The organism is Geodermatophilus telluris (assembly GCF_900102745.1).
Lineage (GTDB): Bacteria > Actinomycetota > Actinomycetes > Mycobacteriales > Geodermatophilaceae > Geodermatophilus > Geodermatophilus telluris.
On the sequence record NZ_FMZF01000002.1, the window covers coordinates 959326 to 1013959 of the forward strand.

Below are 54634 nucleotides of genomic sequence, written 5' to 3' on the forward strand. Positions count from 1 at the left end.
GAGACCGTCGCGCTGGCCCGCGAGCTGTTCGGCGGCAACGGGATCCTGCTCGAGAACGACGTGGTGCGGTACTTCGCCGACGCCGAGGCGTTGTACTCCTACGAGGGCACGCGTGAGATCAACAGCCTGATCGTCGGCCGCGCGCTCACCGGGGTCAGCGCCTTCGTCTGAGGCGACCGACCGGCCGACGGCGTCCCCGGACGCCACCGCGCCCCGCCGGGGGTTCCCGGCGGGGCGCGGTGGGTGGTCTCCTCCCGGGCGGGAGGGCCGTGCTCAGTAGGTGCTGCTCGTGCTGCTGGAGCTGCCGCCGGTCTGGCTCTGCACGGTCTCGCGGGACTGCTGGGCCTGGCCCTGCACGTCCTGCGCGGCCGACTGGCCCTCCTGCTTGACCGTCTGGGCGGCGTCCTGGGCGGTGCCCTTGACCTCCTGGACGGCCTGCTCGGCAGCCGGCCGCAGCTGCTCGCCGACCTCCTGCGCGACCTGCTTGGCCGGCTGCAGCAGCTCGTCCTTGTGCTCGCGCACGGCGGCCTCGGCCTGCTGGGCCAGCTGCTTCTCCCGCTCGGAGGCGGGCAGCAGGCTGGAGACCAGCCAGCCGACCCCGAAGGCGATCAGCCCGGCCGCGAGGGGGTTGCCCTGCGTCTGGCGGACCACCGCGTCGGGGGCCTGCTGGACGGCGTGCGCGGCCTGCGACGCGGCGTCCTGCACGGTGCCGGCCGCGTTGCTCGCCGCGCCCTGCACCGAGCCGACGGCGTTGTGCGCGGTGCCCTGCACCGAGCTCACCGTGCTCTGCGTCGTGCTGCGGGCCGAGGAGCGCGTGTCGTGGGCCGAACCCATGACGCGGTCCTTGACGCTGGCGAAGCGGCCCTTGGCCGAGGCCACGCGCCGGTCCACCACACGGGCGGGGTTGACCTTCTCGTTGAGGGCGTCGACGTCGTAGCTGAGCTCGCGCCGGGTGTCCTCGATCTGTCGCCGGATGACGTCCGGGTCACTGCTGGTCATGTCTGCTCCAGGGAGGGGAGGCGGCCGCAGCCGCGGGGTCAGTGGGGCTTGAGGGCGCCGGGGACCTGCTGGAGCGTGTCCACGGTCCGTTCGGGCTTGGGGTTGACCTGCCGGAACTTCTTGCGCCCCACCACGAAGGCGACGGCGCCGATGACGCCCCAGAGGACCGCCACGATGAGGGCGGCGAGGCCGGCGTCCATGACGTTCTCCAGCGCCCACCACAGGGCGAAGGAGAGGAACATCAGCACCATGTAGCCGGCGAAGCCCGCGGCACCGAACGCGCCCGCGCCCTGGCCGGCCTTCTTCGCCTCGACCGTGAGCTCGGCCTTGGCCAGCGCGAGCTCCTGGCGCATGAGCACGGAGAGGTCGGTGGTGACCTCGCTGATGAGCTGGCCGACCGAGGCGCCCTCGACGTCGGGCCGGCCGGCCTCGGTCATCGGGGTGCCCCGCTCACCGGCGTGCGCGCCGTAGCCCTGCTCGTAGGCGGAGCCCTGCTCGTAGGTGGAGGTCTGCTCGTAGCCCGGCGTCTGCTCGTACCCGGCATAGCCCTGCTCGGCCGTCGGCGGGACCGCGTAGTTGGCCTGCGGCGGCTCGGGCGGGTAGCCGGAGCCGCCCACCGGGGTGGCGCCGGAGTAGGGGGAGCTCACGGTCAGACCCCCGTCCCCGGGCGCCGGGTCGGGTCGTCCCAGCCGGCGGGCGTGGCCGGGGGCACGACGCTGCCCTCGGGCGGGACCGTGCCGTAGGGCGGCGGGGGCAGCGGGGCGCCGGTGGTGGCGGCCGACTGGCCGTAGCCGCCGGTCGTCGACTCGTAGCCGGTCGTCGTCTCGTAGCCGGTGGTCGTGGTCTCGTAGCCGGAGTAGGCCGGCGCCGGGTCCACGTAGTTGCCCTGCGGGTAGGTGTTCTGCGCCTGCGCCCGGTGGGCCTCGGTGTACCGCGACCCGTTGCCCTCGTCGGTGTGCGCGGCCTTGACGCCGCTGGTCAGCCGGCCGGCGAGCACGCCGGCGAGGGCCGCGCCGAGCAGGAAGGTGCCGGGCTTGCGGCGGGCGAAGGAGCGCACCTCGTCGAGCAGGTCGGCCGGCTCGCGGTTCTGCAGGAAGTGCGCGAACTCCTCCACCCTGCCGGCGCCCTGCTCGATCAGGTCGCGGGCCGGGCCGGGCGCGGGGGCGTTGCCGGCGACCATGCCGCGCAGCTGCTCGGCCAGGCCCGACAGGCTCTGGCCGGCCTTCTGCTGCTGCGTGACGGCCTGCTGGCGCACCTGGGTGCGGCCCTGCTCCACCAGGCTCTGCGCCTGGTGGCGGGTCTCGGCGACGACGTTCTTCGCCTGGTCGGCGGCGGTCGCGGCGACCTGGCTGCCGGCCTCCTTGGCCGTCTGGCCGACGTTGCGGGCCTCGTCCTTGGCCACGTCGGCGGTCGAGGGGGAGCCGGTGCTGGTCGAGGTCGTACTCGTGTCCCCGTAGCCGGTCGCGCCCGAGGAGGGCGGCGGCGGGAGGGGGGCGTCGATGGAGTGGGTCATCGTTCCTCCTGAGTGGATCTCGGTCGGGGCTGGCGCTACCCAGTTGGCGATCACCCACACATCCCGGCGACGGCCGTCGCCGGTTCGTGTGCAGGTCAGCGCGGATCCGGGGGAGCGGGCGCAGCCGGTCGGGAGCGGTGCGGAGAGGTGGCCGGGCGGGCGGTCCGGGGACCGTCCGCGGCGCCGGCCACGCTGCCGTTCCCGCTGGGCGGCGCCTACCCGGACGGTCGGGTCCGGAAACCGCGGCGGACCGCGGGTCGGCACGGAGTAAGGTGAGGCTTCCCTGATCCGAGGAGCACCCATGGCCTTCGACCGCCTCCGCCGCAAGCGGACGCCCCGCACCGGGACCGTCGTCCGCACCACGCGCGTGACGCCGCACACCGTCCGCGTCGTCCTCGGCGGCGACGGGCTGGCCGGGTTCGCGCCCGAGCACACCGACTCCTACGTCAAGCTGCTCCTCCCGCCCGCCGGTGCCCCCTACGGCGTGCCCTTCGACGTCGACGACATCCGGGCGCGGCTGCCGCGCGAGCAGTGGCCGGTCACCCGCACCTACACCGTGCGCTCCTGGGACGCCGCGGCCGGCGAGCTCACCGTGGACGTCGTCGTGCACGGCGACGAGGGCGTCGCGGGACCGTGGGCGGCGTCGGCCCGGCCGGGGGAGACGGTCCAGCTGTTCGGCCCCGGGGGTGCCTGGTCGCCGGCGGCCGAGGCCGACTGGCACCTGCTCGTCGGCGACGAGACCGCGCTGCCGGCCATCGCCGCGGCGCTCGAGGCGCTGCCGGCCGGCGCGCGGGCCGAGGTGTTCGTCGAGGTCGACGGACCCGAGGAGGAGCAGGACCTCGCCGTCGGCCCCGGCGTGCGGCTCAGCTGGGTGCACCGCGGCCCGGTGGCGGGCGTGGCGCTGGTCGCCGCCGTCTGCGGCGCGGACCTGCCCGCGGGCGACGTCGGCGCGTTCGTGCACGGCGAGGCCGGCGCGGTCCGCGAGCTGCGGCGCTTCCTGCGCACCGGCCTGGGCGTGCGCCCGGAGCGGATGTCGGTGTCGGGCTACTGGCGGCTGGGCCGCACCGACGAGGCCTGGCGCGCGGAGAAGGCGGACTGGAACGCCGCCGTCGAGGCCGAGGAGCGGGGCCTCACGCTCGTGTGACCGGCGCCCGCGCGCAGGCGGCGGTCAGGGGCGCCAGGGGAAGGCCGGCGGGCGGCGCTCGGTGAAGGCGGCCACGCCCTCGGCGAGCTCGCCGCTGGCGGCCGTCTCCCGGTACCAGCGCGCCGCCAGCTGCTCCACCGCGTCGTCGTCGCGCCCGTCGGCCAGCGCCGCGACGACCTCCTTGGCCGCCCGCTGGGTCAGCGCGGAGCGCGAGGCGAGCACCTCGGCGAACCGGCGCACCTCCCCGGCGAGGTCGCCCGCGGGCAGCAGCCGGTCGACCAGGCCGGTGCGCAGCGCGCTCTCGGCGTCGAGCAGCTCGCCGGAGTACAGCAGGTAGCGCGCCGTCGCCGGGCCGACCAGCTGCGCCAGCTGCCGCACCGAGGTCGGGGTGAAGACGATGCCGACCCGCGCCGGGGTGACGCCGAAGACGCCGGTCGGGTCGGTGAACCGCAGGTCGCAGCAGGTGGCCAGCTCGACGCCGCCGCCGATGCAGTGCCCGCGCACCATGGCGATCGTCGGGCGGGGGAAGTCGCGCAGCGCCGCCTGCGCGGCCAGGTTGTCCCGCCGCAGCTGGGCCATGGGGTCCTCGCGGTCGGGGCCACCGAGGAGGTCGCCGATGTCGGCGCCGGCGCAGAAGCTCGGTCCGGCGCCGGTGACCACCAGCACCCGCACCGCGGGGTCGTCGGCCAGGCCGGCGAGCACCCCCGGCAGCGCGGCCCACATGCCGGCGGTGAGCGCGTTGCGCTTCTCCGCGCGGTCGATGGTGAGGACGGCGACCGCGCCGTCGCGGGTGACCTTGAGGTTCTCCGGCACGGTCAGCCCAGGTCGTCCGTGGCGAAGGTGTCGCACTGCGCCGGGTCGCCGGTCTCGTAGCCGGTGAGGAACCAGCGCTGGCGCTGCTCGGACGAGCCGTGCGTGAAGGTGTCCTGGTCCACGGTGCCCCCGCCGAGGTTCTCCTGGATGAAGTCGTCGCCGATGCGGCCGGCGGTGTCCAGGGCGCGGTCGACGTCGTCCTGGGTGATCTCCTCGATCAGCGGCGCGCCGGACGCGTCGGGCACCGTCTCGGCGTGGTGCGCCCACGTGCCGGCGTAGCAGTCGGCCTGCAGTTCCAGCCGCACGCTGCCGCTGGCCGCCCCGCTCTCGCGCGGGTCGACCTGCCGGTTGGTGCCCAGCAGGTTCTGCACGTGGTGGCCGTACTCGTGGGCCAGCACGTAGGCGTTGGGGAACGCCCCGCCCGCGGCGCCGAACTGCGAGCGCAGCGTGTCGAAGAACGACAGGTCGATGTACACCTTCTGGTCGGCCGGGCAGTAGAACGGGCCCGAGCCGCTGGTGGCGCCGCCGCAGCCGGTGGACACCTGGCCGGAGAAGTAGATGGTGTCGGTGGGCACGTACTGCGCTCCCAGCGCCTGCGACCAGTAGTCCTGGATCGAGTCGATGTCGGCGACGACGGCGCACTCCACCGAGTCGTTGGCGTCGCCGGTCTCGTCGCAGGACTGCTCGAGGGCGCTGTTGTCGGCGGTCTCGCCCTCGGCCAGCCCGGCCAGCGCCCCGAGGGCGGCGCTGCTGCCGCCCCCGCCGAGCACCTGGAACAGCACGACGACGAGGACGCCGACCAGCCCGAGCCCGCCGCCGCCGACGGCCAGCCCCCGGCCGCCGCCGAGGCCGCCCCCGCGCCGCCGGTCCTGGACGTGCGAGGTGTCGAGCCGGCCGCCCTCCCTGTACCGCATGCTGTCGCTGCCCTCCCGCTCCGGTGTGCGGACCGACCGTGCCACCGCCTCCCCGGCGCCGCGACCGGGGACGGGCCGGCGGCGGCCGCGCCGGCGGCAGGTCTCAGCCCCGCTCCGCCGGCTCGTCGTCCGTCCGCGGGGCGGCGTCGGGCTCGTCGCGCAGGAACAGGTACCAGTACGAGGTCCCGACGAACACGACCGCGCCGACGAGGTTCCCGGCGCCGGCCAGCAGCCAGTTGAGCAGCGTGTCGCCCCAGCCGACGCCCTCGACCCCGGCGAACAGCGCCGCCGGCAGGTAGAACATGTTGGCCACCACGTGGTCGAAGCCCATGGCGACGAACGCCATGATCGGGAAGAAGACCGCGAGGACCTTGCCCGCGACGCTGGTGGCCGCCAGCGACATCCACACCGCCAGGCAGACCAACCAGTTGCAGCCCACGCCGCGCAGGAAGACCTCCCACGGCGTGTGCGAGACCTTGCCCTCGGCGATCTCGGAGAGCCGCGCGAAGGTGAGGCCGGCGCTGCCGGTGCTGTCCGGGTCGCCGATGACCCCGGTGGAGACGGCGAGGAAGTAGGCGACGAACAGCGCGCCGAGCAGGTTGCCGGCGAGCACCAGCGTGAGGTTGCGGACGACGTCGCCGACGCCGAGCTTGCCGTTCATCGCGCCCAGCGGCACCAGCATCATGTTGCCGGTGGCCAGGTCGGACCCGGCGATCAGCACGAGGACCAGGCCGAGGGTGAACGCCGCGCCCATGAACAGCGTGGGCAGCGTGCCCCAGGTGGCGGTGTCCAGGCCCGACGAGACGGTGATCGCCACCAGCGCGCCGAAGGAGATGTAGGCACCGGCGAGGAAGGCGCTCACCAGCACCCGGTCCCACGTGCGGTGCACCTTCTTGGCCCCGGCCGCGCTGGCGACCCGTGCGACCTCGGCGGGCTCCCTGGCGGCCATCGCGCCTCCCCGGCGGACTCGGCGTCGTCCCGGACGCTAGCGGTACGACATCGTCCGCGCCGCCCGGGGGCGGTCGCGGTGCCGGGGTGGCCCTAGGGTCGGGGCGTCCACCGAGCCGGGAGGGGTCCATGGCGTTCTCGAACCGGGTGCGCGGCGCCCTGACCACGACGGTCCTGGCGACCGCCGCCACCGGCTTCCTCGCCGGGTGCAGCAGCGAGGACGAGGAGGAGCAGGTCGCCTACTGCACCAACGAGGACGGCGAGATCGTCGACGACGACTACTGCGACGACGACTACCGCGGCGGCGGGCTGTTCTTCCTCTACCTCGGCGCCTTCCGCCCGGGCCTGCCGGTCGGCACGGTGCTGCCCTCCGGGGGCACCCGCATCAACCCCGCCGACACCGCCGCCCGGCAGCGCTACGGGCTGCCCGGCACCGGCAAGGTCAGCGGCGGCCAGCGGGTGACCGGCGGGATCGGGTCGGGCGCCGGCGGCTCGGGTTCCGGCTCCTGACCCGTGCGGCGCGTCGAGGGCGGCGTCGTCCGGCCCGGGTGGGAGGCCGAGATCGAGGCGCAGGGGCTGGTCTACAACAGGACCCACCTGCCCGGCGGCGAGGTGCGCAGCTACTGGCGCGAGGGCCCGTTCTACGACTTCACCTCCGCGGAGGTGGCCCGCCTCGAGGGCTGGGTGGCGCAGCTGTTCGAGATGTGCGTGGCCGCCGGTGACCACGTCGTCGAGCACGACCTCTTCGACCGGATGGGCATCCCGCTGGTCGCCCGCTCGGGCATCCGCACCACCTGGGAGGCCGAGCCGCCCAGCGTCTACGGCCGCTTCGACCTGCGCTACGACGGCTCCGGCCCGCCGAAGCTGCTGGAGTTCAACGCCGACACCCCGACCGGCCTGGTCGAGTCGGCGGTCACCCAGTGGAACTGGCACCTGTTTACCGGGCAGGGGCGCGACCAGTGGAACGCGCTGCACGAGAAGCTGGTCGCCGCCTGGCAGCGCAACCTCACCCGGTGGGAGCGGCGCACCGGCGTCCGCCCCCGGGTGCACCTGGCCTGGACCAGCGAGGAGACCTCCGGCGAGGACCGGATGACCGTCGCCTACCTCATGGACACCGTCGTCCAGGCCGGCTACGAGGCGGTCGAGCTGGTGGTGGAGGACATCGCGCTCGACTCCGGCGACGGCCGCTTCTACGACCCGCAGGGCCGCCACCTCGACGTCGTCTTCAAGCTCTACCCCTGGGAGTGGATCGTCGACGACGAGTTCGGCGCCGCCGTGCTCGCCGACGCCGCCCGCCCCGGCGGCACCACCTGGGTGGAGCCGGTCTACAAGATGCTGTGGAGCACCAAGGCCCTCCTGCCGGTGCTGTGGCGGCTCTTCGGCGGCGACCCGGTGCTCTCCCGGCTGCTGCTGCCGGCCTACTTCGCCGACGAGATGCCCTCCAGCTGGCGCGACTACGTGCGCAAGCCGCTGTGGGGCCGCGAGGGGGCCAACGTGGAGATCGTCCGCGACGGGCAGGTGGTCACCGCGATGCCCGGCCGGTACGGCACCGAGGGGTTCGTCGTCCAGGAGCTCGCGCCGCTGCCGGACTTCGCCGGCGTCGACGGCCCGCACCACCCGGTGCTGGGCGCCTGGGTGGTCGACGGCGAGCCGGCCGGCCTGGGCATCCGCGAGAGCGACGGGCTGATCACCGACAACCTCAGCTTCTTCGTGCCGCACACGATCGACTACACCGGCCGGTAGGTCAGCAGCGTGACGCCGGAGCGGAACGTGCGGCTCCCGGTGGTCCGCAGTCGCACGTCGGCGCCGTCGGGGAACAGCCGCCGGCCGCGGCCGACCACGCGCGGGACGAGGAACAGCCGGTACTCGTCGACCAGGCCGGCCCCGATGAGGGCGTGGCACAGCGTGATGCTGCCGGTGACCCCGACCTCGCCGTCGCGCGCGGCCACCAGGCGGCGGACCTCGTCGACCGGGTCGCCGGCGAGGACCGTGGTGCGGGCCCAGCCCGGGTCGGCGAGCGTGCGGGAGACGACGGCCTTCTCGACCGCGTCGAGGTGGGCGGCGATGCCGGTCGTGTCGCCGGTCTGCCGCGGCCAGTAGCCGCGCAGGTCCTCGAAGGTGCGCCGGCCGACGAGGAACACCTCCTGGGCGGCCATGTGCTCCCGGACGACGGCGAGCTGGTCGTCCTGGGCGGGGTCCTGCACCGCGAACCAGTCGTCCACCACCTCGACGACGCCGTCGAGGGTCGTGTCCTGGGTGACCACGAGCCGTCCCATCCCGGTCTCCTCCCGTCCGTGCGTCCCGGCCCCCGGGACGGAGGTGGTGACCGGCCGGGCGCCCGGGACCCATCGGTCCTACGGTCGGGCACATGCCACTCGAAGGGGAGTACGAGCCGAGCTCGCAGCAGTGGGTCCGCGACCAGGTCGAGCGCTACGAGGCGACCGGTGGCCGGGAGGCCAACACGCTGCTCGACACCGGCCTGCCCGTCGTCGTCTTCTCCACGCGCGGCGCGCGGACCGGCAAGGTGCGCAAGCAGCCGCTCATGCGGGTGGAGAAGGACGGCGTCTACGCCATGGTGGGCTCGCAGGGCGGGGCGCCGAAGGACCCGGCCTGGGTGGCCAACCTGCGCGAGTACCCCGACCAGGTGACCGTCCAGGACGGCCCGGAGCCGTGGGACGGCGTCGCCCGCGAGATCACCGGCGAGGAGAAGGCCGAGTGGTGGGAGCGCGCGGTGGCCGCCTACCCGCCGTACGCCGAGTACCAGCAGAAGACCGACCGGGTCATCCCCGTCTTCCTCGTCGAGCGGAAGCGCTGACCGAGCTCAGGTGAGCCTGCCCTAAGTTGGACGCCGGTCGCCGGGCGGTCCGGCGACCGGAGGGAGGCTCGACGGTGCTCTGGGGACGGACGGCGCGCGGACGCGTGGCCGGTGCGGTGGCGACGGTGGCGGTGCTCGCCGGGTGCGGGTCGACCGACGCGGAGGCGGAGGCGGGGTCCGGGGCGGCGCCGTCGGCGGACACCCGCACCGTGGCGCACGCGGCGGGGACGACCGAGGTCACCGGCGCCCCCGAGCGGGTCGTGGTCCTGGACACCGGCGAGCTCGACGCCGTCCTGGCGCTCGGTCTCACCCCCGTCGGGGCCGTGCGCACCGACGTCAGCGACGAGCTGCCCGGGTTCGTGGCCGAGGCCGGCGTCGACCCGGCCGACGTCGCCGCCGTCGGCACGATCGCCGAGCCCGACCTCGAGGCGATCGCCGCGCTCGAGCCGGACCTGATCCTGTCCAACTCCGTGCGGCACGCCGACGTCTACGACCAGCTCACGCAGATCGCCCCCACGGTGCTCGCCGAGACCATCGGGGAGAGCTGGCAGGAGAACCTGCTGCTCGCCGGCGAGGCGCTCGACCGCGAGGAGCAGGCGCAGGACCTCCTCGACGAGTTCGGCGCCCGGGCCGAGGAGGTCGGCGGGCTCTACGGGGACCCGGCGCAGACCGAGGTCAGCGTCGCCCGCTTCCTCGACGGCACGCTCGTCCGCCTCTACGGCGAGGGTTCCTTCATCGGGTCGGTGCTGGCCGACGTGGGCTTCGCCCGCCCGGAGGTGCAGCGGACGCCGGAGACCTTCGTCGAGGTCTCCCCGGAGCAGGTGACCTCGGCCGACGGCGACCTGCTGTTCTACGGCGCCTACGGGGCCGACGGCGCGACGGCGGCCGACCAGGTCACCGCCGGGCCACTGTGGCAGTCGATCCCCGCGGTCGCCCAGGGCCGCGCCGTCGCCGTCGACGACGACCGCTGGTTCCTCGGCCTCGGCCCGCTGGGCGCCGGGCTGGTGCTCGACGACCTCGAGGAGCTCGCGCCTCAGCTGGCCGGCTGACCGGCGGTGAGCCGGCGGGCGAGCTCGGCGGCCAGCGCGGCGTCGCCCCGGGCGCGGGCGCCGAGCAGGCCCCAGCCCAGGTCGGCCACCGCGCGGGCGCGGCGCACCCCCGCGGTGACCGCGGGGTCGGGCAGCAGCTCGGCGCGGGCGCCGGCCGCCACCTCGGCCAGGTGGTCGAGGGCGGCGTGCAGCCGGCGGTCGTCACCCGCGGCGGCCGCGGCGGCGACCTCGCGCACCGCCGCGGGCAACCGCCGGCTGGCCGCGCGGGGCAGCAGCGCCAGCCCGACGGCCAGCGCGAGGACGATGCCGACCGCCGTCTCGGCGAGCCGCTCGGCAACCAGCCCGCCCGCCGTCGTCGTCGGGTTGCCGAGGTGGACCAGCAGCAGCGCCAGCGGCGTGATGCACGAGACCGCGAGCACGTACTGGGCGGCCACGAGCAGCTCCACCGCCAGCTGCAGCAGCCCGGCCAGCGCGATCCCCGCGGCCGGCGGCAGGTCGAGCCACACCACCAGGCCGGCGAGCAGCACCCCGACGGCGGTGCCGACGGCGCGCTGCAGCGCGCGGGTCCGGGTGGCCCGCGCGTCGGTGCCCAGCTGCACCGCGACCGCCGTCGTCACCGCCCAGTAGGGGCTGGTCAGCCCGAGGGCGACGGCGGCCAGCCCGGCGGCCGCCGCCCCGGCCCCCAGGCGCAGCGCCGTGGCGGCGGCCGGCGCGTGCCACCAGCGGGCCACCCCGGCCCCCGCCGCGGGAGCGGGGTCGGGACGCGGCGGTGCCGGGGGGAGGGCGGCGAGGAAGCGGGCCTCGACGTCGTCGAGGCGGTCGCGCAGGCCGCCGTCGTCCCGCCGGCTGCCCGAGCGCACGGCGACGTCGGCCAGCCGCACCGCGCGGGCGGCGGCCGCCGGCGGGGAGCCGCCGCGCACCGCCGCCTCGGCCGCCTCCAGCGCGCGGCGCTCCGGCCCGGTCGGGTCCCACAGCCACGGCAGCACGCAGCCGGCCCAGGCCAGCGCGGCACCGGCCGCGGCGGCGAGCGCGTGCGGCAGCAGCCCGCCCGGGGCGGTGCCCAGCGCGCTCGACCCGCCGGCCACCAGCACCACGCCCAGCGGACCGGGTGGCCCGACCCGCCAGACGACCGCCGCCGCTGCCGCGGCGGCCACCAGGGCGGCGCAGGTGAGGACCAGGACCACCGGGTGCCGGCCGGTCAGGGCGCCGAGCGTGCTGCTGAGCACCAGCGCCGCGCCCACCGCGGCGACCACCCCCGCGCGGCGGCGGTGGGGCAGGGCGTGCCCGTAGACGGCGGTGAAGGACGCCAGCGCCGCGGCCGAGCCCAGGTCGGGACGGCCCGCCGCCACCCCGGCCGCCAGCGCGGCGACCAGGCAGGCGGCCGCGGTGACCCCGCGCCGGCCGCCGGCCTGCCACAGCGCCGGGAGCACGGGCACCGGCGGGCCGAGCAGCGGGCGGACGACGGGCACCTCCCCATCGTGGCGGGGGTCCGCCGTCCGGCCCGGGTGGCCGGGGTGTGAGCTTCCTCAGAAGCCGACGACGGCGTGCGGGGTGTAGGGCTCCTCGAGCCGGGCGACCTCGTCGTCGGTGAGGTGCAGGTCGACGGCGGCGAGGGCGTCGTCGAGGTGCCCGGGCCTCGTGACCCCGACGATCGGGGCGGTGACGACCGGCTTGGCCAGCAGCCAGGCCAGCGCCACCTGCGCCCGCGGGACGCCGCGCGCGGCGGCGACCTCCCCGACCCGCTCGACGATCGCCCGGTCGCTGCGCTCGTCGTAGAGGCGGCTGCCGAAGGCGTCGTTCGCGGAGCGGTGCGTCGTCTCGTCCCAGTCGCGGGTGAGCCGGCCCCGGGCCAGCGGGCTCCACGGGATGACGCCGACGCCCTGGTCGGCGCACAGCGGCAGCATCTCCCGCTCCTCCTCGCGGTTGAGCAGGTTGTAGTGGTCCTGCATGGAGACGAAGCGGGACCAGCCGCGCTCGCCGGCGGTGTACAGCGCCTTGCTGAACTGCCAGGCCCACATGCTGCTGGCACCGAGGTAGCGGACCTTGCCGCTGCGGACGCACGCGTCGAGCGCCTCCAGCGTCTCCTCGATCGGGGTGGCCGGGTCCCAGCGGTGGATCTGGTAGAGGTCGACGTGGTCCACCTGCAGCCGGCGCAGGCTGGCCTCGAGCTCGCGCAGGACGGCGACGCGGGACAGCCCGCCGCCGTTGGGGCCGGGGCGCATCCGGCCGTGCACCTTGGTGGCCAGGACGACGTCGTCGCGGGTGGTGAACTCCCGGATCGCCTTCCCGGTGATCTCCTCGCTGGAGCCGCCCGAGTAGACGTTCGCGGTGTCGAGGAAGGTGACGCCGGCCTCGAGCGCCGCGCGGACGAGCGGCAGCGCCTCGTCCTCGGGCAGGCTCCACGGCGTCATGCCGCGCCCGGGCTCGCCGAAGCTCATCATCCCCAGGCAGATCCGCGAGACCTGCAGGCCGGTGGCGCCCAGGCGCACGTACTCCACGCCCCCACCCTCCACCGGCGGCGCGGGGACCGCCTCCTGGCCTCAGGGGAGCGCGGCGGCCAGCTCCGGCACGCGGTCGGCGACGCCCTCGGGGAACGCGGTGAACGGCTCGGCCTCGACCCGGCGGCGGGCGCCGGTGCCGGTCCACCGCCAGGTGCCCACCGCCCGGCCCCCGACGACGACGGTGGGCCGGAAGACCCCGTTGCCGCCCGGGACGATGCGGTCGGCGAACTCCGGCGGCACGGTGCAGGAGCGGTCGGCGTAGCCGAGGACGACCTCGTCGAACCCGGGCAGCAGGTGCAGGTCCTCGGCCTCCGCGCGGCAGGCGGCCAGCCGCTCGGGGACCTCCGGGTCCAGCAGCAGCTCGGTGCCGTCGGCGTCGACGGCCGCCAGCCGGTCGCGCACGAGGGCGAGCCCGGCGCGCGCGTCGCGCACCGTCGTCCCGGCCCAGCGGACCAGGTCGGCGACGCCGGCCGGGCCGTGCCCGGTGAAGAAGCGCAGCGCGAGCTCGGCGAGCGCCTCCTCGCCGGTGGGCCGGCGCGGCTCGCGCACCCACTCCTCCAGCAGCACGAAGGCCTGGTCGCCGCCCGCGGTGGGGCCGAGGACGAGGGTGCCGGTCTGGGCGAGGAACCACAGCGAGTGGTAGCCCTTCTGCCCGGCGACGTCGCAGCCGCCGTCGGCCAGCGCGGCCAGCAGCTCGCGGCGGCCGAGCCGGCGGCCGCCGGACAGCGCCGCGACCGCCACCCCGCGTGCCCGCTCCAGGTCCTCGAGGGTGAGCCCGACGACGGCCCGCCGCTTCGCCGCCCCGGCCAGCACCCGCCCGCCGAGCAGGTCGAGCAGCCAGGGCAGGTCCTCGGCGGCGGTCAGGTGCAGCGTGCCGCGCATCGGCCACGAGCGGACGACGGCGCCGGTGTCCAGCGCGGCCGACACCCCGGCACCCGACCGGCCGGCGGTGCGCAGCGCCACCGACGTCAACGCGCCGGGCAGCTCCTGCCCCTGGACGGCGAGCAGCCCGCGGACGGCGGCCGCGGCGTCGGGGAAGGGCGGCCCGGCCACCCGCTGGGCCACCAGCCGCAGCAGCGCGACCTCCCGGGGCGACACGCGGGGCACCGTCATGCCCGCAGCCTGCCTCAGGGGGACGACGGCCGGCGCTCCCGGCGCACGTAGACCACGTCCTCGGCGTCGGGCTCGGTGGTCAGCGGGGTGAAGCCGGCGGCCGCGGCGACGCGCAGGCTGGCGGCGTTGTCCGGCTCGATGCCGAGCACGAACAGCTCCACGTCGGCGGTCTCGGGCGCGTCCACCAGCGCCCGCAGCATCGCGCTGCCGTAGCCGCGGCCGCGGCAGGCCGGGGCGACGACGTAGGCGGCGCCCATGCTGCGCCGGGGGTCGGTGGACACCACCCGCTCGGCCGCGGGGTCCCAGACGGTCCACCGGTCGTACACGTCGCCACCGATCTGCGCGACGAGCCGGTCGTCGTCGTCGAGCGCGACGAAGGTGTGCGAGCGCAGCACCCGGCGGCCGCGGAACTCCTCCTCCCGCGCGGCGCTGCGCAGCGCGAGCTCGCGCTCGGGCCACTCGGGGCCACCCAGGCGGCGCCGGGTGTCGGGGTCGTCGAACCAGGGGAGGACGGCGAGCAGGTGCTCGGGCTCGAAGGGCACCAGCCGGACCGACGCGTCGGCGCTCACCGGCCCAGCCTCACCCACCCGCGCCGGGTCGGCACCGCCAGACCGCACTGCCAGACTGTGCTGCGTGCGCGCCGAGGACTGGGACGCCCGCTACGCCGAGCGGCAGCAGTGGTCGGCCGAGCCCAACGCGCTGGTCGCCGAGCTCCTGCGGGACGTGCCGCCGGGGACGGCGCTCGACCTGGCCGCGGGGGAGGGGCGGCACGCGCTGTGGCTGGCCGCCCGCGGCTGGCGGGTCACCGCCGTCGACTTCTCCGCCACCGGCCTGGCCCGCGGGCAGGGCCAGGCCGGCGCCGACCGGGTGGCCTGGGTGACCGCCGACGTCACCGACTGGGAGGCCGCGCCCGGGTCCGCGGACCTCGTGCTCGTCGCCTACCTGCACCTGCCGGACCCGCCGGTGACCGACGTGCTGCGCCGCGCCGTCGGCTGGCTCCGCCCGGGTGGGCGGTTCCTGCTGCTCGGCCACGACGTCGAGAACCTCGTCGCCGGCGTCGGGGGGCCGCAGGACCCGGCGATCCTGCACAGCACCGACCGGCTGGCGCCCGTGGCGGAACTGCTCGACGTCGACCGGCTCGAGCAGGTGGCTCGCAGCACGCCGGCCGGCACCGCGCTGGACACCCTGCTGTGGGGACGGCGCCCGACCGGTCCCGTCGGTGCCCGGCGGTAGCGTCCCGTCCGTGCTGGGGATGGGCGGGGCCGGCGGCCGGGGAGCGCAGCGACGGCGACGGCTGGTGGCCGCCGTCGTGGTGGTGGCGGTGGTGCTCGCGACGGCCGCGACCGTGCTGTCCCTCCTGCTCGGCTGAGGAGGTGGACGTGACCGACCCGGTGGAGGAGTGGTTCGCCGCGGCCGGGCCGCGGGAGGCGGAGCTGCGCCGCGTCGACGCGCTGGTGCGCGAGGCGGCGCCTGGCCTGGACCGCGAGCTCGTCGCGTCGGGATCGTCGACCCTGCTCGGCTACGGGCTGCTGCCCTACCGGCCGCGGTCGGCGCGCGAGACCACCCGCTGGCCGCTGGTGGCGCTGGCCGCGCAGAAACGGCACCTGTCGCTCTACGTCTGCGCGGTCGTCGACGGGGAGTACCTGCCCGAGGCGCGCGCCGAGCGGCTCGGCAGGGTCTCCTGCGGCAAGAGCTGCATCCGGTTCACCTCGCTCGACCGCGTCGACGCCGGCGAGCTGCGGGCCCTGCTCCGCGACGCGGCCGCGCTGACCTCCCGCGGCGGGAACGCCTTCTTCGTCTCCTGAGCCGGAGGGGCCGTGACCTAGGTCCCTGGTCCGGGCTGGTCCCGTCCGCCAGGCTGTCCCCGGTTGCGAAACGGGATCGGACGAGAGGGACCTGCCGCATGACGATGACCGACGACCTCGCTCACGACAGCGCTGTCGAGCTCGCGGTGGCCCGTCTCGTGGACGAGTTCCGCCCGCGGGTGCGCCCGCAGGTCGTCGGCACCGTCGTCCGGTCCTGCCGGCGCGACCTCAGCGGTGTCCCGGCCACGGCACTGCCGGAGCTGGTCGAGCGGCTGGCCCGCACCCGCCTGGAGACCGTGGGCTGAGGCGGTGGGGTAACCCGCTTGCTCCGTCCCGGACGATGACCGGGTGGGTTTCGTCGACGTGAGCGGGGTCCGGCACACGCTGCCGGACGGGCGGGTGCTGCTGGACGACGTGTCGTTCCGCGTCGGCGAGGGTGCCCGCGCGGCGCTGGTCGGCGGGAACGGCGCGGGCAAGACGACGCTGCTGCGGATCGTCGCCGGCGACCTCGCCCCCGAGGCGGGGACCGTCTCGCGCAGCGGCGGCCTCGGCGTGATGCGGCAGTTCATCGGCTCGGTGCGCGACGACACGACCGTGCAGCGCTTCCTCGTCGACCTGGCCGGCCCGGCGGTCCGCGCTGCCTGGGACGCCGTCGAGGCCGCCGAGCTCACGCTCATGGAGACCGACGACGAGCCCGCGCAGCTCGCCTACGCCGCCGCCCTCGCGCAGTGGGGCGACGTCGGCGGCTACGACGCCGAGGTCACCTGGGACACCGTGACCGTCGCCGCGCTGGGCGTGCCCCACGACCGGTGCAAGTACCGGGAGCTGTCGACGCTGTCGGGCGGGGAGCAGAAGCGGCTGGCGCTCGAGGCGCTGCTGCGCGGGCCGGAGCAGGTGCTGCTGCTCGACGAGCCGGACAACTACCTCGACGTGCCGGGCAAGCGCTGGCTGGAGGAGCGGCTGCGCGAGACCCGCAAGACGGTGCTGTTCGTCAGCCACGACCGGGAGCTGCTCTCCCGGGTGGCCGACCGGGTGGTCACCGTCGAGGGCGGGACGGCGTGGGTGCACGGCGGCGGGTTCGCCGGCTACCCGGAGGCCCGCACCGCGCGGCACGAGCGGATGGCCGAGCTGCGGCGCCGCTGGGACGAGGAGCACCAGCGGCTGGTCGACCTGGTGCGCACGCTGCAGCAGCAGGCGGCGAACTCCCCGGACATGGCCAGCCGCTACCGCGCGACGCAGACGCGGCTGGCGAGGTTCGAGGCCGAGGGGCCGCCGCCGGAGCGGCCGCCGCAGCAGGAGGTCACCATGCGGCTGCGCGGCGGGCGCACCGGCGTGCGGGCGGTGGTCGCCGAGCAGCTGGAGCTGAGCGGGCTGATGCGGCCGTTCGACCTGGAGGTCTGGTACGGCGACCGGGTCGGCGTCCTGGGCGCCAACGGCGCCGGAAAGTCCCACTTCCTGCGGCTGCTGGCCGGCCAGGACGTCGCGCACACCGGCTCCTGGCGGCTGGGCGCGCGCGTCGTCCCCGGGTTCTTCGCCCAGACCCACGCCCACCCGGAGTGGCTCGACCGCACGCCGGTGGACCTCCTCTGGCACGGCGAGCCGGGCCGGCCGGGCGTCGACCGCGGCCGGGCCATGGCGGTGCTGCGCCGCTACGGCCTCACGAACGTCGCCGACCAGCCCTTCCGCACGCTCTCCGGCGGCCAGCAGGCGCGGCTGCAGGTGGTGATGCTGGAGCTCTCCGGCGCGACGCTGCTGCTGCTCGACGAGCCGACCGACAACCTCGACGTGCTCTCCGCCGAGGCGCTGGAGGAGGCGCTGGCCGCCTTCGACGGCACGGTGCTCGCGGTGACCCACGACCGCTGGTTCGCCCGCTCCTTCGACCGGTTCCTGGTCTTCGGCGGCGACGGCCGGGTGTACGAGTCGGCCGAGCCGGTCTTCGACGAGGACCGGGTCGCCCGCGCCCGGTGAGTGCCGGTCAGTGCGCCGCGGTCGACTCCGCGCCGGAGCCCTTGCGCCGGTGCAGCGTGAGGCTGACGACCAGCACGACCAGGGCGCCGACGACGAGGCCCACCAGCGCGCTGGCCAGCGTGTCGACCACCCACGCGAGGACGCCGCCGAGGGCTCCCGTGGCCTCGTGCACGGCCTCCTCCACGTGGTGCAGGGCGCCGTAGAGGGCGTGGAAGCCGAGCTCGTCGGTGCCCACGAGCAGGATGTGCCCGCCGACCCACAGCATCGCGGCGGTGCCGACCACGGTGAGCGCGGTGAGCAGCCGGGGCATGCCCTTGACCAGGCCGCGGCCGAACCCGGCGACGCCCTTCCTCGACGACCGGGACAGCTTCAGCCCGGCGTCGTCCATCTTCACGATCAGCCCGACGACGCCGTACACGAGGACGGTGATCAGCACGCCGACGATCGCCAGGATCGCCGCCCGCGCCCAGAAGCCCTCGCTGGCCACCTCGTTGAGCGAGATCACCATGATCTCCGCCGACAGGATGAAGTCGGTGCGCACGGCGCCGGTGACGATCGTCTTCTCGTCGGGCACCGCCTCCTCCGGAGAGGCGTGCTCGTCGTGGCCGCCCCGGAGCCGGTGCCACACCTTCTCCGCGCCCTCGTAGCAGAGGTAGGCGCCCCCGACCATGAGGATCGGGGTGAGCAGCCAGGGCAGGAACTCGCTGAGCAGCAGGATCGCCGGGAGGATGATCAGCAGCTTGTTGCGCAGCGACCCGAGGGCGATCTTCCGGATGATCGGGATCTCGCGGTCGGCGGACAGGCCGCGGACGTACTGCGGGGTGACCGCGGTGTCGTCGACGACGACGCCGGCGGCCTTGACGCTGGCGCGGCCGGCGGCGGCCCCGACGTCGTCGATGGAGGCAGCGGCGGCGCGGGCGAGCAGCGCCACGTCGTCGAAGAGGGCCACGAGTCCACCGGCCACGGGAGGGTCCTTCCGCTCGGGCAGCACGGCGTGCTGCGCACCGTCATGGTGGTGCGTGGGGGCGGTGCCCCGTGCAGGCGGGCGTCACACGTCCGTCAGGACGCCTTGACTGTCAGGGTGTCCTGACGGACGCTGGGTCGTGGACGTCGACGACCTGGAACGCGCGCACACCCTGGGCAGCGCGGTGCTCCGGTACGAGGAGCTGCGCACCCGGGAGTCCCTGACCGACCCCGACGACCCGGCCGGGCCCCGGCCGCTGTCGCGCGAGGAGTCCCTCGAGCTGCTGGCGCTCGGCGAGGTGATCGCGCGGCGCGCCACCCAGGGGCGTCAGCTCACCGTCCGCACGGCGCGGACCACCGGCGCCTCCTGGGCGCAGATCGGCCGGGCGCTCGGTGCCACCCGCCAGTCGGCGTGGGAGGCGCACCGCCGGTGGATCGACGCCCAGGTCGCCCAGCGCGGCACCGGCGGTGCCCTCGGTTTCGACGACGACGAGGCCGCCGAGGCCCGCGCCCTGCTGGCGAACGACGCAGATTGAAGGACCCTCCGCGCTGCCCCTGAGATGGTCCCCGTGCAGGGGCCCGCCGCGAGCGGTCACCGGCGTCCCTGCAGGGTCCCGCCGCGAGCGTGCGAGCGGTCGGGGGCAGGGAGGTCCTTCCAGGGGGCACGGGGGTCCTTCTAGAGGTCGACGTCGGGCTCGCCGGTGCCACCGATGCGGTCGAGCTCGGCCATCTCCGCCGGGCCGAGCACCCGCGCGGCCGCCTGCAGGTTCTCCTCGAGGTGGGCCACCGACGACGTCCCGGGGATGAGCAGCAGGTTCGGCGAGCGGGCCAGCAGCCAGGCCAGCGCCACCTGCATCGGCGTGGTCTCCAGCCGCCTGGCCACGGTCTCCAGCGCCGCCGACTGCAGCGGGGTGAACCCGCCGAGCGGGAAGAACGGCACGTAGGGGATGCCCTCGCGGGCCAGCGCGTCGACCATCGGGTCGTCGTCGCGGTGCACGAGGTTGTAGTGGTTCTGCACGCACACCACCGGGGCGATGGCGCGGGCCTCGGCGAACTGCTGCGCCGTCACGTTGGAGACGCCGAGGTGGCGGACGAGTCCCTGCTGCTGCAGCTCGGCCAGGGCGCCGAACGGCTCGGCGAGCGAGCGCTCCACCGGCGCGTCGAAGCCGGGCATCCGCAGGTTCACCACGTCGAGGACGTCGACGCCGAGGTTGTCGAGGTTGTCCTGCACGGCGGAGCGCAGCTCGTCGGGGGAGAGGGCCTCGGGCCACTCGCCCTCCGGCGTCCGCCGGGCACCCACCTTGGTCACGATGGTGAGGTGCTCCGGGTAGGGGTGCAGCGCCTCGCGGATGACCTGGTTGGTCACGTGCGGGCCGTAGTAGTCGCTGGTGTCGACGTGGTCCACGCCGAGCTCGACGGCCCGGCGCAGCACCGCGACGGCGGCCTCGCGGTCGGCCGGCGGCCCCATGATGTGCGGCCCGGACAGCCGCATGGCCCCGTAGCCGATGCGGTGGACGGTGCGGTCCCCGAGCGGGAACCGGCCGGACCGTTCCGCGGTCGTCGTCGTCATGCCCGGCTCCTACCCGCGCTCGCGGTCCTACGCGCACTCACGCGGCGCGGCCCAGCGGCTCGCCGACGGTCTCCTCCCACTGCCGGACGTCGGCGGCGACCCGCGCGGTCTCCCGGCGGTCGGCGCGACGGGCCACGACGGCCAGGCCGCTGCCGGCCAGGGCCAGCGCGGCACCCACCCACATCGGCGCGGTGTAGCCCAGGCCTGCGGAGATCACCGCCGCGCCGAGCGCGGCGCCCACCGCGTTGGCCACGTTGAACGCTGCCTGGTTGGCCGCCGACACCAGGCTGCCGCCGGGCACCCGGGCGGCCTCGATGACGCCGTTCTGCACGACCGGGCCCATCGCGAAGGCCACCGTGCCGAACAGCACCAGCAGGACCACCGCCGCCACGGGGGTGCGGGCGAGGAACGCGAAGGCCGCCAGCAGCGCGGCGGTGCCCAGCAGGCCGACCGCCACGAAGCTGAAGCCGTACCGGTCGCCGAGGCGCCCGCCGGCCAGCGTGCCCACGGTCGTCCCGACGCCGAAGAGGGCCAGCACCGGGGTCACCCAGCCCTCGGGGATCCCGCCCAGCTCGGTGAGGATCGGGCTGACGTAGCTGTAGACGGCGAACAGCGCGGCGAACCCGACCATCGTCAGGCCGAGCACCAGCCACACCTGGCCGCGCCGGAAGGCGGCGACCTCCGAGCGCAGGTCGCTGCGCTCGCCCGCGCCGGCCGGCAGCCAGGCCAGCAGGCCGGCGATGGTGGCCAGCCCGATGACGGCGATGCCGCCGAGCACCAGCCGCCAGCTGGTCTGCTGCGCGACGAAGGTGCCCAGCGGGACGCCGACGACGTTGGCCAGCGTCAGGCCGACCATCATCAGCGAGATCGCCCGGGTGGCCCGCTCGGGGGCGACCAGCCGGCGGGCGGCGACCGCGCCGACGCCGAAGAAGGAGCCGTGCGCCAGCGCGGTGAGCACCCGGGCGGCGGCGAGGGTCTCGTAGGTGGGCGCCAGCGCCGACAGCGCGTTGCCGACGGTGAACACCACCATGAGCGCGACCAGCGTCTGCCGGGGTGAGAACCGGACGCCGAGCGCGGTGAGCGTGGGCGCGCCGGCCACGACGCCGACCGCGTAGGCGGAGATGAGCAGGCCGACGGCGGACACCGAGACGCCGAGGCCGTCGGCGATCTCGGGCAGCATGCCCATCACGACGAACTCGGTGGTGCCGATGCCGAAGGCGCCGATGGCGAGGGCGAGCAGGGCGCGAGGCACGGGGGAGCACTCCAGGGACGACGGCGGGACGGGCGTGCGGACGTCGTCGTCCGGGGGTCCTCGGTGTGCATCGCCCGCCGCGGGGGTGTCCATGCCCCGAGTGCGGGGTGGGTCTGCTCACAGCCGGCCCCGGCGTCCGCGCGGGACACCGGGGCCGGCGGGGGAGTCAGGGCTGCAGCAGCACCTTGACCGCGCCGTCCTTCTTCTCGCGGAAGTCGGCGTAGGCCTGCGGCGCCTGCTCGAGGGGCACCCGGTGGGTGGCGAAGTCGTCCACGCCGAGCGGGTCGCCGTCGACGAGCAGCGGCAGGATGTCGGGCACCCACCGCCAGACGTTGGCCTGGCCCATGCGCAGCTGGATCTGCTTGTCGAACATGCGCATGAGCGGCACGGGGTCGGTGGCGCCGCCGTAGACGCCCGAGAGGGACACCGTGCCGCCGCGCCGGACGGCCTCGATGGCGGTGTTGAACGCGGCGAGGCGGTCGATGCCGGCGACCTTCATCACCTGGGCCATGAGCGCGTCGGGGAGGATCGCCGTCGCCTTCTGGGCGAGCTGGGCGCCGGGGGAGCCGTGCGCCTCCATGCCGACCGCGTCGATCACCGCGTCGGCACCCCGGCCGTCGGTCTTCTCTCGGATCTCGCCGACCACGTCGTCCTGGTCGGTGGAGGCGATGACCTCGGTGCCGCGGGCGGTGGCCCGGGCGAGCCGCTCGGGGACGACGTCGGAGGCGACCACGCGCAGGCCCAGGTGCGCGGCGATGCGGGTGCACATGTCACCGATCGGGCCCAGGCCGAGCACCAGCAGTGTGCCGCCGGGCGGCGTCGCCGCGTACTGCACCGCCTGCCAGGAGGTGGGCAGCACGTCGGAGAGGTATACGAACCGGTCGTCGGACGGGCCGTCGGGGACCTTGATCGGCAGCGTGTTGCCGAAGGGCACCCGCAGGTACTCGGCCTGGCCGCCGGGCACCTGCCCGTAGAGCTTGGTGTAGCCGAACAGCGAGGCGCCGAAGCCCTGCTCGCGGTTCTGCGTGGTCTCGCACTGCGACTGCAGGCCCTGCGAGCACATCCAGCACGTGCCGCAGGAGATGTTGAACGGGACGACGACCCGGTCGCCGGGCTTGACGGCGGTCACCGCGGAGCCCACCTCGCGCACGACCCCCATCGGCTCGTGGCCCATGACGTCGCCCTTGGTCATGAACGGTGCCATGACCTCGATCAGGTGCAGGTCCGATCCGCAGATCCCGCTCGAGGTGATCTCGACGACGACGTCGGTGTCCTCCTGCAGCGTCGGGTCGGGGACGGTGTCGACCTGTACGTCGGCACGTCCGTGCCAGGTGACTGCGCGCATGAGTCTGCTCCTCAGCTCCTCGTCAAGGGGGTCCTCTCCTGGCTCCTGCCCCGCGTGAGCCTCGTCGCGCCTGGTTCCCGGGCGTCACGGCGTGCCCGTCACTCTGAGTGAGGGGCGTTCGACGACCCGTCGAACGACATCCGTGCAGGTCAGTGGCGCACGCCACACGAGCGATCCCGCTTACCCCCCTGCTCAGATCACGAAACCATCACGCCGTGTTTACATGGGCCCCGCCCGCTCCCCCGGGCGCCGCACGACGTCCCTGTCCCCGACGGAAGTCAGGTGCATGTCCGAGATCGACCCCGACCGCCTCCACGACGGAGAGGACACCCGCGCTCCCGCGGGCCGGCCCTCCGGACGGGCCTCGGTCCCCTCGCCCTCCCGGCGACGGACCACGGCCGGGACGGCGGCCCAGCGGAAGGCCCCGGAGCGGCGTCAGGGGGAGACGTCGCCGTCCGGGGTGACCACCGCTGCACGTCCCGCCCGCCGTCCGCGACCGACGCCGCACCCGCGCCCGGCCCCGGCGCTGGAGCTGCACGCCGTCGTCGACGCGGGCACCGCCCGCCCCGCGGACACCGCCGAGGAGGTCCGCGCGGTCGTGCCGGTCGCCGACCCCACCGAGCTCGTCCAGGCCGCGGACGCCCAGGCGCTGGCCGCCGTCACCGCCACGGCGACCGAGCTGCCCGCCGCACACGACGCGCCCGCGGCGGACGACCGGCAGCGCCCGGGCACCCGTGTGCGGCTGCCCCGCCGGCGTGCCGTCTGCTACCTCCTCGCGGCCCTCGTCGGTGCCATGGGCCTGGGCACCTCGACCGCCGGGAACGGCGTCGCGCAGGCCGACGGCCCCGTGCCGGTCAGCCACTCGGTGAGCGTGGCCGAGGAGCTCGGCATCGCCGGCGACGCGACCTCGACCGACCTGCGGGCCGCGACGATCCGGTCCGACGCCGCGCTGCTGCTCGGCGAGGTCACCGCCAGCCGCACCGCCCGCGAGGCGGAGGAGGCCGCCGCCGTGCAGGCGCAGGCCGAGGCCGACCGGGTGGCCGCGGAGGCCGCTGCCGCCGCCGCGGCCGAGGCGGCGCGGCCGAGGACGGTGCTGCCGGTGAACGGTGCCCGGCTCACCAGCGGCTTCGGCGCGCGGTGGGGCAGCGTGCACGCCGGCATCGACCTGGCCGCGCCCATCGGCACCCCCGAGTACGCCGCCGCCGACGGCGTCGTCCTGGAGGCCGGCCCGGCCAGCGGCTACGGCAACGTCGTCTACATCCAGCACGAGAACGGCGACGTCACCGTCTACGGGCACATGGAGGAGATCCTCGTGCAGCCCGGGCAGGTCGTCCGCGCCGGCGACACCATCGCGCTGCTGGGCAACCGCGGCCAGTCCACCGGCCCGCACCTGCACTTCGAGGTGCACGTCGGCGGCATCGGCGGGGAGAAGATCGACCCCCTCCCGTGGCTGCGCGACCGCGGCGTCGCCATCTAGAAGGACCTCCTCGCCCCTGCGCGCGACGCGCCCCCTGCCGGCCGGTCCGGGCAGGGGGCGCCGCGCGTCGGGGACACTGCGGGGGAGGAGGTGGGCCCATGGGCGCAGGTCACGACCACGGCACCGCGGCGAACGCCAGCCGCGGCCGGCTGGCCGTCGTCCTCGGGCTGACCCTCGCCGTCCTGGTGGCCGAGCTCGTCGGGTCGCTGGTGTCGGGGTCGCTGGCGCTGCTGGCCGATGCCGGTCACATGGCCACCGACGCGCTCGGCGTCGGCCTGGCCCTCGGCGCGGTCACCCTCGCCCAGCGCCCGGCCCGCGGCCGGCGGACCTTCGGCTGGCAGCGGGTGGAGATCCTCGCCGCGGTCGCCAACGGGCTGCTGCTGGCCGGGGTGGCGGTGGTCGTGGTGGTGGAGGCGGTCCGCCGGGTCGGCGACCCGCCCGAGATCGACGCCGGGGTGGTGCTCCTCGTCGCCGCGGCGGGGCTGGCCGCCAACCTGGCGGGGCTGGCGCTGCTGCACCGCGGCCGCCGTGACTCGCTCGCCGTCCGCGGTGCGCACCTCGAGCTCCTCGGTGACGCGCTCGGCTCGGTCGCGGTCCTCGTCGCCGGCGGCGTCGTCGCCGTGACCGGGTGGACGCCGGCGGACACGATCGGCGCGCTGCTGGTCGGCTGCCTGGTGCTGCCGCGCGCCTGGTCGCTGCTGCGCGAGTCGCTCGACGTCCTGCTCGAGGCCGCGCCCCGCGACGTCGACCTCGACGAGGTGCGCGCGCACGTGCTCGGCGTCGAGGGGGTGGTCGGCGTGCACGACCTGCACGCCTGGACGATCACCTCCGGGCTGCCGGTGCTCTCCGCGCACGTCGTCGTCACCGACGAGGCGCTGGCCGCCGGGCACGGCGGCCGGGTGCTCGACGCCCTCGGCACCTGCCTGGGCGCCCACTTCGACGTCGCCCACTGCACCTTCCAGATCGAGGCCGGGGCGCACGCCGGCCACGAGGCCCCCGTCCACGACTAGCGGACCCCCACCGGGTCCCGTGGTGGGACAGTGGGGGCGGACGCGGAGGAGACCGGAGGTGGCGGTGGAACACGGGCACCACTCGGGCATGTGGGTGCCCGACGAGCCGCCCACGTGGGGACGGCTGCTCCTGCCCCACCTGGACGCCTGGTCGGTGCTGCCGGTGCTCGCCCTCGTCGGCCTGCTGGCCTACGTGGTGGGTGTGGTGCGGCTGCGCCGCTCCGGCGTGGCCTGGCCCTGGTGGCGGACGGCGTCGTTCGTGGCGGGCTGCCTGTCGCTGGTCGCCGTCACCGGCACCTGGCTGGGCGGCTACAGCATGGTGCTGTTCAGCGTGCACATGGCCCAGCACATGGTGCTGTCGATGGTCACGCCGCTGCTGGTCCTGCTCGGCCGGCCGGTGACCGTGGCGCTGCGTGCACTGCCGCGGGGCAGGGGAGTGGCCGGCGTCCCCCGGGCGCTGCTGCTCGACGCGCTGCACAGCCGGGTGGCGCGGTTCGTCTCGCACCCGCTGTTCACCGTGCCGCTGTTCCTGGTCAGCCTCTACGGCGTCTACTTCACGCCCGTCTTCGACGCCCTCATGGGCGACCCCGTCGGGCACCAGTTCATGCTCGCCCACTTCACCGTGACGGGGCTGCTGTTCTTCGGGCCGATCCTCGCCCAGGACCCGTGGCCGCGGCAGGCCGGCCACGGCGCCCGGATGGTCGAGCTGCTCGTCCCGATGCCGTTCCACGCCTTCTTCGGCGTGGCGATCATGATGTCGTCGTCGCTGGTGGTGCGGACCTTCGCCGACCCGCCGGCCGGCTGGGGCGTCGACCCGCTCGCCGACCAGAGCACCGCCGGCGGGATCGCCTGGTCCTTCGGCGAGCTGCCCACGGTGCTGGTCCTCGCCGTGGTGCTGTTCTCCTGGATGGGGTCGGAGGAGCGCCGCGGCCGCCAGCAGGCGCGGGTCGCCGAGCGCACCGACGACGCCGAGCTCGAGGCGTACAACGCCCGGCTGCGCGCGATGGCCGCCCGCTCCGGCTCCTGACCCGCCGGGCGCCTCCACGCGCGGGTGCCCTGCGACCATGACCCGGTGTCCGTGTCGCTGGTGGTGATGGCTGACACGCACCTGCCGCGACGGGCGCGGGACCTCCCGCCCGCGCTGTGGGCGGCGGTCGACGCCGCCGACCTCGTGGTGCACGCCGGTGACTGGGTCGACGTCGCGCTGCTCGACGCCCTGGAGCAGCGCTCGCGCCGGCTGCTCGCCGTCCACGGCAACAACGACCACGGCCCGCTGCGCGAGCGGCTGCCGGAGGTCGCGCGCGCCGAGGTCGAGGGGCTGCGGGTGGCCGTCGTCCACGAGACCGGCGACGCGAAGGGGCGCGAGCGGCGGTGCGCCGCCCGCTTCCCCGACACCGACGTCCTCTTCTTCGGCCACAGCCACATCCCGTGGGACACCACGACCGCGACCGGCCTGCGGCTGCTCAACCCCGGCTCGCCCACCGACCGCCGTCGCCAGCCGCACGGCACCTTCGTGACCGCGGTCGCCGCCGACGGTGTCCTGTCCGGGGTGACCTTCCACCCGGTCGCCCGGTGACCCGCCCGGCGGCACCCCCGCGCGCCCGGTGGCGCCACCTCGGCGTCGGTCTCGTCGGGCTGGTCGCCGCCTGCGCCGCGCAGAACGGGCTGCCCTTCCTCACCGTCGCCCTGCGCGCCGAGGGGCTCACGCTGCCGCAGGTCGGCCTGCTGGTCAGCGCGCCGACGGCCGGCCTGGTGCTCACTCTCCTGGCCTGGGGCGCTCGCCGACCGGTACGGCGAGCGGCTCGTGCTCTCCTGCGGCCTGGCCGTGGCCGCCGGGGCGCTGGCCGGTGCCGCGCTCGCCGACGCCCCGCTGACCACCGGTCTGTGGCTGCTGCTCGCCGGTGCCGGCAGCGCCTCGGTGCACGCGGCCAGCGGCCGGCTGGTGCTGGGCTGGTTCCCGCCCGCGCAGCGGGGGCTGGCCATGGGCATCCGGCAGGCCGGCCAGCCGATCGGCGTGGGCCTGGCCGCGCTGCTCCTCCCGCGGCTGGCCGGCGGCGGCCCGGGCGGCGCCTTCGCGCTGCTGGCGGCCGGCTGCGCGGTCGCGGCCGCCCTGGTGGCGGTGCTCGTCCGCGACCCGCCCCGGCCGCCGCGGGCCCAGGGGGCACCCCGGCCGGCCTCGCCCTACCGCAGCCCGGTGCTGTGGCGGGTGCACGCGGCCAGCACGCTGCTGGTGGTGCCGCAGTTCGCCGTCGCCGGGCTGGCGTTCGACTGGCTGGTGCACGACGCCGGGTGGGCCGCCGCGGCCGCCGGCACGCTGCTCGCCGTCACCCAGGTCGGCGGGGTGGCCGCGCGGCTGGGGGCGGGCGTGTGGTCCGACCGGGTGGGCAGCCGGCTGGGGCCGCTGCGCCGGGTGGCGGGCGCGGTGGGTGTCGTCGTCGGGCTGCTGGCGCTCGTCGCCCTCCTGACGCCGGACGTGCTCGGCCCCGCCGCCGCGGCCGCCGCCGTGGCGCTGGCGTCGGTGGCCACGGTCAGCCCGAACGGCGTGGCGTTCACCTCGGTGGCCGAGCAGGCGGGCAGCGCCTGGGCCGGCCGGGCGCTGGGCGCGCACAACACGGTGCAGAACCTGGCCGCCGCGCTGACCGTGCCGCTGGCCGCGCTCCTGGCCGACGGCGGGCCCGGCTACCCCGCGGCCTTCGCCCTCGGCGCGGTCGCGGCGCTGCTGGCCGTCGGCGTGGTGCCCGGCCGGGCGGCCGAGGCCCCACCGCCGCCCGCGCAGCCGGTGGGCGCGGCAGCCCCGTGAGCCGGCGACCCTGGCCGCGCCGGGCGGTGGCGCTGCTGGCGTGCCCGGTCTGCGGGCAGCAGCTGTCCGCGCTGCCGGGCGACACCGGCCTGCGCTGCCCGGCGGGGCACGCCTTCGACCGCGCCCGCCAGGGGCACGTGACGCTGCTGCCGCCGGGGCACACGCCGCCGTCGGGCGACACCGCCGCGATGGTGGCCGACCGGGCCGAGGTGCTCGCGGCGGGCACCTTCGCCGGGCTGACCCGCGTGCTGGCCGACGCCGTCGCCGAAGGGGACGGTCCCGTCGACGGCGTCCTCGACCTCGGCGGGGGCACCGGACACCACCTCGCCGGGGTCCTCGACCGGCTGCCGTCGGCCGTCGGCGTCGTGCTCGACTCCTCGCGATACGCGGCCCGCCGGGCGGCCGGCGCCTCGCCGCGCGCGCTGGCCGTCGTGGCCGACACCTGGGCACGGCTGCCGGTGCGCGACGCCGCCGTAGACCGGGTCACGGTGGTCTTCGCCCCCCGCAACGGCCCGGAGACCGCCCGGGTGCTGCGTCCCGGGGGCCGGCTGGTGGTGGCCACGCCCGCGCCCGACCACCTCGCCGAGCTCGTCGGCCCGCTGGGGCTGCTGCGGGTCGACCCGGACAAGGCGGCCCGGCTCTCGGCGACGCTGGAGCCGCACCTGGCCCCGGCCGGGGGAGCGGCGCACCGGGAGGTGCTCGAGCTCGACCACCGGACCGTGACGACCGTCGTCGGCATGGGGCCGCACGCCCGGCACCTGTCGCGCGAGCGGCTGGCCGCGGCCGTGGCCGGGCTGCCCGAGCGGGTGCCCGTCACGCTCGCCGTCGACGTCACCACCTGGACGGCCTGACCCCGCACGTGCAGGAGGGGCCCGGCCTGGTGGCCGGGCCCCTCCTGGGACCGCTGCTGGGCTCCCCACCGTCCCCCGAGGCGGTGGTGGAGCGGGTCACACGCGGGTGTGGCCGCGCCCCCTGTTCCGCGTCGCCGAGACGTAGACCAGCAGCACGACGATGGCCCCGATGATGGAGCCGATGATGCCGGAGGTGCCGATCTCGAAGCGGTGCGGCTCGAAGATGAGGCTGCCGAGCAGGTTCCCGACGAAGGAGCCGATGATGCCGAGCACGATGGTCATGCCGACGCTCATGGACTGCTTGCCGGGCACGACGGCGCGTGCGATGAAGCCGGCGATCGCGCCGACGACGATCAGCACGATGATGTTCCAGAGAAGCTCCACGGTGGACCTCCCGATGGGGCGGCCGAGTGGCCGGGGTGCTGGGACCTCCAGCGCCGGACGATGTGGTTCCCCCTCTGAGCAGGGCGGAAACCCGAGATGATCTCCGCCGTGCACCTTCACCCGACCGTGCTACCCCACGGCCACGGCCGGTGACCGGCGCGCCCGGTCGTGCGGCCCGGACGGCCGTCCCCGGCACGGTCTAAGCTGCGGGCGTGACGATCGCGCCTGCACCGATCGTGAGCCGGCCGAGCCCGGCTCGCGAGGTCCAGCGGGGTGCGCGGCTCTCGAACCTGCTGCGCACCACGGACCACAAGACCATCGGCCTGATGTACACGGCCACCTCGTTCCTGTGGTTCATCGTGGCCGGTTTCATGGCCATGCTGATCCGCGGCGAGCTGGGCCAGCCGGGCCTGCAGTTCCTGTCGCCCGAGCAGTACAACCAGCTCGTCACCATGCACGGCACGGTCATGCTGCTGATGTTCGCGACGCCGCTGTTCTTCGCGTTCTCGAACCTCATCATGCCGCTGCAGATCGGTGCGCCCGACGTCGCGTTCCCGCGGCTGAACGCCTTCTCGTACTGGCTGTTCCTCTTCGGCAGCCTGCTGCTCATCGGCGGCTTCTTCACGCCGGGCGGCGCGGCCGACTTCGGCTGGTACGCCTACGCCCCGCTCTCCGACGCGGTGCACAGCCCCGGCGCGGGCGCGAACCTGTGGTTCGCCGGGCTGGCCGTCAGCGGTCTGGGCACCATCCTCGGCGCGGTCAACTTCATCACAACGATCGCCTGCCTCCGGGCGCCGGGCATGACGATGTTCCGGATGCCGATCTTCACCTGGAACACGCTGGTCACCAGCCTGCTGGTGCTCTTCGCGTTCCCGATCCTCACCGCGGCGCTGCTCGCGATGCTGGCCGACCGCAACCTCGGCGCCCTCGTCTTCTCCGACGAGAACGGCGGCTCGATGCTGTGGCAGCACCTGTTCTGGTTCTTCGGCCACCCCGAGGTCTACATCATCGCGCTGCCGTTCTTCGGCATCATCACCGAGGTCATCCCGGTGTTCTCGCGCAAGCCGCTGTTCGGCTACAAGGGCATGGTCGCCGCCACGCTGCTCATCGCGGGCCTCTCGCTGGCGGTGTGGGCGCACCACATGTTCGCGACCGGCGCGATCCTGCTGCCGTTCTTCTCCTTCATGACCTACCTGATCGCCGTGCCGACCGGCATCAAGTTCTTCAACTGGATCGGCACCATGTGGCGCGGCCAGCTCACCTTCGAGACGCCGATGCTGTTCTCGATCGGCTTCCTGGTGACCTTCCTCCTGGGCGGTCTGACCGGCGTCCTGCTCGGCAGCCCCCCGCTGGACTGGCACGTCAACGACAGCTACTTCGTCGTCGCCCACTTCCACTACGTCGTCTTCGGCACCGTCGTGTTCGCCGCCTACGCCGGCATCTACTTCTGGTTCCCGAAGATGGCCGGCCGGATGATGGACGAGCGGCTGGGCAAGCTGCACTTCTGGCTGACCTTCCTCGGCTTCCACGCGACGTTCCTCGTGCAGCACTGGCTGGGCACGCAGGGCATGCCGCGCCGGTACGTGGACTACCTGCCCAGCGACGGGTTCACCACGCTGCACGTGATCTCCACCATCGGGTCGTTCGTCCTCGGCGCCTCGACCATCCCGTTCCTGTACAACGTGGCCAAGTCGTGGAAGTACGGCCGGCTCGCCCTGCGCGACGACCCGTGGGGCCACGGCAACTCGCTGGAGTGGGCGACGTCGTCCCCGCCGCCGCGGCACAACTTCACCGAGATCCCCCGGATCCGGTCGGAGCGCCCCGCGTTCGAGGCGCACTACCCGCACCTCATCGAGCGGCTGCACCGCGAGGCGCACGTCGGCAAGCGGCACGAGCCCTACGCCGGGGCCAGCGAGCTGGTCGAGGGCACCGGTCCCCGGCAGGGCCCGAACGACCCCGACCCCTTCTAGGAGGACTCCCTGCCCCCCACCGCTCGTTCCTCGCGGCGGGGCCCCTGCAGGGAGGCCGTTCCAGACGGTCACCTGCGACACCCCGTCGGCTCCGGCCGGCGGGGTGTCGCCGTGTCGGGGGCCCGCCGGGCGGCGCGGGGCGGTGCGGCACGATGGCGCCGTGCCGCTCGACCCCGCTCCCCGCACCGCACCGGCGACGGTCGCACCCGGCCCCCGCGCCATCCTGACGGTTACCGGTGCCGACCGGCCCGGCGTCACCGCCCGGTTGTTCGCCGCGCTCGCCGAGGGCGCCGACGGCGTCCCGCGGGTCGAGGTGGTCGACGTCGAGCAGGTCGTCGTGCACGGGCAGCTGGTCCTCGGGGTGGTCCTCGGCAGCGCGCCGGTCGAGGGGCCGGCCGGGGGGCACACCGAGGAGGCCGCCTTCCTCGCCGGGCTCGGCCGCCTGGCCGCCGGGGTCGCCGCGGCCACCGGCGTCCGGGTGGACGTCGAGTCGGCGCCCGACCGCGGCGCCGGCGCCACCCGCGCGGGGCGCCCGCACCACGTCATCCTGCTCGGCCGGCCGGTGCCCCCGGGCGCGGTCGCCGGCGCGGCCACCGCGATCGCCGGGCTGGGCGGCAACATCGACGCGATCCGCCGGCTCTCCGACTACCCGGTCACCAGCTTCGAGCTCACCGTCTCCGGCGCCGAGGCCACCGCGCTGCGCACCGCCCTCGGCGCCGTCGCGGCCCGCACCGGCGCCGACATCGCCGTCGAGCAGGTGGGCCTCGCCCGGCGCAGCAAGCGGCTGATCGTGCTCGACGTCGACTCCACGCTGGTCCGCGGCGAGGTGATCGACGAGCTCGCCGCCCGCGCCGGCCGGGCCGCCGAGGTCGCCCGCATCACCGCCGCGGCGATGAACGGCGAGCTCGACTTCGCCGAGTCGCTGCGCGCCCGCGTCGGCACCCTCGCCGGGCTGCCGGTGGAGGTGCTCGACGAGGTCCGCGAGCACCTGGAGCTGACCCCCGGCGCGCGGACGCTGATCCGCACCCTGCAGCGGCTGGGGTTCCGCTGCGGCATCGTCAGCGGCGGCTTCACCCAGGTCACCGACCCGCTGGCCGCCTCCCTCGGCCTCGACTTCGCCGCGGCCAACACCCTCGAGGTGGCCGACGGCCGGCTCACCGGCGGGCTGGTCGGCGAGATCGTCGACCGCGCCGGCAAGGCCCGGGCCCTGGTGCGCTTCGCCGCCGAGCACGGCATCCCGCTGGAGCAGACGGTGGCCGTCGGCGACGGTGCCAACGACCTCGACATGCTCAACGCCGCCGGGCTGGGCATCGCCTTCAACGCCAAGCCGGTGGTGCGCGAGCAGGCGCACACCGCGCTGAACCAGCCCTACCTGGACGCCGTCCTGCAGGTCCTCGGCTTCACGCGGGACGAGGTCATGGACGCGCTCTGACGCGATGTCGTCTGTCGGCCTACCGGCCTCCACCGCGGCCACGTGCCGTCCCCGACCTGCGCTGAAGCCCTGCCACGACGTCCCGAGCGGGAGCCTCCGGCCCCGCGCTCGGTCCGCCGTCCTCCGCAGGGCGGCTCACCTCGCGTCGCCTCAGGGGCGGGGGACCTCTCCCTCCAGCTCGACGCCGGCGGTGCGCAGCTGCTCCAGGGCCGCCTCGGTCGAGGCCTCGGCCACCCCGGCGGTGAGGTGCAGCAGCACCCGAGTGGCGAACCCCGCGGCGACGGCGTCCAGGGCGGTGGCCCGCACGCAGTGGTCGGTGGCGATGCCGACGACGTCGACGGCGTCCACCCCGTGCCCGCGCAGCCAGTCGGCCAGCGGCGTCCCGCCGGCCCGCCCCTCGAAACCGGAGTAGGCGGCCGCGTGTTCGCCCTTGTCGAACACCGCCTCGATCGGGTCGCGGTCCAGCGCGGGGTGCAGCTGCTCGCCGCCGCTGCCGACCACGCAGTGCGCCGGCCACGTCTCCAGGAAGTCCGGCTGCTCGGCGAAGTGGCCGCCGGGGTCGACGTGGTGGTCCCGGGTGGCGACGACGTGGGCGTAGCCGCCGGCGTGCACGTGGGCGCTGATCGCCGCCGCCACGGCCGCGCCGCCGGCCACCGCCAGGCGGCCGCCCTCGCAGAAGTCGTTCTGCACGTCGACCACCACCAGCGCGCGGGTCATCGCGGCTCCTCCGTCCGGGCTCAGGCCGTCACCGTCTCCAGCACCGGTTCCCCGCGGGACAGCGCCCATGCCTCCGCCGGCAGCGCCTCCCGCACCCGGCGGTGGTGCGCGGCCGCCGCGGCCAGCGCCTCGGCCGGCGACACCGGGGCCACCACCTCGCCGCCGCGCACCAGGTCGACCACCAGGGGCCGGTCGCCCGCCCGCGGCTCGACCGGACCGCTGCTCACCACCTCGGCGGTCGCCGTCCCGTCGGCGTCGTGCCGGCGCAGGGCGGTCTTGCGGCCGCCGGTGGAGTTCTTGCCCTCCGACCGCTTGGCCACCGGCACCCCGTCGCGCTCCACCAGCTTGTAGACCATGCCGGCGGTCGGGGCGCCGGAGCCGGTCACCAGCGAGGTGCCGACGCCGTAGCCGTCGACCGGGGCGGCCATGAGCCCGGAGATGGCGAACTCGTCGAGGTCGCTGGTCACGATGACCCGCGTCGCGGTGGCACCCAGCTCGTCGAGCTGCCGGCGGGCCGCGGTGGCCAGCGTCGGCAGGTCGCCGGAGTCCAGCCGGATCGCGCCCAGCTGCGGACCGGCCACCTCGACGGCGTTGCGGATGCCCTGCACGACGTCGTAGGTGTCGACCAGCAGCGTGGTGCCCACGCCGAGGGCCTCGACCTGTGCGGCGAAGGCGGCCTTCTCGTCGTCGTGCAGCAGCGTGAAGGCGTGCGCGCTGGTGCCCGTCGTCGGCACGCCGTAGCGCCGCCCGGCTTCGAGGTTGGAGGTGGAGACGAAGCCGACCAGGTGCGCGGCGCGGGCCGCGGCGACGGCGGCCTGCTCGTGGGTGCGGCGCGAGCCCATCTCGATGCAGGGCCGCTCGCAGGCCGCGGCCACCATCCGCGCGGCCGCCGAGGCGATGGCGCTGTCGTGGTTGAGCACGGAGAGCACCAGCGTCTCCAGGAGCACGCCCTCGGCGAAGGGTGCGCGCACGGTGAGCACGGGCGAGCCGGGGAAGAACAGCTCGCCCTCGGCGTAGCCGCAGACGTCGCCGCCGAAGCGGAAGTCGGCCAGCCAGTCGAGCAGCCCGGCGTCGTCCAGGCCCTGCTCGCGCAGCGTGGCCAGCTCGTCGTCGCCGAAGCGGACGTGCGGCAGCGCCTCGAGCAGCCGCCCGGTGCCGGCGACGACGCCGTAGCGGCGGCCGTGCGGCAGGCGCCGCGCGAACACCTCGAACACGCAGTCGCGGTCGGCTGTGCCGTCGGCGAGGGCGGCGGCGACCATGGTCAGCTCGTACCGGTCGGTGAGCAGAGCGGGACCCGTCGGCATGGCACCGGAGCCTAGGTCGGCCGGGGCGGGCCGACCCGCTGAGCCGCGGGGGACGCCGTCCTATGGTGGTCCGATGGCCGGACCCCTGGCGCCGACACGGACGCCCGAGACCACGGTCGAGGAGACCGCCGACCTCGACCGGCCCTGGGTCACCATCGTCTGGAACGACCCGGTGAACCTGATGACCTACGTGACCCACGTGCTGCGGGAGCTGTTCGGCTACGACGAGCCGACGGCCACCACGCTCATGCTGCAGGTGCACCACGACGGCAAGGCGGTCGTCAGCTCCGGCCCGCGCGAGCGGATGGAGCACGACACCAGCCGGCTGCACGCCTACGGCCTGTGGGCCACCTACCAGCAGGACGCATGAGGCCCTTCCGCCGCAAGCGCGACGACGTCGTCGCCCGCCTCGAGCCGGCCGAGGCCGGCATCCTCGGGCTGCTCCTCGACCAACTCGAGCAGCTGCTCACCGCCGATGCCGACGACGTCGACGGCGACCCGGTGGTGGCGCGGCTGCTGCCGGCCGGGCACCGCACCGACCCGGAGATCGCCGCGGACTACCGCGAGCTCACCGAGGCGGCGCTGCGCTCGGGCAAGACCGACGACCTGGCCGCCGTCCGCGCCTCCCTGCCCGCCACCGGCGGCGAGGTGCGGCTGGACCCGGACCAGGCGGGAGCGTGGCTGCGCACCACCAACGACCTGCGGCTGGCCCTGGGCGCGCGCATCGGCGTCACCGAGGAGACCGAGCCGCCGGAGGACCCCACCGGCGAGGAGGGCCAGCAGCTGGCCGTCTACTACTGGCTCACCGCGCTGCAGGGGTCGCTCGTCGACGCGGTCGCCGCCGGTCGCGACGGCCGAAGGTGAGCAGCACCAGCACCGCGAGCAGCAGGTCGAGGACGAAGAACACCGACACCAGGCTGGGCATCTCCAGGTCGCGCACCCACGCGCCGACGGCGCAGACGAGGACCACCGCCGACAGCAGCAGGACCAGCAGCCAGGTGAGCGCGCGCGAGGTCACCAGCAGCACCAGCGAGACCCGGTCGGCGGTGACGTCGCTGCTGTAGTGGCCCGCGCGCCGGGTCAGTCCCTGGGCGCCGAGCCACAGCGCGGGCAGGGCGAGCAGCGTCACGCCGAGGACCATGAGCAGCTCGAGCACCACGGGTCCGCACCGTATCGGTGGACGGCGGCGCGCGGCCCGGGCCACCGCCCGGGAGCGGGGGCCGGCGGCCGCCTAGACTGGGCACCGTGCTGCGCATCGACCGCGCGACCTACGACGCCATCGTGGCCCACGCCCGGGAGGACCACCCGGACGAGGCCTGTGGCGTCGTCGCCGGCCCCGAGGGCAGCGACCGCCCGGAGCGGTTCATCCCGATGCTCAACGCCGCCCGCTCGCCGACGTTCTACGAGTTCGACTCCGGCGACCTGCTGCGGCTCTACCGGGAGATGGACGACCGGGACGAGGAGCCGGTGGTGATCTACCACTCGCACACCGCCACCGAGGCGCACCCCTCGCGCACCGACGTCAGCTACGCCTCCGAGCCGAACGCGCACTACGTCCTCGTCTCCACCCGCCTCCACGGCGACCGGACCGGGCTCGAGGGCGACGAGGTGGAGTTCCGCAGCTTCCGGATCGTCGACGGCCAGGTGACCGAGGAGGACGTCGAGGTCGTCGAGTCCTACCTGTTCGGCCACTCGCCGACCACCGTCGTCTACGACTGAGCGGGCACCCCCTCGCCCCCACGACGCGCTCGGCACGCCGCGGGACCCTGCGAGGGGGCCGACCGCGCGGAATCGTCGCCCGGTCCCCGGCGTTACGGCCACAGACCCGCGCCGCACCCGTGGCGCTCCTGCACGTCCCCGACACCCCTTCTCGAGGAGAACCGCACACCATGGCCATCGAGGTCCGGATCCCGACCATCCTGCGCACCCACACCGGCGGCAGCAAGACCGTCGAGGGCAGCGGGGACACCCTGGCCGCCCTCGTCGACGACCTCGACGCCAAGCACCCCGGCCTCAAGGGCCGCCTGGTGACCGAGGAGGGCAAGCTGCACCGCTTCGTCAACGTCTACGTCAACGACGAGGACGTGCGGTTCACCGGCGCCCTCGACACCCAGGTCAAGGACGGCGACTCCGTCACCATCCTCCCGGCGGTCGCCGGCGGCTGCTGACGCCGTCCTGCCGCATCCCCCCGACTCCCCGGAAGAGCTCTGAATGGCCCGCTTCGCCTCCCTCGTCGACTCCCTCGGTGGCACCCCGCTGGTCGGGCTGCCCTCGCTGTCGCCGACGCCCGACGTGCGGCTGTGGGCCAAGCTCGAGGACCACAACCCCACCGGGTCCATCAAGGACCGCGCCGCCATCTCGATGATCGAGACGGCGGAGAAGGAGGGGAAGCTCTCGCCGGGCGACACCATCCTCGAGCCGACCAGCGGCAACACCGGGATCTCCCTGGCGATGGTCGCCCGGCAGCGCGGTTACCGGCTGGTCTGCGTGATGCCGGAGAACACCTCGGTGGAGCGGCGGCAGCTGCTGGAGATGTACGGCGCGCAGATCATCAGCTCGCCGGCGGCCGGTGGCTCCAACCAGGCGGTGGCGGTGGCCAAGGAACTGGCCGCCGAGCACGACGACTGGGTGATGCTCTACCAGTACGGCAACCCGGCCAACGCCGAGGCGCACTACACCGGCACCGGCCCGGAGATCCTCGCCGACCTGCCCTCGATCACCCACTTCGTCGCGGGCCTGGGCACCACGGGCACGCTCATGGGCTGCTCGCGCTACTTCCGCGAGCACAAGCCCGGCGTGCAGGTGATCGCCGCCGAGCCGCGCTACGGCGAGCTGGTCTACGGCCTGCGCAACATCGACGAGGGCTTCATCCCCGAGCTCTACGACCCCTCGCTGCTGGACTCGCGGTTCTCCGTGGGCCCCGAGGACGCCATCCACCGCACCCGGCAGCTGGTCGAGCGCGAGGGCATCTTCGCCGGCATCTCGACCGGGGCGATCCTGCACGCCGCCCTCGGCGTCGCGGACAAGGAGGTCGCGGCGGGGCGCCGGGCCGACATCGTGTTCATCGTCTGCGACGGCGGCTGGAAGTACCTGTCCACCGGCGCGTACGCCGGCACGCTGGAGGAGGCGACCTCCGCGCTCGAGGGCCAGCTCTGGGCCTGACGACCGGGCTGCGCTGGGCGACGGCGTGCGCACCGCGGCCGCCGGGTCGGTGCCGGCCGCCGACGGCTAGCCTGGCGCGCGCCATGGGGAGCGAGCGGGTGGACGAGGAGTGAGGCTCACGGTGGTCGGCTGCTCCGGCAGCGGTCCGGGGCCGACGTCGGCGGCCTCCTGCTACCTGGTCGAGCACGACGGCTTCCGGGTGCTGCTCGACCTCGGCAACGGGGCGTTCGGGGCGCTGCAGGCACTGGCCGACCCCGACACCGTCGACGCGGTCTACCTCTCCCACCTGCATGCCGACCACTGCCTCGACGTCGCGCCGCTGGTGGTCTGGCACCGCTACTCCGGCCGCGCCTCCGGCCGCCGGTTGCCGCTGATCGCCCCGGCCGGTGCCGACCGGCGGCTGGCGCGCGCCTACGACGTCGACGGCGCCCCGCTCACCGACGTCTTCGACTTCGCCGTCACCCCGGTGTCGGCCGTGCTCGGGCCCTTCCAGGTGCAGACGGCCCGCACCGCGCACCCGGCCGAGTGCCACGCCATCCGGCTGACCGCGCACGGCAGCTCGCTCGTGTACACGGGCGACACCGGGCCCTGCCAGGCCGTCGTCGACCTCGCCCGCGGCGCCGACGTGCTGCTGGCCGAGGCCGCCCACCCCGAGCGCGACGGCCTCCCGCCGGACCTGCACCTGACCGGCCGCCAGGCGGGCGAGGCGGCGGCCGCGGCCCGGGTGCGCCGGCTGCTCGTCACGCACGTCCCGCCCTGGGTCGACCCCGCGGCCCAGCTGGCCGGCGCGCGGGCGGTGTTCCCGAGGGCCGAGCTGGTCCGCCCCGGCGCCACCTACGACGTCTGAGCGGTCCCGCGCGACGATCAGGTGACCTGATCATCGAGTGTCCGACCGGACCGTGGGACGTCGGGTGGGACGCGCTGCGGTGCGGTAGGTCGCTCTGCGGTGAGGTCGGTCTTGCCGCGGCCCCGGCAGGCGGGCACGGTGGGCCGGTGGTCGACGACGAACGGGACGGCGTCCGGCTGACCAGCCTCGACGCGCCGCTGGGCGACGGTCTCGGCGTGACCAAGGGCGACCTGGTCGACCACCTCGACGCCTTCGCCGACCGCCTGGTGCCGCAGCTGGCGGGCCGGCCGCTGTCGGTCAAGCGCGTGCGGCCCGGCCAGGAGCCGTTCATGCAGCGCAACGTGGCCAAGGGCGCCCCGGAGTGGGTGCGCACCGTCCCCGTCTGGTCGTTCGGCGCGCACCGCGAGGTGCACCAGGTGCTCTGCGACGACCGCCGCACGCTGCTGTGGCTGGCCAACCAGCGGGCCGTGGAGTTCCACGTCCCCTTCTTCCTCGCCGGCGCGGAGGCCGAGCCGACCGGCATCGTGCTCGACCTCGACCCGCCCGAGGACGCCGACTTCGCCGTCGTCGTGCGGGCCGCGGAGCTGGTGCGGCGGGCGCTGGCCGACGCCGGGCTGGCCGGGGCGGTCAAGACCAGCGGGTCCAAGGGCGTGCACGTCGTCGTCCCGGTGCGGGGCGTTGGCCCCGAGGACGCCGCGGCCGCCACCCGCGCGCTGGCCGCCCGCGCGGCCGCCCTCGACCCCGACCTGGCCACGACCGCCTACATCCGCGAGGACCGGCACGGGCGGGTCTTCCTCGACTCCACCCGCTCGGGCTCCTCGACGATCGTCGCCGCCTACAGCCCCCGCACCCGCCCCGGCCTGCCGGTGTCGGCGCCGGTCGCCTGGGCGGACCTGCCCACCGTGCGGCCCGGTGACGTCACCGTGGCGACGGCGCCGCAGCGGCTCGGGGACGGCGACCCGTGGACGGCGCTGCTGCCGGACCCCCAGGAGCTGCCCGCCGACCTGGTCGCCCAGGGGCACACCATCCCGGTCGCCCGGGTGGCCGCGATGCACGAGGGCAAGCGGCGGGCGCGGGCCAGGCGGGCTGCGGAGGGCTGACCACCGACGATCCGCCCTCCGCCGTCCACAGGGGGTGTGCCCGTCCACCACGGGGTGCGCGCGGACGCGTCCTGTCGGTGCCGGCCTCCAGGCTCTCGGCCATGAGCACGGACCCGCAGACCACCGCCTGGCTCGACCAGGAGGACGCCCACCTCGCCGCCGTCATCCGCCGCGCCCGCTTCGCCGTCCAGTACGTCGGCCCGGGGGAGGGCCCCGCCGAGCCCGCCTTCGGCTACACGATCGGCCTGTTCGGCCTCGGCCACCCCGAGGTCGTCGTGGTCGGCCGGGGTGCGGCGGCGACGCACGCGCTGCTCGACGCGGTGGCCGGGCAGGTCGTCGCCGGCCGGTCGCTGGTGCCGGGCGAGCGGGTCGAGGCCGCCGGCGAGGTGCTCGTGGTCGAGGAGTGCCCCAACCCCGGGGAGGTCCTGCTCGGCGCCAACCGCTTCTACCAGCGCCCGGCCGAGTACTCCGTGCCGGCGCAGCAGTTGGCGTGGGCCTCGCCGCCGGGCTGCTGGCCGTGGGACGCCGGCTTCGACGGCGGGGCGCACGGTCAGCCGCGGCCGGGCACCTGGACGGCGTGAGGGCCGGCGGCGGCTCAGCCGACCGGCCGCTCGCTGCGGTCCTCCGACCAGAGGGTGTGGAAGGAGCCCTCCCGGTCGACGCGCCGGTAGGTGTGCGCTCCGAACAGGTCGCGCAGCCCCTGCACCAGCGCGGCCGGCAGCCGCTCGGCGCGCAGGCCGTCGTAGTAGGCCAGGGCGCTGGCGAACCCCGGCGCGGGGACCCCCGCGCGCACGGCCTCGACGACCACGGTGCGCCAGCCCTCCTGGCACTGGGCCACGGCGTCGCGGAAGTAGGGGTGCACCAGCAGCGTGGTCAGGCCCGGGTCGTCGGTGAAGGCCTGCCGGATCCGGTCGAGGAAGCGCGCGCGGATGATGCAGCCGCCGCGCCAGATGGTGGCCAGCGCCGCCCGGTCGACGTTCCACCCGTGCGCCTGCGCGCCGGCGGCGATCTGGTCGAAGCCCTGCGCGTAGGCGACGACCTTGGAGGCGTAGAGCGCCTGGCGCACCGCCTCGACGAAGCCGTCGCGGTCGCCCACCGGCTCCGGCGGTGCGGCCGGCCCGGGCAGCACCCCGCGGGCGGCCGCCCGCTGCTCGGCGTGCCCGGACAGCGCCCGGGCGAACACCGCCTCGGCGATGCCGCTGACCGGGACCCCCAGGTCCAGGGCCGACTGCACCGTCCAGCGTCCGGTGCCCTTCTGCTCGGCCTGGTCGAGCACCACATCGACGAAGGGGCGGCCGGTGTCGGCGTCGACGTGCCTCAGCACCTCGGCGGTGATCTCGATCAGGTAGGAGTCGAGGTCGCCCTCGTTCCAGCCGGCGAACACCTCGCCGATCTCGGCCGGCGACATCCCCAGCCGGAGCCGCAGCAGGTCGTAGGCCTCGGCGATGAGCTGCATGTCGGCGTACTCGATGCCGTTGTGCACCATCTTCACGAAGTGGCCGGCCCCGTCGCCGTCGACGTGCGTGCAGCACGGCGTCCCGTCGACGACGGCGGCGATGCTCTCCAGCAGCGGACCGACCAGCGCGTAGGCCTCGGCCGAGCCGCCCGGCATGATGCTCGGCCCGAGCAGGGCGCCCTCCTCGCCGCCGCTGATGCCCGCGCCGACGAAGTGCACGCCCTTCTCGGCGCAGGCCGCGGTCCGCCGGATCGTGTCGGTGTAGCGGGCGTTGCCGCCGTCGACGAGCACGTCGCCGGCCTCCAGCACCGCCATCAGCTCCTCGACCACGGCGTCGGTCGGCGCCCCGGCCTGCACCATGACGACCACCCGGCGGGGCCGCTGCAGGGCCGCGACGAACTCGTGCACCGAGCCGGTGGCGACGAACTCGCCCTCGTCCCCGTGCGCGGCCAGCAGCGCGTCGGTGCGCGCCCGCGTGCGGTTGTGGACCACGACCCGGCAGCCGTGCCGGGCGAGGTTGCGGGCGAGGTTGGCGCCCATCACGGCCAGCCCGGTCACACCGATCTCTTGGCTCATGCCCCGCCATGCTGCCGCACCGGGTGGGCCGCGAGAAGGGCGCGGGCGCGCCGCACCGGTGCCTGCCGCGTCGGGGCCGGGCCGCGGGACCCGGTCGCGGGCCGGCAGTGTCCGCGCAGGTCACCGCGGCCCTAGGCTCGACGGCGTGATCGCGCCCCCGGACGAGGTGATCCGCCAGGCTGCGCACACCCTGCTGCGCGAGGAGCGCCTGGACACCACCGTGCTCGCCGCCCAGCTGGGCATCTCGCGGGTCACCCTGTTCCGGCGGGTGGGCAACCGCGACGCCATCCTCGGCGAGGCGCTGTGGTGGCTGGCGGAGCGCACGCTGCACCGGGCCGTCACCGACCACGACGCCCGGTCGGCCGACCTCCGCGAGCCCGGCCGGCTGCGCAGCCTCGTCGTCATCGAGGACTACCGCAGCCTGCTCGGCACGGCGCCCTCGCTGCGCCGGTTCCTCGACGACGAGCCGGCCACCGCGATGCGCATCCTCACCGACCCGCGCGGCCGGGTGCAGCCGCGGCTGGTCGAGGCCTACACGGCCCTGTTCGAGCGTGACGTCGAGGAGCTCGGGCTGGTCCCCGACGTGCCGCTGCCGCTGCTGTCCTACGCGGTGGTGCGGCTGGGGGAGTCGTTCCTCTACTCCGACGTCATGGTCTCCCGCGAGCCCGACCTCAAGGCCGCGGCCACGGTGTGCGACGCGCTGGTGACCGGTGTGCTCGGCGTCCGGTCCGGCTGACCGGGCCGGCTGACCGTGCTCAGCCCAGGCCGAGGTCGCGGCGCAGCTTGGCGACGTGCCCGGTGGCCTTGACGTTGTAGGCGGCCCGCTCCACCCGGCCCTCGGCGTCGATGACGAACGTCGACCGGATGACGCCCTGCACCTCCTTGCCGTACAGCTTCTTGGTGCCGTACGCGCCGTAGGCGGTCAGCACCCGCTTGTCCGGGTCGGAGACCAGCGTGATGCCCAGGCCCTCCTGCTCGCGGAAGCGCTGCAGCTTCTCCGGCGGGTCGGGCGAGATGCCGATGATGTCCAGCCCCGCCTCGGCCAGCTCGCCGGCGGCGGCGGTGAAGTCGACCGCCTGCGTGGTGCAGCCGGGGGTCAGGGCGGCGGGGTAGCAGTAGACGATCACCCGGCGGCCGCGGTGGTCGGCGAGCGACACCGGGGTGCCGTCGGCGTCGGGCAGGGTGAAGTCCGGGGCCGGGTCGCCGGGCGCGAGGCGGATCGGGGCGGGCGCGGTCTCGGTCATGCCCGGCATCCTGCCGTGCGCGGGTGACCGGACGGCAGCGGGTCGGCGCTACCCGGCGAGGAAGGACAGCCGGACGTGGCGCTGCGGGTTGTCCCGGTTGGTGTCGACCAGGCAGATCCGCTGCCAGGTGCCCAGCTGCAGCCGCCCCTCCAGCACCGGCACGCTGGCGTGCGGCGGCACGAACGCCGGCAGCACGTGGTCGCGGCCGTGCCCGGGGCTGCCGTGCCGGTGCCGCCAGCGGTCGTCGCGGGGGAGCAGCTCGTCGAGCTGGGCGAGCAGGTCCTCGTCGCTGCCCGAGCCGGTCTCGATGACCGCCACGCCCGCTGTCGCGTGCGGGACGAAGACGTGCAGCAGCCCGTCGCCCTCGCCGCGGACGAACTCCTCGCACTCCCCGGTCAGGTCCACCACCGCAGACACCCCGCCGGTCCGCACCGCCCGCAGCTCCGATCGCATCGCGACATTGTCGTCCTCCCGGACGACACCGCTGTCACGGCCGCCCTGACGCCAGCCCGGCCGCGACCGCCTCGCCGGGCGGGAGGCGGTGCGGCCGCGTCGTTAGGCTCGGCGTCCGTGACCCGCCCCGACGGCCGCACGGCCGACCAGCTCCGCCCGGTGACCATCACGCGCAACTGGCTCGACCACGCCGAGGGGTCGGTGCTCGTGGAGTTCGGCCGCACCCGGGTGCTGTGCGCGGCCAGCGTCACCGAGGGCGTCCCGCGCTGGCGCAAGGGCTCGGGGCTGGGCTGGGTCACCGCCGAGTACGCCATGCTGCCGCGCGCCACGCACACCCGCGGCGACCGCGAGTCGGTCAAGGGCCGCATCGGCGGGCGCACCCACGAGATCAGCCGGCTCATCGGCCGCTCGCTGCGCGCCTCGATCGACCTGGCCGCGCTGGGCGAGAACAGCATCGCCCTCGACTGCGACGTCCTCCAGGCCGACGGCGGCACCCGGACGGCGGCCATCACCGGTGCCTACGTCGCGCTGGCCGACGCCGTCTCCTGGCTCGGCGAGCGCCGGAAGCTCTCGCGGAAGAACGCACTCGTCCAGTCCGTGGCCGCGGTGAGCGTGGGCGTCGTCGACGGCGAGCCGCGCCTCGACCTCGCCTACGAGGAGGACGTGCGGGCGGGCACCGACATGAACGTCGTCTGCACCGGCGAGGGCGGTTTCGTCGAGGTGCAGGGCACCGCCGAGGGCGCCGTCTTCGACCGGCCGACCCTCGACGCGCTGCTCGACCTCGCCGTCGCCGGCTGCGCCGAGCTCACCCGCGTCCAGCAGGAGGCGCTGCAGTCGGCGGGTGCGGCCCGGTGAGCACCCGACTGCTGCTGGCCACCCGCAACGCCGGCAAGCTCGCCGAGCTGCAGCGGCTGCTGGAGAGCGCCGTCCCCGGCGTCGAGGTGGTCGGCCTCCGCGACGTCGACGAGTACCCCGAGGCCCCCGAGACCGGCGCGACCTTCGCCGAGAACGCGCTGCTCAAGGCCCGGGAGGCGGTCCGGTACACCGGCCTGCCGGCGGTCGCCGACGACTCCGGCATCACCGTCGACGCGCTCAACGGGATGCCCGGCGTGCTCTCCGCGCGCTGGTCGGGCCGGCACGGCGACGACCCGGCCAACACCGCGCTGCTGCTCGGCCAGCTCGCCGACGTCCCCGCCGAGCGCCGGGGGGCCGCCTTCGTCTGCGCCGCCGCCCTGGTCACCCCCGACGGCAGCGAGCACGTCGTCGAGCGGCAGTGGCGGGGACAGGTGGTGCGCGAGCCGCGCGGGAGCAACGGCTTCGGCTACGACCCGGTGTTCCTGCCCGACGGCCTCGAGCTCACCGCCGCCGAGCTGGCGCCGCAGGACAAGGACGCCCGCAGCCACCGCGGCCAGGCCTTCACCGCGCTGGTGCCGGTCGTCGCCCAGGAGCTGGCCGGGAGCTGAGCCGGCTCAGCTCCCGGCCGACCAGCTCACGAAGGCCTCCGCCGCGGCGGCGAGCGCGGGCGGGAAGGCCAGCACCAGCCAGGCGGCGAGCACCCGGTCGGTGCGCCACCGGCCGCGCAGCCGGCCCGGCGCCGGGGGTTCGGCCGCTCCGGCGGCCCGGGCGGCCTGCCACGCCTCCACCCGCACCCAGCCCGGCGCGACGCCGCAGACCAGGGCGAGGACCACCGTGGCGGCGAGGGTGGGCGGGAGGCTCCCGGGCACGAGCAGCACCACCCCGGCGAGCCCCGCGCCGGCCACGAACCCGGCCACGGTCACCGCGCCGAGGCAGAACACCGCGGCGGACACGGCGGCGAGCACCGCGGACGCGCCGGCCAGCACCTCGGCCGCGGGGCGGTCGAGCAGCAGCAGGGCGCCTGCGGCGAGCGCGACGAGGACCGCGCCGGCGAGCGTGACGCGGGCCAGGGGCACCGGCGTCGGCGGGGCGGCGGCCGGGACGGCGGGCACGGCGGCGCTCACCGGGGACCCCCGGCGGTCAGGTCGGCCCAGCCCAGCCGCTCGGGGCGGTCGTCGCCGGCCACCGCGACGGGCGGCTCCTCGCGCACGTGGCTGGACAGCCCGTGCGTCGTCTTCTCCCAGTAGAAGGGCCGGGTGAGCAGCTGCCAGGCCGCCTTGTACGACGCGACCGAGTGCAGCAGCCAGTACAGCGGCGAGAGCAGCGCGAAGGGCACCAGGCCGTAGCTGCGCCGCTTGAAGCCGGCCAGCAGCGACAGGTAGACGATCACGCCGTTGCCGAGGACGAGGTTGGCGGTGCTCACCCACAGCAGCCACTCCGGCAGCACCGGCAGCAGCGCACCAGGGGCGGCGAGCTGCACGAGGAACAGCGCGTACAGCCACGGGGTGAGCAGGAACATCGCCGGCGTCCCGCCGATGAGCAGACCGAAGCCGGCGGCCTGGCGCGGCCCGACGGTGCGCACCAGGTGCAGCGGGCGGCGGGTGTGCACCAGGACGGTCTGCATGTAGCCCTTGATCCAGCGGCTGCGCTGCCGGACCCAGTTGCCGACGGCCATGTTGGCCTCCTCGTACGTCGTCGAGTTGACGACGGCGACGCGGTGGCCGCGGGCGGAGGCGCGGATGCCGAGGTCGGCGTCCTCGGTGACGTTGAACGGGTCCCAGCCGCCGAGCTCCCGCAGCAGGTCGGTGCGGAAGTGGTTGCTCGTGCCGCCCAGGGGGATCGGCAGCCGCAGCCGGTCGAGGCCGGCGAGGGTGTAGTCGAACCAGGACGAGTACTCGAGGGTGAACATGCGGGTGAGCACGTTCTCCCGGGCGTTGAAGTAGTTCAGCGCCGCCTGCACGCACACCAGGTCCTCACCGCCCGTGCGGAAGGCGACGACGGCCTTCTTGAGCTGGTCGGGGTCCGGCCGGTCCTCGGCGTCGTAGATGACGACGTGCTCGCCGCGGGCGAAGGCCAGGCCCACGTTGCACGCCCGCGGCTTGGTCTTGGGCAGCGAGTGCGGGACCACGACGATGCGCACCAGGTCCGGCGGCGCGGCGGCCAGCGCGGCCTCCAGCGTCTCGGGGTCGTCCTCCTCGAGCAGCAGGAGGATCTCCGTCTTCTCCCGCGGGTAGTCCAGCGCGGCGAGGTTGCGCATGAGCAGCCCGACGATGCCGGCCTCGCGGTAGACCGGGACGAGGATCGTGTAGCGGGGCAGCTCGTCGTCGGTGAGCGCGGCGACCTGGGCGTCGGTGACCTGCTCGACGGTCTCGTAGGCCGTCCCGACCGTGCTGATCACCGCCTTGGCGCCGACCGCCAGCGCGACGACGACGTTGACCGCCGCCACCAGCACCGTCGCGGTGGACGCCGGCGCCAGCACCAGCCCGACGGCGGTGGCCAGCAGCAGCGCGGCGGCGACGGCGACCTGCGGCCACACGAACACCGTGGACGCCGACTCCTCGGGTCGCCGCTCGGCCAGCGAGCTGACCGCGTCGTGCACCAGCTCGTCGCGCCAGACCGTGCGCAGCGCCCGCTGCACGTCCCAGTCGGTGGTCACCACCTGCCGGACGCGGGGGATGCCGGTGCGGCCGGCCACCTCGGCCTCGACGTGCGCCGAGGGCCGGCCGGCGGTGGCGACGACGACCCGCTCCTGTCCGTCCTCGTCGCGCTCGACCTCCAGCGGCAGCCACAGCTCCCGGGCCAGCAGCGCGGCCGGGAACAGCCGGGCCAGCTCCGGGTCGACCTGCACGGGGTCGACGAAGGCCAGGTCGGTGCCCCACACCTCGGCGAGGGCCACGTAGAGCTGCCGGCGGCTCACCAGGCCCCGGGCGAGCAGCACCGAGCCCAGGGGTTCGCCGACCCGCCGTCCCTGCGCCAGCGCGTCGGTGAGCTGCGTCGGCGTGAGCGCGCCCTGGTCGACGAGCACGTCGCCGAGGCGGCGCTCGGTCCGCCGGGCGGGGAGCGGCAGCGGGGAGGCCGCTCGGGCGCGGTCGGGCCGGAGCCGGGGCGGGGGAGCGGTCACCCCGGGGACATCGGCGGGTGGCCGGGCCCGGTCCAGACAGCGGCCGGCGCGCTCACCCGCAGGGGTGGGGCACCGATCCGGCCCGGGACCGGCCGCGGGCGGCTAGGGTCCGCCGGCGCGGGCGGCGGCGCCCGCGGAGGAGGCCGGGGTGCGCGCGGACCGCAGGGCGTGGACGACGGGGCTGCGGCCCGGGCCGGTGGGCTACCGGCGGGCGGAGGTGCTGCGCGGGGGGTTCGGTGCGCTGGCCGGCATCGCGCTGGCCGGGGTGACCGCCTCGGCGGTGCCGGGCGGGCCGGCCGGGCTGCCGTGGATCGTGGCCCCGATGGGCGCCACCGCCGTCCTGCTGTTCGCCGCGCCGGCCAGCCCGCTGGCCCAGCCGTGGCCGGTGCTGGCCGGCAACACCGTCTCGACGCTGGTCGGGGTGGCCGCCGGCAAGCTGGTCGACGACGTCACCGCGGCCGCCGCGGTCGCCGTCGCGGTGGCGATCCCGCTGATGATGGTGCTGCGCTGCGTGCACCCGCCCGGCGGCGCCTGTGCGCTGTTCACCGCGGTCGGCGGGGCGGCGGTGCACGACCACGGCTGGGCGTTCGTGCTGTGGCCGGTCGGCGTCGACACCGTGGTGCTGCTGCTGGTGGCCGCGCTGGTGAACAACCTGACCGGCCGGCCCTACCCGCACGTGCCCGAGCCGCCGCCCCCGCCCGGTGCCGACGCGCCGCCCACCGAGCGGGTCGGGCTGCGCACCGAGGACGTGCGGGCGGCCATGGACCGCCTCGACCGCGGTCTCGACGTGATGCCCGGCGACGTCCTGGCGCTCGTGCGGGACGCCGAGGCGCACGCGCTGGACCGCCGGCTCGGGCAGCTGCGGGTCGGTGCGGTGATGGCGCGCGACGTCCGCACGGTGCAGCCGCAGGAGACGCTCTACCGGGCGCGGATGCTGATGAACCAGCACGCGGTCAAGGCGCTGCCGGTGGTCACCGACGACCGCCGGGTGGTCGGCATCGTGACCGTGTACGACCTGTTCAATCTCGACGTCGCCGCGCTGGACCCGGTGTCGCGGGTGATGAGCAGCCCGGTCAGCACCGTCGGTGCGGACACCCCGGTGTCGGAGCTGGTGGGGCTGATGGCCGACCGCGGGCTGCGGCACCTGCCGGTGGTCGACGACGACGGCCGGCTGGCCGGGATCGTCACTCGCGCCGAGCTGGTCGCCGTCCTGCACCGGGCACTCGTCGACGCGCAGCAGGCGTAGGAGGCCCGCCCCGCGCCGGGCGCGGGGCGGGCCTCCTGTGCCTGGGGTCAGGCGGTGGGCGAGGCGCCCGCGGTGCCGGCGCCGGCCTGCGGCTCGCCGTCCGACGAGCCGCTCTGCCCGGAGCCGCTGCCGGAGCCGCCGTCGGTCCCGCTGCCGGAGTCGGTGCCCGAGTCGGTGCCGGAGTCGGCGCCGGAGTCGTCGTCCGTCGTGGGCGAGGACTCCGACGTCGAGGTCGCCGGCGTCGGCGTGCCGTCCTCGGTGCCGTCCTCCTGCGTGCCGTCGTCCTCGGCGCCGTCCTCCGGGGCCTCCGACGAGCTCGGGGCCTCGGTCGTCGGGCCGGCCGGCGCGGTGCCGTCCGTGTCGTCGGAGGAGTCCTCGTCGCCGGCGGCGCCGGAGCCGGAGGACCCCGACGCGATCTCGCCCAGCGTGGTGGACGACGACGCGGTCTGCGCACCCACCAGCGCCGACACCGGCTCCTTCGAGACGAGCTCGATGCCGGTCACGACCGCCATCCCGAGCACGAAGACCCCGGCGGCGTAGGCGGCCACCCGCGGCCAGCGCACCCGCTCGAGCACCGGCGGGCGGCGCCGCGGCGCGGGACGTCGCGGGTCGAGGTGGGCGGGCAGGACGGCGGTGGCCGCGTCCGGGTCGGGGGCCGACCGGCGGGTCAGCTGCTCGCGGGCCCGGCGCAGCTTCTCGTTGGTGCGGTTGAGCGACTCGCTGTACAGCGCGGCGCCGACGGTGCTGACGACGCTGGCGAGCGCCGCGCCGACCACCGTGCCGGCGACGCCGAAGAAGGACAGCACCACGGCGGCGGAGACGGCGGCCAGGGCGCCGGCGGCCACCTGCACGGCGCTGATCGGCGGCTTGGGCTTCTCGTCGGGGGCGGGAGGGTCGGTCTGCTCGGTGCGCGGGGAGGTCATGGGCTCCGACGGGTCGGGTCCGGAGGACGAGCGGTCGGGGAGTAGCCCGGGTGCGAGCACGCCGTCGTGCGACCGGGCCGGCCCTCCCAGACTACGGCCGCCGGCGTCGGCGTTTCGCGGATCCCGGGCGTGGCGGCGCCCTGACCTGGACAAATGCGGTGCTGTGACATGGGCTACGCCGAGAGGCCCGGTCCCGGGATCCCCGCTCGTCCGCGTGCGGGAGGCGGGAGTCGAACCCGCACGCCCGGAGGCACCAGATCCTAAGTCTGGCGTGGCTGCCGTTACACCACTCCCGCGTGGCCGCCGAGTCTAGGTGCCGTCGCGAGTGGGTGCCGTCGCCCGGCCGGGTGCCCCGGATCGGCCGGAACGGGCCGGTCGGCGCGGTGTCTGGCAGGCTGTCGCCGTGCCCCGCGACCCACGAGAGATCCAGCTGGAGATCGACGCCGCCCGCGAGTCGCTGGCGGCCACCCTGGACCAGCTCGCCTTCCGGGGCAGCCCGACCCGGCTCAAGGCCCAGGGCCAGGCCGCGGTCGTCCGCTTCCTGCAGTCGCCCGCGGGCAAGGCCGCGATGGGCGGCCTGGGCCTGCTCGCCACGCTGACGGTCGTGCAGAAGGTCCGGCACCGCCGCACCGCCGGCCGCCGGGTCCAGCGCCGGAAGCGCTGACCCCTCCGTGCGCCCGCCGCGCCGCGACCCGGTCGGCCCGGGGCAGGAGTCGGTCTGGGACTACCCCCGCCCGCCCTCGGCCGAGGTGACCCCGCGCCGCGTCGTCGTCGAGCTCGGCGGCCGGGTGGTCGCCACGACCGACCGAGCGGTGCGGGTCTGCGAGACCAGCCACCCGCCGGTGTACTACGTGCCCCGGGAGGACGTCGCCGACGGCGTGCTCGAGCGCGCGTCCGGCACGTCGTGGTGCGAGTGGAAGGGCGCGGCCACCTACTGGGACGCCGTCGTCGACGGCCGCCGCTGGCCCGCGGTGGCCTGGTCCTACGAGCAGCCCACCGCCGGTTACGAGCACCTGCGCTCGGCGGTGGCCTTCTACCCGAGCAGGGTCGACCGGGCGCTGGTCGACGGCGAGCAGGTGCGCGCCCAGGCCGGGGACTTCTACGGCGGCTGGATCACCGACGACGTCGTCGGCCCGTTCAAGGGGCAGCCGGGCACGCTGGGCTGGTGAGGGTCAGCGGGTGCCGCGCACCAGCGGCAGCACCACCGTCTGCAGCACCTCGTCGGCGTAGGCGGTGTCCACCGGCTCGCGGGTGACCAGCCAGCGCTGCACGAACAGCGCCGTGGTGGCCTCGGCGGGGATCGACTGGGGGAGCCCCGGGCCGACCTCGCCGCGCGCCTGCGCGCGCTCCCACGTCTGGTCGTAGGCCCGCCGCCAGACCGCCAGCGGACCCTCGCGGAAGGCCTCGGCCAGCGCGTGCTCGTGCTGCATGGCCGCCAGCAGCGACCGGGTGGCCGCGCCGACGGGGCTGGCCATCATCTCCACCATCCGGTGCACCAGGGAGCGGAGGTCGCCCTCCAGGGACCCGGTGTCGGCGGTGACCGTCCACGCCCGGTTGACCTCGGAGACGGTGTCGACGACGAGGTCCTGCTTGGTGCGCCACCGGCGGTAGATCGTCGCCTTGCCGACGCCGGCCTCGGCCGCGACGGCGTCCATCGTCAGCGCCCCGTAGCCCACCTCGCCGAGCAGCCGCAGGATGGCCGCCCGGATGACGTCGTCCCGGCTGGGGTCGCGTGGCCGTCCGCCCCGGCCGGCACGGGGAGGCTGCTCGGCGAGAACTGCGGCTGGCATGCGCGCACCCTAGAGCCTGGGACCCCCGGGGACGGGCGTCCGCTGCGCGCTGCGAGCAGCGGTCCGGAGCGATCCGGTCGCCGCCGTCCGCGCGCCTGCCCCGGCCGGCCGGCCGGGTCGGCGATCCTGCTCGCGTGGGAAGCACGATCGGCGCGGTGCGGCGGCGCGAGGAGTGGCCCCTGCCCGAGGCCGCCACCCGCGTGCTGCTGGCGTCCGCGGAGGAGCAGGTGCTGCCGGCCGTGGCCGCCGTCGCCCGCTCGGTGGGCCTGTCGGTGTTCGCCGCGCCCGGCCTGCTCGACCTCTCCGACGAGCGCGACGGGGTGGGCGTCGAGCTGTTCTTCGACCGGCTCTCCCGCGCGCTGACCGGCGCTGAGGCGGAGGCGGTGCGGGTGGCCACCGACCCGGCGAACGAGTACACCGCGCTGTCGATCGGCCTGCTCACCGCGCCGTCGCTGGCGCAGGAGCTGGCCCGCCGGGGCGTCACCGCCGAGGTCGGCGTGCTCGCCGAGGCGGAGCTGTGGTCGGCCTACCAGCCGATCGTGGCGCTGACCGACCGGGCCGTCGTCGCGCACGAGGCACTGCTGCGCGGGGACTCCGACGGCCGCACCGTCGACGGCGGCGACCTGTTCTTCGTCGCCGACTCCGCCGGCTGGCTGCCGCGGCTGGACCGGGTGGGCCGCGAGTGCGCCATCGCCGGCGCCGCGGACTGGCTCGGCGACGCCGACCTGTTCGTCAACACCCACCCGACCTCGGTGCTGCGCCCCGACGCCGACCTCGCCAGCACCGCCGAGGCGCTGGAGCTGGCCGGCCTGCAGCCGCGGCAGCTGGTGCTCGAGGTGGGGGAGCGGGCCGCCGTCACCGACCGCGGGCACCTGCTCGCCGTCCTGGAGTCCTACCGGGACCGCGGCTGGCGGGTGGCCCTCGACGAGGTGGCCGCCGGGTGGTCGAGCCGCTCGCTGCTCGACGTCGTCCGGCCCGACGTGGTCAAGCTCGGCCGCGCGCTGGTGTCCGCGCTGCCCGACGACGGCGCACGCGCGGTGGTGCGCACGGTGACCGAGCACGCGCACCGGCTCGGCGCGGTGGTCGTGGCCGAGGGCGTGGAGACCGAGCAGGCCGCCGAGCAGGTGGCCGCGCTCGGCGCCGACCTGGCCCAGGGCTGGCTGTTCGGCCGGCCCGCGGCGCCGCGGGTGGGTGCGGAGCAGCTCGGTGCGGAGCGGCTCGGTGCGGAGCAACTCGGTGCCGAGGAGCTCAGTCCAGTCCCCACCCCGTGAGCACCGGGCGGCCGTGCTCGTGCCCGAGCACGCCGTAGGCGCCGGCCGGCAGCGCGAACAGCGACCCGGACGGGGGTTCGAGCCCGAGCCAGCGGGCGGTCAGCACCCGCAGCACGTGCCCGTGGGCGACGAGCGCGACGTCGCCGTCGTCGAGGAGCTCCCGGGCCCGCGCCAGCACGCGGTCGACCCGCCGGCCGACGTCGGCCAGCGTCTCGCCGGGCGTCCGCCCCGGGACGACGGGGTCGCGCCACACCGACCAGGGGCGGCCCAGCTCCTCGCTGATCTCCGCGGTCGTGCGCCCCTCGTAGCCGCCGTAGTCGAGCTCGACGAGCTCCTCGTCGACGGCGGTGGCGGTCAGCCCGGCCAGCTCCGCCGTCCGCCGCGCCCGCTCCCGGGGGCTGACCCAGACGGCGGCGAAGCGGCGGCGGCCCAGGACCGGCGCCAGCTCGCGCGCCCGGCTCTCGCCCTCGGGCAGCAGCGGCAGGTCGGTGACGCTGGTGTGCTGGCCGCTGAGACTCCACTCGGTCTGCCCGTGCCGGAGCACCACGATGTCGCCCATCGGCCCATCGAACACGCTGCGGGGAACACGCGCGCGGGTTGTCGTGCTGGCCCGTGACATGACCACTGCATCCCTGAGCGAGACCTTCGCCATCGGCGGCGACCTGACCGTGCACCGCCTCGGCTACGGCGCCATGCAGCTGCCGGGCCCCGGCGTGTGGGGCGAGCCGGCCGACCGCGACGGCGCCCTCGCCGTGCTGCGTGCCGCGGTCGAGCAGGGCGTCGACCTCATCGACACCGCCGACTCCTACGGCCCCCTGGTCAGCGAGCAGCTCATCGCCGAGGCGCTGCACCCCTACCCGCAGGACCTGGTCATCGCGACCAAGGCCGGCCTGACCCGCCAGGGGCCGGGCATCTGGACCCCGGTGGGCCGCCCGGCCTACCTCAAGCAGCAGGTGGAGCTGTCGCTGCGGCACCTGCGCGTGGAGCGGATCGACCTCATCCAGCTGCACCGCATCGACCCCGACGTCGCGCTGGCCGACCAGCTCGGCGCCTTCCGCGAGCTGCAGGAGGAGGGCAAGGTGCGCCACGTCGGCGTCTCCGAGGTCTCCGTCGCCGAGCTGCAGGCCGCCCGCGAGATCGTCGACGTCGTCAGCGTGCAGAACCTCTACAACCTGACCAACCGGCAGTCGCAGGACGTGCTGGACTTCGCCACCGAGCACGGCATCGCGTTCATCCCGTGGTTCCCGATCGCCACCGGCGACCTGGCCGCGCCCGACAGCCCGGTGGCCGACATCGCGCGCGAGCTGGGCGCCACCCCGGCGCAGGTCGCGCTGGCCTGGCTGCTGCAGAAGTCGCCGGTCGTGCTGCCCATCCCGGGCACGAAGTCGGTCGACCACCTGACGGAGAACATGGGTGCGGCCCGGCTGAGCCTCTCGCCCGAGGACGTGGCCCGGCTGGACGCCCTCGCCTGAGGAGGCCCCTGGCGGAGTGCCGGGCTCAGCGGGAGCGGCGCAGCGGGACGGTCGGTCCGCCCACGCCGTCGACGGCGAGCCCGGCGCCGCGGCGGGAACGGCCCAGCGGCCGGGACCGGCGCGTCTCCGGGGGTGACCCCGGCCAGACGGCGACCACGGGCTGGGTGTCGCTGACCCGGTGCGGCCGCGGCCGCACCGGGTCCTGGCCGGTCAGCGGGCCGTCGAGCTCCAGGTGGTCGGCCAGGCCCGTCTCGGTGACCAGCCGCCGGGTGGCCGCCGGCGCGCCGACGAGGCGCAACCGGCGTCCGGCGGCGGCCATGGCGTCGCTGAAGCCGGCGAGGGCCTCCAGCGCCGAGCCGTCACGGAAGCGGGCGCACGCCACGTCGACCACGATGCTGGCGGTGCCGTGCCCGGCGGCCGTGGTGAGCGCCGGGACGAGCCGGGGGAGCGTGGGCCGGCCG

Annotated in this window: 64 protein-coding genes and 1 tRNA gene (2 of these 65 running past the window's edge); 36 read left to right on the forward strand and 29 right to left on the reverse strand. The window is 75.7% G+C overall.

Features of this window, described 5'->3' with window-relative positions:
• A protein-coding gene (locus BLQ97_RS09915; RefSeq protein ID WP_091365560.1) for an acyl-CoA dehydrogenase family protein crosses the window boundary here: on the forward strand, positions 1–171 show its final stretch. Its footprint begins 1005 nt before the window's first position; 171 of the gene's 1176 nt are visible here — the last part of the coding sequence; the start codon falls outside the window, past its left edge; its stop codon occupies positions 169–171.
• Positions 172–273: 102 nt separating this feature from the next.
• Here the strand turns inward: BLQ97_RS09915 and BLQ97_RS09920 are convergent, their stop codons facing one another.
• The 3 genes from BLQ97_RS09920 to BLQ97_RS09930 are packed head-to-tail and all read right to left on the reverse strand — an operon-like array spanning position 274 to position 2512.
• Entirely contained in the window at positions 274–999 is a 726-nt protein-coding gene (locus BLQ97_RS09920; protein WP_091365561.1) for a DUF3618 domain-containing protein, read from the reverse strand.
• 38 nt (positions 1000–1037) lie between these two features.
• A complete protein-coding gene (locus BLQ97_RS09925; RefSeq protein ID WP_217637122.1) occupies positions 1038–1646 on the reverse strand; it encodes a phage holin family protein in 609 nt (202 codons plus the stop codon).
• A gap of 2 nt (positions 1647–1648) precedes the next feature.
• Entirely contained in the window at positions 1649–2512 is an 864-nt protein-coding gene (locus tag BLQ97_RS09930) for a hypothetical protein (RefSeq protein WP_091365563.1), read from the reverse strand.
• A 301-nt stretch (positions 2513–2813) separates the two neighbouring features.
• Here BLQ97_RS09930 and BLQ97_RS09935 point away from each other — a divergent pair, with 301 nt between their 5' ends.
• Complete coding sequence (locus tag BLQ97_RS09935; protein ID WP_091365565.1) at positions 2814–3656, forward strand: siderophore-interacting protein; 843 nt, start codon at positions 2814–2816, stop codon at positions 3654–3656.
• A 24-nt stretch (positions 3657–3680) separates the two neighbouring features.
• Here the strand turns inward: BLQ97_RS09935 and BLQ97_RS09940 are convergent, their stop codons facing one another.
• From BLQ97_RS09940 to BLQ97_RS09950, 3 genes are all read right to left on the reverse strand, one after another.
• Positions 3681–4469: an enoyl-CoA hydratase/isomerase family protein gene (locus BLQ97_RS09940; RefSeq protein WP_091365567.1), complete on the reverse strand. Its 789-nt coding sequence runs from the start codon at positions 4467–4469 to the stop codon at positions 3681–3683.
• Between the two features lie 2 nt (positions 4470–4471).
• Positions 4472–5383, reverse strand: a complete 912-nt coding sequence (gene ypfJ / locus BLQ97_RS09945) for a KPN_02809 family neutral zinc metallopeptidase (RefSeq protein ID WP_091365833.1) — start codon at positions 5381–5383, stop codon at positions 4472–4474.
• A gap of 103 nt (positions 5384–5486) precedes the next feature.
• Entirely contained in the window at positions 5487–6332 is an 846-nt protein-coding gene (locus tag BLQ97_RS09950) for a formate/nitrite transporter family protein (protein WP_091365569.1), read from the reverse strand.
• Between the two features lie 128 nt (positions 6333–6460).
• Between BLQ97_RS09950 and BLQ97_RS09955 the strand changes: the two genes are divergently transcribed.
• Complete coding sequence (locus BLQ97_RS09955) at positions 6461–6841, forward strand: hypothetical protein (protein ID WP_091365570.1); 381 nt, start codon at positions 6461–6463, stop codon at positions 6839–6841.
• Positions 6842–6844: 3 nt separating this feature from the next.
• Complete coding sequence (locus BLQ97_RS09960) at positions 6845–8074, forward strand: glutathionylspermidine synthase family protein (protein ID WP_091365572.1); 1230 nt, start codon at positions 6845–6847, stop codon at positions 8072–8074.
• Here BLQ97_RS09960 and BLQ97_RS09965 read toward each other — a convergent pair.
• Complete coding sequence (locus BLQ97_RS09965) at positions 8059–8607, reverse strand: dihydrofolate reductase family protein (protein ID WP_091365574.1); 549 nt, start codon at positions 8605–8607, stop codon at positions 8059–8061. The two genes, BLQ97_RS09960 and BLQ97_RS09965, sit on opposite strands and share 16 nt — an antisense overlap.
• A 92-nt stretch (positions 8608–8699) precedes the next feature.
• Here BLQ97_RS09965 and BLQ97_RS09970 point away from each other — a divergent pair, with 92 nt between their 5' ends.
• Positions 8700–9146: a nitroreductase family deazaflavin-dependent oxidoreductase gene (locus BLQ97_RS09970; RefSeq protein WP_091365577.1), complete on the forward strand. Its 447-nt coding sequence runs from the start codon at positions 8700–8702 to the stop codon at positions 9144–9146.
• A gap of 74 nt (positions 9147–9220) precedes the next feature.
• Positions 9221–10195: an ABC transporter substrate-binding protein gene (locus BLQ97_RS09975; RefSeq protein WP_091365579.1), complete on the forward strand. Its 975-nt coding sequence runs from the start codon at positions 9221–9223 to the stop codon at positions 10193–10195.
• Here the strand turns inward: BLQ97_RS09975 and BLQ97_RS09980 are convergent.
• Genes BLQ97_RS09980 through BLQ97_RS09995 form a run of 4 tightly spaced genes read right to left on the reverse strand, consistent with a single transcriptional unit; the run spans position 10180 to position 14378 of the window.
• Entirely contained in the window at positions 10180–11664 is a 1485-nt protein-coding gene (locus BLQ97_RS09980) for an FUSC family protein (protein WP_091365581.1), read from the reverse strand. The two genes, BLQ97_RS09975 and BLQ97_RS09980, sit on opposite strands and share 16 nt — an antisense overlap.
• A gap of 57 nt (positions 11665–11721) precedes the next feature.
• Positions 11722–12693, reverse strand: a complete 972-nt coding sequence (locus tag BLQ97_RS09985) for an aldo/keto reductase (RefSeq protein WP_091365583.1) — start codon at positions 12691–12693, stop codon at positions 11722–11724.
• 42 nt (positions 12694–12735) lie between these two features.
• Positions 12736–13809, reverse strand: coding sequence for a winged helix DNA-binding domain-containing protein (locus BLQ97_RS09990; RefSeq protein ID WP_091365585.1), 1074 nt, complete (start codon positions 13807–13809; stop codon positions 12736–12738).
• Positions 13810–13823: 14 nt separating this feature from the next.
• Entirely contained in the window at positions 13824–14378 is a 555-nt protein-coding gene (locus tag BLQ97_RS09995) for a GNAT family N-acetyltransferase (protein WP_175471657.1), read from the reverse strand.
• 64 nt (positions 14379–14442) lie between these two features.
• Here BLQ97_RS09995 and BLQ97_RS10000 point away from each other — a divergent pair, with 64 nt between their 5' ends.
• The 5 genes from BLQ97_RS10000 to BLQ97_RS10015 all read left to right on the forward strand — a co-directional run bounded on the left by BLQ97_RS10000 (position 14443) and on the right by BLQ97_RS10015 (position 17582).
• Positions 14443–15042 carry a class I SAM-dependent methyltransferase gene (locus BLQ97_RS10000; protein WP_091365588.1) on the forward strand — a complete coding sequence of 200 codons (600 nt, stop codon included), beginning with the start codon at positions 14443–14445 and terminating at the stop codon, positions 15040–15042.
• A gap of 10 nt (positions 15043–15052) precedes the next feature.
• Positions 15053–15178, forward strand: coding sequence for a hypothetical protein (locus BLQ97_RS24205; protein ID WP_281181389.1), 126 nt, complete (start codon positions 15053–15055; stop codon positions 15176–15178).
• Between the two features lie 10 nt (positions 15179–15188).
• Entirely contained in the window at positions 15189–15614 is a 426-nt protein-coding gene (locus BLQ97_RS10005; RefSeq protein WP_091365834.1) for a DUF1801 domain-containing protein, read from the forward strand.
• A gap of 98 nt (positions 15615–15712) precedes the next feature.
• Complete coding sequence (locus tag BLQ97_RS10010; RefSeq protein ID WP_091365590.1) at positions 15713–15919, forward strand: hypothetical protein; 207 nt, start codon at positions 15713–15715, stop codon at positions 15917–15919.
• Between the two features lie 43 nt (positions 15920–15962).
• Positions 15963–17582, forward strand: a complete 1620-nt coding sequence (locus BLQ97_RS10015) for an ABC-F family ATP-binding cassette domain-containing protein (RefSeq protein ID WP_091365591.1) — start codon at positions 15963–15965, stop codon at positions 17580–17582.
• A gap of 7 nt (positions 17583–17589) precedes the next feature.
• Here the strand turns inward: BLQ97_RS10015 and BLQ97_RS10020 are convergent, their stop codons facing one another.
• Complete coding sequence (locus BLQ97_RS10020) at positions 17590–18546, reverse strand: DUF808 domain-containing protein (RefSeq protein ID WP_091365593.1); 957 nt, start codon at positions 18544–18546, stop codon at positions 17590–17592.
• A gap of 139 nt (positions 18547–18685) precedes the next feature.
• Here BLQ97_RS10020 and BLQ97_RS10025 point away from each other — a divergent pair, with 139 nt between their 5' ends.
• Entirely contained in the window at positions 18686–19081 is a 396-nt protein-coding gene (locus tag BLQ97_RS10025; RefSeq protein WP_091365595.1) for a hypothetical protein, read from the forward strand.
• Positions 19082–19221: 140 nt separating this feature from the next.
• Here BLQ97_RS10025 and BLQ97_RS10030 read toward each other — a convergent pair whose 3' ends face one another.
• From BLQ97_RS10030 to BLQ97_RS10040, 3 genes are all read right to left on the reverse strand, one after another.
• Complete coding sequence (locus BLQ97_RS10030) at positions 19222–20115, reverse strand: aldo/keto reductase family oxidoreductase (protein WP_091365597.1); 894 nt, start codon at positions 20113–20115, stop codon at positions 19222–19224.
• Between the two features lie 37 nt (positions 20116–20152).
• Positions 20153–21367, reverse strand: a complete 1215-nt coding sequence (locus tag BLQ97_RS10035; protein ID WP_091365598.1) for an MFS transporter — start codon at positions 21365–21367, stop codon at positions 20153–20155.
• Between the two features lie 166 nt (positions 21368–21533).
• Positions 21534–22712: an alcohol dehydrogenase catalytic domain-containing protein gene (locus tag BLQ97_RS10040; RefSeq protein ID WP_091365600.1), complete on the reverse strand. Its 1179-nt coding sequence runs from the start codon at positions 22710–22712 to the stop codon at positions 21534–21536.
• Positions 22713–23172: 460 nt separating this feature from the next.
• Here BLQ97_RS10040 and BLQ97_RS10045 point away from each other — a divergent pair, with 460 nt between their 5' ends.
• The 6 genes from BLQ97_RS10045 to BLQ97_RS10070 all read left to right on the forward strand — a co-directional run bounded on the left by BLQ97_RS10045 (position 23173) and on the right by BLQ97_RS10070 (position 28850).
• Positions 23173–24189 carry a M23 family metallopeptidase gene (locus BLQ97_RS10045; protein ID WP_245692028.1) on the forward strand — a complete coding sequence of 339 codons (1017 nt, stop codon included), beginning with the start codon at positions 23173–23175 and terminating at the stop codon, positions 24187–24189.
• Positions 24190–24287: 98 nt separating this feature from the next.
• Positions 24288–25199 carry a cation diffusion facilitator family transporter gene (locus BLQ97_RS10050; RefSeq protein WP_091365602.1) on the forward strand — a complete coding sequence of 304 codons (912 nt, stop codon included), beginning with the start codon at positions 24288–24290 and terminating at the stop codon, positions 25197–25199.
• Positions 25200–25257: 58 nt separating this feature from the next.
• Positions 25258–26226 (forward strand): cytochrome c oxidase assembly protein, encoded by a 969-nt coding sequence (locus BLQ97_RS10055; protein WP_245692029.1) that lies wholly within the window; start codon positions 25258–25260, stop codon positions 26224–26226.
• Between the two features lie 45 nt (positions 26227–26271).
• Positions 26272–26775 carry a metallophosphoesterase family protein gene (locus BLQ97_RS10060; protein ID WP_217637123.1) on the forward strand — a complete coding sequence of 168 codons (504 nt, stop codon included), beginning with the start codon at positions 26272–26274 and terminating at the stop codon, positions 26773–26775.
• A gap of 228 nt (positions 26776–27003) precedes the next feature.
• Positions 27004–27999, forward strand: coding sequence for an MFS transporter (locus tag BLQ97_RS10065; RefSeq protein WP_091365604.1), 996 nt, complete (start codon positions 27004–27006; stop codon positions 27997–27999).
• Positions 27996–28850 carry a putative RNA methyltransferase gene (locus BLQ97_RS10070; RefSeq protein ID WP_091365606.1) on the forward strand — a complete coding sequence of 285 codons (855 nt, stop codon included), beginning with the start codon at positions 27996–27998 and terminating at the stop codon, positions 28848–28850. The genes BLQ97_RS10065 and BLQ97_RS10070 overlap by 4 nt, the downstream gene beginning before the upstream one ends.
• A gap of 96 nt (positions 28851–28946) precedes the next feature.
• Here the strand turns inward: BLQ97_RS10070 and BLQ97_RS10075 are convergent, their stop codons facing one another.
• Positions 28947–29234: a GlsB/YeaQ/YmgE family stress response membrane protein gene (locus tag BLQ97_RS10075; RefSeq protein ID WP_139173558.1), complete on the reverse strand. Its 288-nt coding sequence runs from the start codon at positions 29232–29234 to the stop codon at positions 28947–28949.
• A gap of 212 nt (positions 29235–29446) precedes the next feature.
• Here BLQ97_RS10075 and ctaD point away from each other — a divergent pair, with 212 nt between their 5' ends.
• Entirely contained in the window at positions 29447–31204 is a 1758-nt protein-coding gene (gene ctaD / locus BLQ97_RS10080) for an aa3-type cytochrome oxidase subunit I (RefSeq protein WP_091365607.1), read from the forward strand.
• A 160-nt stretch (positions 31205–31364) separates the two neighbouring features.
• The gene (serB, locus tag BLQ97_RS10085; RefSeq protein ID WP_091365609.1) at positions 31365–32636 is read left to right on the forward strand and encodes a phosphoserine phosphatase SerB; all 1272 of its coding nucleotides are present in this window, start codon (positions 31365–31367) and stop codon (positions 32634–32636) included.
• Positions 32637–32786: 150 nt separating this feature from the next.
• On the opposite strand, the gene BLQ97_RS10090 is transcribed toward serB, so the two are convergent.
• Positions 32787–33353, reverse strand: a complete 567-nt coding sequence (locus tag BLQ97_RS10090; RefSeq protein ID WP_091365610.1) for an isochorismatase family protein — start codon at positions 33351–33353, stop codon at positions 32787–32789.
• 20 nt (positions 33354–33373) lie between these two features.
• Positions 33374–34657: a nicotinate phosphoribosyltransferase gene (locus BLQ97_RS10095; RefSeq protein ID WP_091365611.1), complete on the reverse strand. Its 1284-nt coding sequence runs from the start codon at positions 34655–34657 to the stop codon at positions 33374–33376.
• 73 nt (positions 34658–34730) lie between these two features.
• Here BLQ97_RS10095 and clpS point away from each other — a divergent pair, with 73 nt between their 5' ends.
• Both clpS and BLQ97_RS10105 read left to right on the forward strand, forming a co-directional pair.
• Entirely contained in the window at positions 34731–35027 is a 297-nt protein-coding gene (gene clpS, locus BLQ97_RS10100) for an ATP-dependent Clp protease adapter ClpS (RefSeq protein WP_091365613.1), read from the forward strand.
• On the forward strand, positions 35024–35521 hold the full coding sequence (locus tag BLQ97_RS10105; protein WP_091365614.1) for a DUF2017 family protein: 498 nt from the start codon (positions 35024–35026) through the stop codon (positions 35519–35521). The genes clpS and BLQ97_RS10105 overlap by 4 nt, the downstream gene beginning before the upstream one ends.
• Here BLQ97_RS10105 and BLQ97_RS10110 read toward each other — a convergent pair.
• Positions 35460–35816 (reverse strand): hypothetical protein, encoded by a 357-nt coding sequence (locus BLQ97_RS10110; RefSeq protein ID WP_091365616.1) that lies wholly within the window; start codon positions 35814–35816, stop codon positions 35460–35462. The two genes, BLQ97_RS10105 and BLQ97_RS10110, sit on opposite strands and share 62 nt — an antisense overlap.
• Before the next feature lie 86 nt (positions 35817–35902).
• Here BLQ97_RS10110 and BLQ97_RS10115 point away from each other — a divergent pair, with 86 nt between their 5' ends.
• The 6 genes from BLQ97_RS10115 to BLQ97_RS10140 all read left to right on the forward strand — a co-directional run bounded on the left by BLQ97_RS10115 (position 35903) and on the right by BLQ97_RS10140 (position 40347).
• Positions 35903–36376, forward strand: coding sequence for a M67 family metallopeptidase (locus tag BLQ97_RS10115; RefSeq protein WP_091365618.1), 474 nt, complete (start codon positions 35903–35905; stop codon positions 36374–36376).
• Positions 36377–36546: 170 nt separating this feature from the next.
• Complete coding sequence (locus tag BLQ97_RS10120) at positions 36547–36825, forward strand: MoaD/ThiS family protein (RefSeq protein ID WP_091365620.1); 279 nt, start codon at positions 36547–36549, stop codon at positions 36823–36825.
• Between the two features lie 43 nt (positions 36826–36868).
• The gene (locus BLQ97_RS10125; RefSeq protein WP_091365621.1) at positions 36869–37819 is read left to right on the forward strand and encodes a PLP-dependent cysteine synthase family protein; all 951 of its coding nucleotides are present in this window, start codon (positions 36869–36871) and stop codon (positions 37817–37819) included.
• 109 nt (positions 37820–37928) lie between these two features.
• The gene (locus BLQ97_RS10130; RefSeq protein WP_091365623.1) at positions 37929–38666 is read left to right on the forward strand and encodes an MBL fold metallo-hydrolase; all 738 of its coding nucleotides are present in this window, start codon (positions 37929–37931) and stop codon (positions 38664–38666) included.
• Positions 38667–38812: 146 nt separating this feature from the next.
• On the forward strand, positions 38813–39766 hold the full coding sequence (gene ligD / locus BLQ97_RS10135; protein ID WP_091365625.1) for a non-homologous end-joining DNA ligase LigD: 954 nt from the start codon (positions 38813–38815) through the stop codon (positions 39764–39766).
• Between the two features lie 101 nt (positions 39767–39867).
• Positions 39868–40347, forward strand: coding sequence for a DUF4262 domain-containing protein (locus BLQ97_RS10140; RefSeq protein WP_091365839.1), 480 nt, complete (start codon positions 39868–39870; stop codon positions 40345–40347).
• Between the two features lie 14 nt (positions 40348–40361).
• Here BLQ97_RS10140 and gndA read toward each other — a convergent pair whose 3' ends face one another.
• Entirely contained in the window at positions 40362–41798 is a 1437-nt protein-coding gene (gndA, locus tag BLQ97_RS10145) for an NADP-dependent phosphogluconate dehydrogenase (RefSeq protein WP_091365626.1), read from the reverse strand.
• A gap of 145 nt (positions 41799–41943) precedes the next feature.
• Between gndA and BLQ97_RS10150 the strand changes: the two genes are divergently transcribed.
• Positions 41944–42534, forward strand: coding sequence for a QsdR family transcriptional regulator (locus tag BLQ97_RS10150; protein ID WP_217637124.1), 591 nt, complete (start codon positions 41944–41946; stop codon positions 42532–42534).
• Between the two features lie 19 nt (positions 42535–42553).
• Here BLQ97_RS10150 and bcp read toward each other — a convergent pair whose 3' ends face one another.
• Positions 42554–43042, reverse strand: coding sequence for a thioredoxin-dependent thiol peroxidase (gene bcp, locus BLQ97_RS10155; protein ID WP_091365628.1), 489 nt, complete (start codon positions 43040–43042; stop codon positions 42554–42556).
• A gap of 48 nt (positions 43043–43090) precedes the next feature.
• Positions 43091–43495, reverse strand: coding sequence for a YjbQ family protein (locus tag BLQ97_RS10160; RefSeq protein ID WP_091365629.1), 405 nt, complete (start codon positions 43493–43495; stop codon positions 43091–43093).
• Positions 43496–43612: 117 nt separating this feature from the next.
• Here BLQ97_RS10160 and rph point away from each other — a divergent pair, with 117 nt between their 5' ends.
• Both rph and rdgB read left to right on the forward strand, forming a co-directional pair.
• Positions 43613–44350: a ribonuclease PH gene (gene rph / locus BLQ97_RS10165; RefSeq protein WP_091365631.1), complete on the forward strand. Its 738-nt coding sequence runs from the start codon at positions 43613–43615 to the stop codon at positions 44348–44350.
• Entirely contained in the window at positions 44347–44958 is a 612-nt protein-coding gene (gene rdgB, locus BLQ97_RS10170; RefSeq protein WP_091365632.1) for an RdgB/HAM1 family non-canonical purine NTP pyrophosphatase, read from the forward strand. Before rph ends, rdgB begins: the two co-directional genes overlap by 4 nt.
• Before the next feature lie 6 nt (positions 44959–44964).
• Here the strand turns inward: rdgB and BLQ97_RS10175 are convergent, their stop codons facing one another.
• Positions 44965–45474 carry a hypothetical protein gene (locus tag BLQ97_RS10175; protein ID WP_091365634.1) on the reverse strand — a complete coding sequence of 170 codons (510 nt, stop codon included), beginning with the start codon at positions 45472–45474 and terminating at the stop codon, positions 44965–44967.
• Positions 45471–47471, reverse strand: coding sequence for a glycosyltransferase (locus tag BLQ97_RS10180; RefSeq protein ID WP_217637125.1), 2001 nt, complete (start codon positions 47469–47471; stop codon positions 45471–45473). The genes BLQ97_RS10175 and BLQ97_RS10180 overlap by 4 nt, the downstream gene beginning before the upstream one ends.
• Before the next feature lie 148 nt (positions 47472–47619).
• Between BLQ97_RS10180 and BLQ97_RS10185 the strand changes: the two genes are divergently transcribed.
• Positions 47620–48717, forward strand: coding sequence for an HPP family protein (locus BLQ97_RS10185; protein ID WP_091365636.1), 1098 nt, complete (start codon positions 47620–47622; stop codon positions 48715–48717).
• Positions 48718–48764: 47 nt separating this feature from the next.
• Here the strand turns inward: BLQ97_RS10185 and BLQ97_RS10190 are convergent, their stop codons facing one another.
• Positions 48765–49640, reverse strand: a complete 876-nt coding sequence (locus BLQ97_RS10190) for a hypothetical protein (RefSeq protein ID WP_091365637.1) — start codon at positions 49638–49640, stop codon at positions 48765–48767.
• 215 nt (positions 49641–49855) lie between these two features.
• A tRNA-Leu gene (locus tag BLQ97_RS10195) sits at positions 49856–49936 on the reverse strand.
• A gap of 107 nt (positions 49937–50043) precedes the next feature.
• Here BLQ97_RS10195 and BLQ97_RS10200 point away from each other — a divergent pair.
• A complete protein-coding gene (locus BLQ97_RS10200; RefSeq protein WP_091365638.1) occupies positions 50044–50304 on the forward strand; it encodes a DUF3618 domain-containing protein in 261 nt (86 codons plus the stop codon).
• Between the two features lie 7 nt (positions 50305–50311).
• Positions 50312–50809: a DUF427 domain-containing protein gene (locus BLQ97_RS10205; protein WP_091365639.1), complete on the forward strand. Its 498-nt coding sequence runs from the start codon at positions 50312–50314 to the stop codon at positions 50807–50809.
• A gap of 3 nt (positions 50810–50812) precedes the next feature.
• Here BLQ97_RS10205 and BLQ97_RS10210 read toward each other — a convergent pair whose 3' ends face one another.
• Positions 50813–51430 (reverse strand): TetR/AcrR family transcriptional regulator, encoded by a 618-nt coding sequence (locus BLQ97_RS10210; protein ID WP_091365640.1) that lies wholly within the window; start codon positions 51428–51430, stop codon positions 50813–50815.
• A 134-nt stretch (positions 51431–51564) separates the two neighbouring features.
• Here BLQ97_RS10210 and BLQ97_RS10215 point away from each other — a divergent pair, with 134 nt between their 5' ends.
• Positions 51565–52701, forward strand: a complete 1137-nt coding sequence (locus tag BLQ97_RS10215; protein WP_091365641.1) for an EAL domain-containing protein — start codon at positions 51565–51567, stop codon at positions 52699–52701.
• Here the strand turns inward: BLQ97_RS10215 and BLQ97_RS10220 are convergent.
• Positions 52679–53260 carry a histidine phosphatase family protein gene (locus BLQ97_RS10220; RefSeq protein ID WP_091365842.1) on the reverse strand — a complete coding sequence of 194 codons (582 nt, stop codon included), beginning with the start codon at positions 53258–53260 and terminating at the stop codon, positions 52679–52681. The two genes, BLQ97_RS10215 and BLQ97_RS10220, sit on opposite strands and share 23 nt — an antisense overlap.
• A gap of 58 nt (positions 53261–53318) precedes the next feature.
• Here BLQ97_RS10220 and BLQ97_RS10225 point away from each other — a divergent pair, with 58 nt between their 5' ends.
• Positions 53319–54173, forward strand: a complete 855-nt coding sequence (locus BLQ97_RS10225; RefSeq protein ID WP_091365843.1) for an aldo/keto reductase — start codon at positions 53319–53321, stop codon at positions 54171–54173.
• Between the two features lie 25 nt (positions 54174–54198).
• Here the strand turns inward: BLQ97_RS10225 and BLQ97_RS10230 are convergent, their stop codons facing one another.
• Positions 54199–54634, reverse strand: partial view of an STAS domain-containing protein gene (locus tag BLQ97_RS10230; RefSeq protein WP_091365642.1) — the 3' portion only. Its footprint extends 65 nt past the window's final position; the window shows 436 of its 501 coding nt (coding positions 66–501); the start codon falls outside the window, past its right edge; its stop codon occupies positions 54199–54201.

Excerpts from the sequence above, each read along its gene's own strand:
- BLQ97_RS10125 (WP_091365621.1), top strand. The coding sequence starts at position 36,869 with ATGGCCCGCTTCGCCTCCCTCGTCGACTCCCTCGGTGGCACCCCGCTG.
- BLQ97_RS09935 (WP_091365565.1), top strand. The coding sequence starts at position 2,814 with ATGGCCTTCGACCGCCTCCGCCGCAAGCGGACGCCCCGCACCGGGACC.
- BLQ97_RS10210 (WP_091365640.1), bottom strand. The coding sequence starts at position 51,430 with ATGCCAGCCGCAGTTCTCGCCGAGCAGCCTCCCCGTGCCGGCCGGGGC.
- BLQ97_RS09920 (WP_091365561.1), bottom strand. The coding sequence starts at position 999 with ATGACCAGCAGTGACCCGGACGTCATCCGGCGACAGATCGAGGACACC.
- BLQ97_RS09930 (WP_091365563.1), bottom strand. The coding sequence starts at position 2,512 with ATGACCCACTCCATCGACGCCCCCCTCCCGCCGCCGCCCTCCTCGGGC.
- BLQ97_RS09965 (WP_091365574.1), bottom strand. The coding sequence starts at position 8,607 with ATGGGACGGCTCGTGGTCACCCAGGACACGACCCTCGACGGCGTCGTC.
- BLQ97_RS10040 (WP_091365600.1), bottom strand. The coding sequence starts at position 22,712 with ATGCGCGCAGTCACCTGGCACGGACGTGCCGACGTACAGGTCGACACC.
- BLQ97_RS10030 (WP_091365597.1), bottom strand. The coding sequence starts at position 20,115 with ATGACGACGACGACCGCGGAACGGTCCGGCCGGTTCCCGCTCGGGGAC.
- BLQ97_RS10190 (WP_091365637.1), bottom strand. The coding sequence starts at position 49,640 with ATGACCTCCCCGCGCACCGAGCAGACCGACCCTCCCGCCCCCGACGAG.
- bcp (WP_091365628.1), bottom strand. The coding sequence starts at position 43,042 with ATGACCGAGACCGCGCCCGCCCCGATCCGCCTCGCGCCCGGCGACCCG.
- BLQ97_RS10140 (WP_091365839.1), top strand. The coding sequence starts at position 39,868 with ATGAGCACGGACCCGCAGACCACCGCCTGGCTCGACCAGGAGGACGCC.
- BLQ97_RS10220 (WP_091365842.1), bottom strand. The coding sequence starts at position 53,260 with ATGGGCGACATCGTGGTGCTCCGGCACGGGCAGACCGAGTGGAGTCTC.
- BLQ97_RS10105 (WP_091365614.1), top strand. The coding sequence starts at position 35,024 with ATGAGGCCCTTCCGCCGCAAGCGCGACGACGTCGTCGCCCGCCTCGAG.
- BLQ97_RS10095 (WP_091365611.1), bottom strand. The coding sequence starts at position 34,657 with ATGCCGACGGGTCCCGCTCTGCTCACCGACCGGTACGAGCTGACCATG.
- BLQ97_RS09955 (WP_091365570.1), top strand. The coding sequence starts at position 6,461 with ATGGCGTTCTCGAACCGGGTGCGCGGCGCCCTGACCACGACGGTCCTG.
- BLQ97_RS09970 (WP_091365577.1), top strand. The coding sequence starts at position 8,700 with ATGCCACTCGAAGGGGAGTACGAGCCGAGCTCGCAGCAGTGGGTCCGC.
- BLQ97_RS09990 (WP_091365585.1), bottom strand. The coding sequence starts at position 13,809 with ATGACGGTGCCCCGCGTGTCGCCCCGGGAGGTCGCGCTGCTGCGGCTG.
- BLQ97_RS10090 (WP_091365610.1), bottom strand. The coding sequence starts at position 33,353 with ATGACCCGCGCGCTGGTGGTGGTCGACGTGCAGAACGACTTCTGCGAG.
- ypfJ (WP_091365833.1), bottom strand. The coding sequence starts at position 5,383 with ATGCGGTACAGGGAGGGCGGCCGGCTCGACACCTCGCACGTCCAGGAC.
- BLQ97_RS10010 (WP_091365590.1), top strand. The coding sequence starts at position 15,713 with ATGACGATGACCGACGACCTCGCTCACGACAGCGCTGTCGAGCTCGCG.
- BLQ97_RS10225 (WP_091365843.1), top strand. The coding sequence starts at position 53,319 with ATGACCACTGCATCCCTGAGCGAGACCTTCGCCATCGGCGGCGACCTG.
- gndA (WP_091365626.1), bottom strand. The coding sequence starts at position 41,798 with ATGAGCCAAGAGATCGGTGTGACCGGGCTGGCCGTGATGGGCGCCAAC.
- BLQ97_RS10120 (WP_091365620.1), top strand. The coding sequence starts at position 36,547 with ATGGCCATCGAGGTCCGGATCCCGACCATCCTGCGCACCCACACCGGC.
- BLQ97_RS10050 (WP_091365602.1), top strand. The coding sequence starts at position 24,288 with ATGGGCGCAGGTCACGACCACGGCACCGCGGCGAACGCCAGCCGCGGC.
- clpS (WP_091365613.1), top strand. The coding sequence starts at position 34,731 with ATGGCCGGACCCCTGGCGCCGACACGGACGCCCGAGACCACGGTCGAG.
- BLQ97_RS10160 (WP_091365629.1), bottom strand. The coding sequence starts at position 43,495 with ATGCGATCGGAGCTGCGGGCGGTGCGGACCGGCGGGGTGTCTGCGGTG.
- BLQ97_RS09950 (WP_091365569.1), bottom strand. The coding sequence starts at position 6,332 with ATGGCCGCCAGGGAGCCCGCCGAGGTCGCACGGGTCGCCAGCGCGGCC.